43 protein-coding genes and 1 tRNA gene (1 of these 44 only partly in view) are annotated in these 49,667 nt (G+C 62.7%); 28 read left to right on the top strand and 16 right to left on the bottom strand.

Features of this window, described 5'->3' with window-relative positions:
* Positions 1 to 1,403, top strand: the 3' portion of a protein-coding gene (locus KTJ78_RS09385; protein WP_217134989.1) for an ABC transporter ATP-binding protein. 427 nt of this gene lie to the left of the window's left edge; only the last 1,403 of its 1,830 coding nucleotides appear in the window; its start codon lies beyond the left edge, outside the window; its stop codon occupies positions 1,401 to 1,403.
* Positions 1,400 to 2,437 carry a siderophore-interacting protein gene (locus KTJ78_RS09390; protein ID WP_369808056.1) on the top strand — a complete coding sequence of 346 codons (1,038 nt, stop codon included), beginning with the start codon at positions 1,400 to 1,402 and terminating at the stop codon, positions 2,435 to 2,437. The genes KTJ78_RS09385 and KTJ78_RS09390 overlap by 4 nt, the downstream gene beginning before the upstream one ends.
* 417 nt (positions 2,438 to 2,854) lie before the next feature.
* On the opposite strand, the gene KTJ78_RS09395 is transcribed toward KTJ78_RS09390, so the two are convergent.
* A complete protein-coding gene (locus tag KTJ78_RS09395; protein ID WP_217134991.1) occupies positions 2,855 to 4,054 on the bottom strand; it encodes an MFS transporter in 1,200 nt (399 codons plus the stop codon).
* Between the two features lie 149 nt (positions 4,055 to 4,203).
* Between KTJ78_RS09395 and KTJ78_RS09400 the strand changes: the two genes are divergently transcribed.
* A complete protein-coding gene (locus KTJ78_RS09400; protein ID WP_217134993.1) occupies positions 4,204 to 4,776 on the top strand; it encodes a TetR/AcrR family transcriptional regulator in 573 nt (190 codons plus the stop codon).
* Positions 4,777 to 4,779: 3 nt separating this feature from the next.
* On the opposite strand, the gene KTJ78_RS09405 is transcribed toward KTJ78_RS09400, so the two are convergent.
* Positions 4,780 to 5,349: a hypothetical protein gene (locus KTJ78_RS09405; RefSeq protein ID WP_217134995.1), complete on the bottom strand. Its 570-nt coding sequence runs from the start codon at positions 5,347 to 5,349 to the stop codon at positions 4,780 to 4,782.
* Between KTJ78_RS09405 and KTJ78_RS09410 the strand changes: the two genes are divergently transcribed.
* Positions 5,348 to 6,664 carry a sensor histidine kinase gene (locus tag KTJ78_RS09410; protein ID WP_217134997.1) on the top strand — a complete coding sequence of 439 codons (1,317 nt, stop codon included), beginning with the start codon at positions 5,348 to 5,350 and terminating at the stop codon, positions 6,662 to 6,664. The two genes, KTJ78_RS09405 and KTJ78_RS09410, sit on opposite strands and share 2 nt — an antisense overlap.
* Positions 6,665 to 6,674: 10 nt before the next feature.
* Entirely contained in the window at positions 6,675 to 7,337 is a 663-nt protein-coding gene (locus KTJ78_RS13955; protein WP_217134998.1) for a response regulator, read from the top strand.
* On the opposite strand, the gene KTJ78_RS09420 is transcribed toward KTJ78_RS13955, so the two are convergent.
* Positions 7,334 to 8,008 carry a TetR/AcrR family transcriptional regulator gene (locus KTJ78_RS09420; RefSeq protein WP_217135001.1) on the bottom strand — a complete coding sequence of 225 codons (675 nt, stop codon included), beginning with the start codon at positions 8,006 to 8,008 and terminating at the stop codon, positions 7,334 to 7,336. The genes KTJ78_RS13955 and KTJ78_RS09420 overlap by 4 nt on opposite strands.
* Before the next feature lie 71 nt (positions 8,009 to 8,079).
* On the opposite strand from KTJ78_RS09420, the gene KTJ78_RS09425 reads away from it, so the two are divergent.
* Entirely contained in the window at positions 8,080 to 9,510 is a 1,431-nt protein-coding gene (locus KTJ78_RS09425; RefSeq protein ID WP_217135003.1) for an MFS transporter, read from the top strand.
* On the opposite strand, the gene KTJ78_RS09430 is transcribed toward KTJ78_RS09425, so the two are convergent.
* Positions 9,507 to 10,910: an MFS transporter gene (locus tag KTJ78_RS09430; RefSeq protein WP_217135004.1), complete on the bottom strand. Its 1,404-nt coding sequence runs from the start codon at positions 10,908 to 10,910 to the stop codon at positions 9,507 to 9,509. The two genes, KTJ78_RS09425 and KTJ78_RS09430, sit on opposite strands and share 4 nt — an antisense overlap.
* Before the next feature lie 210 nt (positions 10,911 to 11,120).
* Positions 11,121 to 11,951 carry a sulfite exporter TauE/SafE family protein gene (locus KTJ78_RS09435; protein WP_369808057.1) on the bottom strand — a complete coding sequence of 277 codons (831 nt, stop codon included), beginning with the start codon at positions 11,949 to 11,951 and terminating at the stop codon, positions 11,121 to 11,123.
* A gap of 83 nt (positions 11,952 to 12,034) precedes the next feature.
* On the opposite strand from KTJ78_RS09435, the gene KTJ78_RS09440 reads away from it, so the two are divergent.
* A complete protein-coding gene (locus KTJ78_RS09440) occupies positions 12,035 to 12,793 on the top strand; it encodes an AraC family transcriptional regulator (protein ID WP_217135006.1) in 759 nt (252 codons plus the stop codon).
* Here the strand turns inward: KTJ78_RS09440 and KTJ78_RS09445 are convergent.
* Entirely contained in the window at positions 12,790 to 13,692 is a 903-nt protein-coding gene (locus KTJ78_RS09445) for an alpha/beta hydrolase family protein (RefSeq protein ID WP_217135008.1), read from the bottom strand. The two genes, KTJ78_RS09440 and KTJ78_RS09445, sit on opposite strands and share 4 nt — an antisense overlap.
* 134 nt (positions 13,693 to 13,826) lie before the next feature.
* The gene (locus KTJ78_RS09450) at positions 13,827 to 14,048 is read right to left on the bottom strand and encodes a LapA family protein (protein WP_217135009.1); all 222 of its coding nucleotides are present in this window, start codon (positions 14,046 to 14,048) and stop codon (positions 13,827 to 13,829) included.
* Between the two features lie 112 nt (positions 14,049 to 14,160).
* Here KTJ78_RS09450 and KTJ78_RS09455 point away from each other — a divergent pair.
* Positions 14,161 to 14,230, top strand: a tRNA-Cys gene (locus KTJ78_RS09455).
* Positions 14,231 to 14,292: 62 nt separating this feature from the next.
* On the opposite strand, the gene KTJ78_RS09460 is transcribed toward KTJ78_RS09455, so the two are convergent.
* The gene (locus KTJ78_RS09460) at positions 14,293 to 14,868 is read right to left on the bottom strand and encodes an NADPH-dependent FMN reductase (protein ID WP_217135010.1); all 576 of its coding nucleotides are present in this window, start codon (positions 14,866 to 14,868) and stop codon (positions 14,293 to 14,295) included.
* A gap of 137 nt (positions 14,869 to 15,005) precedes the next feature.
* Here KTJ78_RS09460 and KTJ78_RS09465 point away from each other — a divergent pair, with 137 nt between their 5' ends.
* The 3 genes from KTJ78_RS09465 (at position 15,006) to KTJ78_RS09475 (ending at position 16,888) form a co-directional block, all read left to right on the top strand.
* Positions 15,006 to 15,509 carry a MarR family winged helix-turn-helix transcriptional regulator gene (locus tag KTJ78_RS09465; protein WP_254259551.1) on the top strand — a complete coding sequence of 168 codons (504 nt, stop codon included), beginning with the start codon at positions 15,006 to 15,008 and terminating at the stop codon, positions 15,507 to 15,509.
* A gap of 77 nt (positions 15,510 to 15,586) precedes the next feature.
* Positions 15,587 to 15,904, top strand: a complete 318-nt coding sequence (locus KTJ78_RS09470; protein ID WP_217135011.1) for a hypothetical protein — start codon at positions 15,587 to 15,589, stop codon at positions 15,902 to 15,904.
* 168 nt (positions 15,905 to 16,072) lie between these two features.
* Positions 16,073 to 16,888 carry a YidC/Oxa1 family membrane protein insertase gene (locus tag KTJ78_RS09475; protein WP_217135013.1) on the top strand — a complete coding sequence of 272 codons (816 nt, stop codon included), beginning with the start codon at positions 16,073 to 16,075 and terminating at the stop codon, positions 16,886 to 16,888.
* On the opposite strand, the gene KTJ78_RS09480 is transcribed toward KTJ78_RS09475, so the two are convergent.
* On the bottom strand, positions 16,861 to 17,289 hold the full coding sequence (locus KTJ78_RS09480; RefSeq protein WP_217135015.1) for a GNAT family N-acetyltransferase: 429 nt from the start codon (positions 17,287 to 17,289) through the stop codon (positions 16,861 to 16,863). The two genes, KTJ78_RS09475 and KTJ78_RS09480, sit on opposite strands and share 28 nt — an antisense overlap.
* A 67-nt stretch (positions 17,290 to 17,356) precedes the next feature.
* Between KTJ78_RS09480 and KTJ78_RS13960 the strand changes: the two genes are divergently transcribed.
* The 4 genes from KTJ78_RS13960 to KTJ78_RS09500 all read left to right on the top strand — a co-directional run bounded on the left by KTJ78_RS13960 (position 17,357) and on the right by KTJ78_RS09500 (position 20,510).
* Positions 17,357 to 18,121, top strand: a complete 765-nt coding sequence (locus KTJ78_RS13960; RefSeq protein ID WP_217135018.1) for an AraC family transcriptional regulator — start codon at positions 17,357 to 17,359, stop codon at positions 18,119 to 18,121.
* Positions 18,122 to 18,270: 149 nt separating this feature from the next.
* Positions 18,271 to 19,068 carry a siderophore-interacting protein gene (locus tag KTJ78_RS09490; RefSeq protein ID WP_217135020.1) on the top strand — a complete coding sequence of 266 codons (798 nt, stop codon included), beginning with the start codon at positions 18,271 to 18,273 and terminating at the stop codon, positions 19,066 to 19,068.
* Positions 19,069 to 19,140: 72 nt separating this feature from the next.
* Positions 19,141 to 20,121 (top strand): FUSC family protein, encoded by a 981-nt coding sequence (locus KTJ78_RS09495; protein ID WP_217135022.1) that lies wholly within the window; start codon positions 19,141 to 19,143, stop codon positions 20,119 to 20,121.
* Positions 20,118 to 20,510 (top strand): MmcQ/YjbR family DNA-binding protein, encoded by a 393-nt coding sequence (locus KTJ78_RS09500; protein ID WP_217135023.1) that lies wholly within the window; start codon positions 20,118 to 20,120, stop codon positions 20,508 to 20,510. The genes KTJ78_RS09495 and KTJ78_RS09500 overlap by 4 nt, the downstream gene beginning before the upstream one ends.
* Here the strand turns inward: KTJ78_RS09500 and KTJ78_RS09505 are convergent.
* From KTJ78_RS09505 to KTJ78_RS09520, 4 genes are all read right to left on the bottom strand, one after another.
* The gene (locus tag KTJ78_RS09505; protein WP_217135025.1) at positions 20,439 to 21,473 is read right to left on the bottom strand and encodes a class C sortase; all 1,035 of its coding nucleotides are present in this window, start codon (positions 21,471 to 21,473) and stop codon (positions 20,439 to 20,441) included. The genes KTJ78_RS09500 and KTJ78_RS09505 overlap by 72 nt on opposite strands.
* Positions 21,474 to 21,591: 118 nt before the next feature.
* A complete protein-coding gene (locus KTJ78_RS09510; RefSeq protein ID WP_217135027.1) occupies positions 21,592 to 23,067 on the bottom strand; it encodes a SpaH/EbpB family LPXTG-anchored major pilin in 1,476 nt (491 codons plus the stop codon).
* A gap of 84 nt (positions 23,068 to 23,151) precedes the next feature.
* Positions 23,152 to 25,914, bottom strand: coding sequence for an Ig-like domain-containing protein (locus tag KTJ78_RS09515; RefSeq protein WP_217135029.1), 2,763 nt, complete (start codon positions 25,912 to 25,914; stop codon positions 23,152 to 23,154).
* A gap of 508 nt (positions 25,915 to 26,422) precedes the next feature.
* Positions 26,423 to 27,739 (bottom strand): hypothetical protein, encoded by a 1,317-nt coding sequence (locus KTJ78_RS09520; RefSeq protein WP_217135031.1) that lies wholly within the window; start codon positions 27,737 to 27,739, stop codon positions 26,423 to 26,425.
* 198 nt (positions 27,740 to 27,937) lie between these two features.
* Here KTJ78_RS09520 and KTJ78_RS09525 point away from each other — a divergent pair, with 198 nt between their 5' ends.
* The 4 genes from KTJ78_RS09525 to KTJ78_RS09540 all read left to right on the top strand — a co-directional run bounded on the left by KTJ78_RS09525 (position 27,938) and on the right by KTJ78_RS09540 (position 32,934).
* Positions 27,938 to 29,068 carry an AI-2E family transporter gene (locus KTJ78_RS09525; protein WP_369808058.1) on the top strand — a complete coding sequence of 377 codons (1,131 nt, stop codon included), beginning with the start codon at positions 27,938 to 27,940 and terminating at the stop codon, positions 29,066 to 29,068.
* A 116-nt stretch (positions 29,069 to 29,184) separates the two neighbouring features.
* Positions 29,185 to 31,011 (top strand): DEAD/DEAH box helicase, encoded by a 1,827-nt coding sequence (locus KTJ78_RS09530; RefSeq protein ID WP_217135033.1) that lies wholly within the window; start codon positions 29,185 to 29,187, stop codon positions 31,009 to 31,011.
* Positions 31,012 to 31,066: 55 nt separating this feature from the next.
* Positions 31,067 to 31,852 carry a glycerophosphodiester phosphodiesterase family protein gene (locus KTJ78_RS09535; RefSeq protein WP_217135035.1) on the top strand — a complete coding sequence of 262 codons (786 nt, stop codon included), beginning with the start codon at positions 31,067 to 31,069 and terminating at the stop codon, positions 31,850 to 31,852.
* Positions 31,853 to 31,902: 50 nt separating this feature from the next.
* Complete coding sequence (locus KTJ78_RS09540) at positions 31,903 to 32,934, top strand: MBL fold metallo-hydrolase (protein WP_217135037.1); 1,032 nt, start codon at positions 31,903 to 31,905, stop codon at positions 32,932 to 32,934.
* Here the strand turns inward: KTJ78_RS09540 and KTJ78_RS09545 are convergent.
* The 3 genes from KTJ78_RS09545 to KTJ78_RS09555 form a co-directional block, all read right to left on the bottom strand.
* Complete coding sequence (locus KTJ78_RS09545) at positions 32,931 to 34,391, bottom strand: MDR family MFS transporter (RefSeq protein ID WP_217135039.1); 1,461 nt, start codon at positions 34,389 to 34,391, stop codon at positions 32,931 to 32,933. The two genes, KTJ78_RS09540 and KTJ78_RS09545, sit on opposite strands and share 4 nt — an antisense overlap.
* Before the next feature lie 213 nt (positions 34,392 to 34,604).
* Positions 34,605 to 35,432 carry a Cof-type HAD-IIB family hydrolase gene (locus KTJ78_RS09550; RefSeq protein ID WP_217135040.1) on the bottom strand — a complete coding sequence of 276 codons (828 nt, stop codon included), beginning with the start codon at positions 35,430 to 35,432 and terminating at the stop codon, positions 34,605 to 34,607.
* A gap of 3 nt (positions 35,433 to 35,435) precedes the next feature.
* A complete protein-coding gene (locus tag KTJ78_RS09555; RefSeq protein ID WP_217135041.1) occupies positions 35,436 to 35,894 on the bottom strand; it encodes a carboxymuconolactone decarboxylase family protein in 459 nt (152 codons plus the stop codon).
* Positions 35,895 to 36,060: 166 nt separating this feature from the next.
* On the opposite strand from KTJ78_RS09555, the gene KTJ78_RS09560 reads away from it, so the two are divergent.
* From KTJ78_RS09560 to KTJ78_RS09600, 9 genes are all read left to right on the top strand, one after another.
* A complete protein-coding gene (locus KTJ78_RS09560) occupies positions 36,061 to 37,152 on the top strand; it encodes a diacylglycerol/lipid kinase family protein (RefSeq protein ID WP_217135043.1) in 1,092 nt (363 codons plus the stop codon).
* An 81-nt stretch (positions 37,153 to 37,233) separates the two neighbouring features.
* A complete protein-coding gene (locus KTJ78_RS09565) occupies positions 37,234 to 38,214 on the top strand; it encodes a diaminopimelate dehydrogenase (protein WP_217135051.1) in 981 nt (326 codons plus the stop codon).
* Positions 38,215 to 38,378: 164 nt separating this feature from the next.
* Positions 38,379 to 40,100, top strand: a complete 1,722-nt coding sequence (locus KTJ78_RS09570) for an acyl-CoA dehydrogenase family protein (RefSeq protein ID WP_217135053.1) — start codon at positions 38,379 to 38,381, stop codon at positions 40,098 to 40,100.
* 163 nt (positions 40,101 to 40,263) lie between these two features.
* Positions 40,264 to 41,985 (top strand): AMP-binding protein, encoded by a 1,722-nt coding sequence (locus KTJ78_RS09575; protein ID WP_217135055.1) that lies wholly within the window; start codon positions 40,264 to 40,266, stop codon positions 41,983 to 41,985.
* A 107-nt stretch (positions 41,986 to 42,092) separates the two neighbouring features.
* Positions 42,093 to 44,414: a 5-methyltetrahydropteroyltriglutamate--homocysteine S-methyltransferase gene (gene metE / locus KTJ78_RS09580; RefSeq protein ID WP_217135057.1), complete on the top strand. Its 2,322-nt coding sequence runs from the start codon at positions 42,093 to 42,095 to the stop codon at positions 44,412 to 44,414.
* Entirely contained in the window at positions 44,411 to 45,568 is a 1,158-nt protein-coding gene (locus KTJ78_RS09585; RefSeq protein ID WP_217135060.1) for a uroporphyrinogen decarboxylase/cobalamine-independent methonine synthase family protein, read from the top strand. Before metE ends, KTJ78_RS09585 begins: the two co-directional genes overlap by 4 nt.
* Positions 45,565 to 46,482 carry a methylenetetrahydrofolate reductase gene (locus KTJ78_RS09590; RefSeq protein WP_217135068.1) on the top strand — a complete coding sequence of 306 codons (918 nt, stop codon included), beginning with the start codon at positions 45,565 to 45,567 and terminating at the stop codon, positions 46,480 to 46,482. Before KTJ78_RS09585 ends, KTJ78_RS09590 begins: the two co-directional genes overlap by 4 nt.
* Before the next feature lie 13 nt (positions 46,483 to 46,495).
* Positions 46,496 to 47,830, top strand: coding sequence for an O-acetylhomoserine aminocarboxypropyltransferase/cysteine synthase family protein (locus tag KTJ78_RS09595; RefSeq protein WP_217135070.1), 1,335 nt, complete (start codon positions 46,496 to 46,498; stop codon positions 47,828 to 47,830).
* A gap of 408 nt (positions 47,831 to 48,238) precedes the next feature.
* Positions 48,239 to 49,667 (top strand): Ig-like domain repeat protein (locus KTJ78_RS09600; protein ID WP_217135080.1); only part of this gene is annotated, 1,429 nt, incomplete at its 3' end.

Genomic DNA, 49,667 nt, shown 5'->3' on the forward strand with positions numbered 1-49,667 from the left:
ACGTCGTGCCAGAACTGCTCGCGGCCTGCTTCGCGATCGCGGTCTCACTCGTGTCGCTCGCCGCGATCGACCTCAGGCTCGCACTCGCGGGCCTCGTCTGTGTGCCAAGCTACGCGATCGGCACGAGGCTCTTCCTGCGCCGCTCACGGGTCGTCTTTCGCGAGGTGCGGCTTCGCGAGGCCCATCGCAGCCAGGCGGTGCTTGAGGTGGTCGAGGGGCGCGAAACCCTCACCGCCCTGAACGAAGAAGAAGGCGCGCTCGATCGCGTTGCCACTCGGGCAGAGGCGTCGATCCGCATGCAAATCGAGGGAACCCGCGTGCGCAACCGCCTCTTCCTCTCGATTCACGGTGGCGAGGCGCTCGGCATGATCGCGCTGCTCGCCGCAGGTGCGATGCTGAGCGGGGCGGGCGCACTCACGGTGGGCATGGTCACTACGGCGGCCCTCGTATTTCACCGCCTCTTTGGCCCCATCGGCCAACTTATTTTCAGTCTCGACGACGTGCAGCGGGCGACCATTGGCCTCGCGCGGCTCGTCGGCGTGATCGTGACCGCGCGAGAGGGAGACGCCGAGCGCGATGCCTCGCGCGGCGCCGATCAGCCGCGCTCAGGCAGCGATTTGGCCCCCGCGATAGAGCTGCGCGATGTGAGCTTCAGCTACCCGCGCACGGGCCGCGGGGTACGTGACGTGAGTCTTCGCATCGACCCTGCAACCACCACCGCCTTCGTTGGAGCCTCCGGCTCGGGTAAGAGCACCGTGGCCAAGCTCATCGCCGGCCAATACGCGCCAGATTCGGGCAGCGTCGAGATCGAGGGTGGCGTGCTGCCATACACAATCTCGCAAGAGCTGCACTGGTTCAGGGGCGGAATCGCCGAGAACCTGCGACTTGCCGCGCCCGAGGCGAGTGACGCGACGCTCGTGGCTGCGCTGGAGGCCGTCGGGGCTGAGTGGGCGCTCGACCGCTCCAGATCTGAGCAGCGCGCGGCCTCTATCGCCGAGAGCGACGAGGTGCCCGACGAAGGCCGCATTCAGCAGCTCGCTATCGCGCGGGCGCTCATTGCCGACCCGAGCGTTGTCATTCTCGACGAGCCAACCGCCGACGTCGGGCTGCAGTACCGCGACGACGTCGAGGCCGCGATTGCCCGGCTGCGCGTGGGGCGCACGGCCGTGTTCATCGCGCACCGGCTCGCCCCCGTCATCGATGCGAGTAGCATCGCCGTGTTTGAAAACGGGCGCATGGTGCAGCTCGCCCCGCACGAAACCCTCGTCGCCGACGAGGCTGGCCCATACCGAGGCCTGTGGATCGCCCAGCGAGACGCCGACGTGCTTCCCATCGGCATGCCCGGCGGGCTGCCCTCCCGAGCCCCGGCTAAAGCTGCCCTAGACCAAGGAGGAACCCCGTGACCATTTTTCGAGCCGTGGTGACAAAGACCAGCCAGCTGAGCGCCTCACTCGTGCGCGTGACGCTCGGAGGCGAGGGCGTCGCCGAGTTTGTCTCGACCGGGATTCCTGACGAATACGTGCGCGTGTTCTTTCCGCACGGCGATGATCCGCACGATATCTCGCTGCCGGTGCCTGATGGCGACTGGTGGAGCACGCCCGGCGGGCAGCCGGAGGCCCCCATGCGCACCTACACGATCAGCGGAGTGAACCCTGAGCAGGGCGAGCTCGACATCGACTTTGTCGTGCACGAGGCTGGCGTCGCGGGGCCGTGGGCGAGGGCTGCTCAGCCCGGCCATGTCATCGGATTCAACGCTCCGACCGGACTCTACTCGCCGCCCGCCGAGACCACGTGGCAGCTACTTGCCGCCGACCTCACCGCGGTGCCCGCCGCGTTGCGCATCGCTGCAGGCTCCACCGGGCTGCACACCCGTCTCGTCATCGAGATCCCGGGCGAGGCCGACCGCTTCGACCCCGAGCTTCCCGAAAACGTCGAGGTGACCTGGGTCATCGGCGGAAACGGCACCGGCCCGAGCCGCCTCGGCGAGATCGTGCGCAGCGCGGTGGGCGCCACCCAGACGCTTGACGGCGGCTACATTTGGGTGGCCGGCGAAACTGCGGCGCTGCGCGACGTGCGCAAGTACCTGCGCCGCGAGCTCGGCCTCGAGGCCTCGCGCTACAAGGTCATTGGCTACTGGACGCCGGTCGCCGACTGGGACGAGAAGTACGCGGCGCTGCCCGAGGCCGTGAAGCGCGAGCTCGCTCAGATCTGGGAGGCGGCGGGAGCTGGCGCTGGCGCTGGCGCTGAGTCGGGTACTGAGTCGGGTGCTGACGCGGGTGCTGACCCTAACTCGGGAGCTGACGCTGGCTCGGGTGAGGGTGCTGGTACCGGCTCGGGCGAGGGCGCTGACGCTGGCTCGAGCGCTGGCTCGGGCGTGCTCGATGACGAAGAGGTGCAGATTCGGTACGAGTCGCGGCTGGCGCAGCTGGGGCTGTGACGCGGGGCGCTCCCGCGGTGCCGGCTCTTCCCGAGATCGGCTTGGCCGATCCACTTGACGGAAAGCAGGGTGTTTGAGGAGAAATACCCTGCTTTCCGTCAAGTAGACGCAAGGGACGCTTTCGCGAGGGGGTTCGCGCAGCCGCCAGGAGAGCCGAGTGGCCGCCGCGACGACGCGCGCGGCGCTTCACTTGTCACAAAGCAGGGTGTTTGCCGCGAAATACCCTGCTTTTCGTCAAGTAGACGCGAAAAGTGCGTGCACGAAGTCCGCAGGCACCCGAAGCTCGCAGACCCCGAGGCCCGCAGGCACCCGAAGCTCGCAGCCCCCGAGGCCCGCAGGCCCCCGACACCCGCAGCCGCGAAACCCCAAGGGCAGCCGCCCATGCACCCCCGTCCCGGAGCGGCGGCGGGCCTAGCGCTATCGGCGATCGCGGGCGGCGAAGGTCGCGATCGCGATGATGGTGGCGAGCACGGCAATGGCTCCGGCGAAGATGAGCCCGGCGGGGCGCAGGCCGATGGCGTTCGTGAGGAATCCCACGCCGATGGCGGGCACCGCGAGCATCGTGTAGAGGCCCGCGAAGAATGACGATGACACCTCGCCGCGCTGATGAGGTTCGACCTGCTCGACGGTGGTGGCGATGCCCGCGTTCAAGCACACGCCGGCCGAGACGCCGAGTACGACCGCCGAGATGAGCAGCGGCGTGAGCGTGACGCCGGCCAGTGCCCAGGCGAGAAAGGCGCTCGCCACGGTGAGTCCCGCGCTCGCGACCGGCAGCGCCCGCTGTGGGGTGACGCGCTTGGCAATGAGCTGGCCCGCCGCCATGCTGGCGAACGCGAGAAATACGACGCCGCCCGCGAGGGAGCGGCTGTCGAGCATGAGCTCGCGGGTGAGGAAGAGCGCCGAGACGGCGGTGAGCACGCCACACACGGCGAAACCGGCCCCCGCGGCGAGTACCCCGCGAGTGAACGCCCCCTTGATGTGTGCTGGGACGCTGAGGCGGTGCGGCTTCACTGTGAAGCGGCCGATGCGTTCGGGCGCGGGGGTGAAGGCGAACAGGCCCGCGAGGGCAACCGCACTGAGGGCGAGGTGTGCGATGAAGGGGGCGACGAGCGGCATCGCGATCGTGTCGGCGAGCACCCCGGCAAAGAGGGTGCCGAGGGCGAGGCCGCCGGTGTTGACGGTGATCGCGAGGGCTCCGGCGGTGCCGCGTTTCTCGGGCGCGAAGAGGTCCATGAGCGCGGCGGTTCCGGCGCCGCTCATGAGGCCGGCGCCGAGACCTGAGACGACCCTGGCGATGATGAGCGTTTCGAGCCTGGGCGGCAGGAGAAAGAGTAGGGCGCTGATGAGGGCGAAGGTGACGGCGGCGGCGAGCACGGGGCGGCGGCCGAGTTCGTCTGAGAGTCTGCCGAAGAGCAGCAGCGTGACGACGACGCCGATCGCGTAGACGGCGAAGAGTGCGGTGACCGTGAGCGGTGTGAAGTCGAGCTGCTCAGCGTAGAGGGCATAGAGGGGCGTAGGCAGGGTGGTGCCCATCATCGTGATGAGAAAAGCGAAGGCGGTGGCGATGACGGCCCACCGTTGCGTGCGATTCGCAGGCGTCGGTGCTGCGATATTCATGGGATCTCCTAGATTCAAGTCATGGTGTCTCGAAATCGTAACACATTGCGAGTCACTGTGTCTCGATTTGCTGAGAGTGACCCGATATACCCACGATTTTCGGCGGATCACTGCCGCTCACCCTGTCTCGAAACTGCTAGGGTGATGGCATGGTTGCACCCCCGAAGTCTCCCGGCAGGCCCCGAAGCGAAGACGCCAGGCTGGCAATTTTGCAGGCGGTCGACGGCATGCTCGTCGAAGAGGGATATGCCGCGATGACCATGAAGGGCATCGCCGAGCGTGCCGGGGTCGGGCGGCAGACGGTGTACCGGTGGTGGTCGTCAAAGGCCGAGATTCTGCTCGAGGCCTGCACGCACGACGCGATCGATGAGCTCACGGTTCCCGCGGCCGAGAGCGCCGCAGCCGAGGTCGCCGCATTTCTCGGGGCGCTCGCCGCTTTTCTGACAGGCTCTGACGCTGGGCTCGCCTACCGGGCTCTGCTCGGCGAGGCGCAGCACGATGAAGCGGTCGCGAAATTGCTGCGCGAGGCCGACATTCTTGGGGGAGCGGCCGCGCGCACGATCCGCCGGGTTCAATCGCACGGGGCCCTTGCGGGCGAGGGCGACCTTCGGGGTCTCGTCGCCGAGCTCGTTGGGCCGCTCGCGTTTCGCGTGCTCGCGGGCGACGCGGCCGGCATCGAGGGCGAGCTCGAGGGCATGGCCGAGCGTTTTCTCGCGAGGTGATGCTTAGCGCTCGCTCGCGTTCGAGCGCGGCGGGCTTAGCGCGTAGCGGGCCGTGGCCCAGACTGGCCAACCCACGAACCAGACGGCGGTGATGAGCCACACCCGGCCAATCCATCCGTCGAGCTCGGCGGTGCGCGAGGCGTCGCCCACGAGCAGGATGATGCCGCCGAGCACCGCGGTTGCGATGGCGGCGCACAGGAGCATCTTGAGCCACTGTTGCCACTCGTAGCGCAGGTTCGCGAGGCCTTCCTTTGGTGGTTTTACGGGCGCGGATCCGCCGGCAAAGCGATGGGCGAATGAAGCGTCGACCCTCGCGATAATCTGGTGGCCGAAGGCGACCGTGAACCCGAGGTATAGGGCTCCGAGCCCGTGCGCGAAGTCGGCGGTGGCACCGTTTGCGAGTAGGTCCCAGGCGATGAAGCTGAGGAGCAGCACGTCGAGCACCGGAACGCCCAAGAGCAGTACGGTCGAGAGGGTGCGCAGGCGCAGCAGATAGCGCGCGGCGAGACCGAGGCCGAGCATGACCCAGAAGCCGATCTCGCACGCGAGAATACCGATCACAATGAGGTTCATGTCACCCAGTGTGGGGCTCCGGGCGAGCGAGCACATCGTGCGACCGAACGGTCTCACCTCGTTCGATCGAATGAGTGGGGCCGTGGCTCGGGTGCGGCACACTAGAGACATGGTGAAAGAGTGGTTGGTGGCGCTTGGGGCAAACCAGGCGAGGCGCGACGCTCTCGTCGCGGCGCTGTGGTTCGCGCTCGGGCTTGTGCTGCTACAGTTCGGCGCCTACCCGCTCTGGGGCGATGTCGCGCTCTGGCAGACGACCGGCGGTGCCTTCGTCTTCACGCTCGTCGCGATGGCGCTCGTCGCGACGGTGCGGTCAAGGCATCCGTTCGTTGCCCTCGGCCTCGGGGTGCCGATCATCGCCGTCGACCTCGGGTATGGCGGGAGCCTTGGCGTCGTGATCGTGGGCACCGACCTCGTGTATGCCGTGATGAAGTACGGTAGCGACCGGGCGGTTCGACGTGCCCTCATAGGCGCCGGGGCACTCGCGGTCGCCTGTGCAGTCTGGCTCATTGTGGTGCCGTTTGGTGGCGGAGCGATTCCCGTCATCATGGTGCAGGCCTGGCTCATCCTGCTCATCTCTGGCGCCTGGGGGTGGAACGTGCGCAGCGAGCGCAAGCGAACCGAAGCGAGGCTCGCCGAACTGCACGAGCGCGAGCACCGCGAGCTCCAGCGACGCGTCGCTCACGACCTGCACGATCTCGTGGCTAACCAGATCGCGGTCGCGGGGCTGCACATCGAGGCGGCAAAGCTTATCGCCTCGGCCCAGGAGCCCGTTGACGCGCGCATCGTCACGAGCCTTGATCATGCGAAGCACGGGGCTGATCAGGCACACCAGAGGCTGCGAGAGCTCATCGCGGTGCTGAGCGAGGTTGATGGAGCGGGGCAGGGCAGCACACTCGATATCGATCGAGAGATTGAGCAGTTGCGACACCTGCTGCCGGGCGGCCGTCAGCTCGCGTGGCAGCCTGGCGCGCGCGAGGCCCTGATGCGTGCCTGTGAGTCACTCCCCGAGGCCGGCGCGATGGTGCTGCTGCGGGTTATGCGGGAGCTTGTCGCGAATGCCGCAAAACACGGTCGCGGCGACGTGCTCGTGTGCGCTGGCGATGACGGCACCCTGAACCTGCGGGTGGTGAACGAGGTCTCGGGCGACACGGTGAACGCCCCCGGGAACGGTCTGGGGCTCGCCGGCGCGAGGATCTTGCTCGCGAACATCGGTGGCGAACTCGTCGCCGATGAGCGGCCTGGCGAGCCGGAGCGGCATAATGGGCTTGACGGGCCCGTGTGGTGCGCAGAGCTTCTGATCGCCGAGGCCGGGTAGGGGAGGTCGCGTGATATTACCCGTACGTGTGGTGCTCGCCGACGACCACGTTGCCGTGCGCAGCGGGGTCGCAGCGATTCTCGGGACCGACCCCGGCATTGAGGTGGTTGCTGAAGCCGAGAACGGTTTTGACGCGCTCGCCGCCTGTGTCGCTCACGACCCTGACGTTGCCCTCATCGATCTCAGGATGCCCGGAACCGACGGAATCTGGGCCACCCAACGTATCACGCGCGAAACCCGTACCCGCGTGATCGTGCTCACGACCTACGATACCGACGAGCTCATTGGCGAGGCGTTCGCGTCGGGCGCCCACGGCTACCTGCTGAAGAGCACGAGCGGGGCAGAGCTCATTCAGTCGGTTCATCACGTCGCCGCCGATCGTCACGTCGTCGACCCCGCGATCGCGGGTGGGGTCATCAAGACATTCGCGGCGGATCGCGCGAGCCAGCGCACCCCGGTGCCGCCCGGCCCGCTCGAACTCGGGCAGCTCACCCCGCGCGAGCGTGAGGTGTTGCGGCTCGTGGTGACCGGGGCGAGTAATCAGGCCATTGCCGATGAGCTTCGCGTGAGCGTGACGACGGTGAAAACGCACGTCGGGGCGCTGTATGCGAAGACGGGGGCTCAATCACGCGTAGAGCTCGCGCGGCTCGGCTCAGGTGCCGACTCGCGCTAGTCAGCGCTGTTGAACTCGACCCACTCGTTCCAGGTAAGGGGGTTGCCGCGCACCGCTTCGGGGTGCTTCGCGCTGTGTTTGAGGCCGATGAGGTAGTGGTCGAGCTGGCGTAGGCCGAGTTCGACGACCCGTTCGCGCTCGGCGGGAATCGAGGGGCGAAGGTGGGTGATCGCGAGCATGAGCTCGCCCGCGTTGTAGTCGTTTGGAACGAGGTCCCGCTGCCGGTCGAGGTCAATGAGGGCTTCGAGTGCCTGCCGCAGCTCCTCGGCCGCGGCGTCGACGCTCGGGTCTCGAAGCACGTGCTTGCCGAAGGTGGTGGCGAGGGGACTGGCGGCCTCGGCGAGGTGGCGTTGCATGAAGCCCTGCACCGCGAAGTCGCCCGGTTCGGCGGCGATACGGCGCGCGATGTCGATGACGTGGTGGAGTGCCCGAAGGCGTAGCTCGAGGGTGAGCTGGTCTTTGCTCTGGTAGCGGCGGTAGATGCTCGCGACGCCGACTCCCGCGCGTTCGGCAATGGCCGACATGGGGGCGTTGAAGCCCTGCTCGACGAACACCTCGCGGGCGGCGTTCAGTACGGCGTCATCGTTGCTGCGCGCCTCGGCGGCCCTGCCGCGAAGGGTCGCGGCAGGAGTCTCGGCCTGCGGCTGCCCGTTTTCAGCAAAAGAAGTCATGACAACAGGATAGTGCCGTGATACTGTAATTCGGAACGGAACATTCCGTTCCGAATAAAATAAGGGAGAATATGACCGCGTACCAGGCGCCCCAGAACACGAACACCCCCGAACCCGTCGCACACGCGGGGCCGGTCGTCTGGTCGCTCGCCATCGCGGTGCTGAGCTTCTCGCTCATGCAAACCCTGCTCGTTCCCGCGCTGCCCGAGCTGAGTCGCGCGTTTGATCTCGACGCGGCCTCGGGAGGGTGGATCCTCACGACCTATCTCCTGGCCGGGGCCGTCGCCGCGCCCATTCTCGGCGCGCTCGGCGACCGCTACGGGCATAAGCGCCTGCTGCTCATCTCGCTCGGGTTCTTCGTGGTCGGCAGCATCTTCGCGCTCGTTGCTCCGAGCTTCTCTACGCTCCTCGCCGCCAGGGTGTTGCAGGGCGCCTCGACCGCCACGTTCCCACTCGCCCTCGCGATCGTGCGCAGCGACCTGATGCCCACGGCCCAGCCCGCGGCAATGGGCTGGCTGAGCGGCATGCTCGGTGCCGGGGCCGGCGCGGCCCTCGTCATCGGTGGGGTTGTGACCGACTTCATCGGCTGGCGTTGGCTCTTTTCGATCGGAGCGATCATGGGGCTGCTGAGCATGGCCCTCATCATGCGGTTTGTGCCGCGCTCGCAGTCCAAGGGCGGCGGTCGCATCGACCTCGCTGGGGCGGCGCTCTTGACCGCCGGCCTTGTCACGCTGCTGCTGGCCCTCACGCAGGGCAACGCCTGGGGGTGGGCCTCGATCGGTGTGCTGTCGCTCGTGGCTGCGGCCGTCGTGAGCTTCGCGGCCTTCGTTATTGTCGAGCGAACTGCCACGGTGCCCCTCATGAACCTCGCGACGCTCGCGCAGCCGGGCCTCGCTCTCACGAGCATCATCACCCTGTTTCTCGGTGCGGTGCCGTACCTCTTTTACGTTGGGCTTCCCGTGCTCATGGGGGCGAGCGGCGGTATCGGTCACGGGCTCTCGGTCACGGGCGTCGGCATTGCGATGCTCCCGAGCGCGGTGCTCGTGTTCTTTGGCGGCCGCGCGACGCCGTGGTTGCTCACCAAGCTCTCGCGCTCGCTCGTCGCCGCAGGCTCGCTCTTTCTCATGCTGCTCGGCAGCGTGGGCACGGCGCTCATGCCAGGTTCGATGATCGCGGTGATCGTGTTCTTCGGGCTCGTTGGCCTTGGCAACGGCATCGGCTTCGCGGTTGCGGCCGACCTTGTGACCGTCTTTGCCCCGAAGAGCGAGATCGCGGCTGCCGCGGGTCTGAACGGCGTGCTACGCACGGTGGGATCGGCCATTGGCACCCCGATTACGGGCGTGCTGCTTCTGAGCGCTCAGGGTTCGGGGGCGCACCTCGCCCCCGAACCCTTCCAGACCCTCTACTGCGTCGCAGCAGCGGTGAGTCTCGCCGGCGTCATTTTGGCGCTGTGCATTCGGGTTCCCGCGCCTCAGCGCGAGGTCTCGGTTGCCGGCGACTAGCGAGCTGGGCGGGGTGCTCGGCGATTCAAGACGCCGCCGAGCACCCCGCCGATGAGCAGAAACGCCGTCGCGAGGAGCACGGCGAGGCCGAAGCCTGGGCTGCCAGCGTCGGGCCGTAGCGAGAGGCTCGAGAGCGAGGCGGTGCTCAGTGCCGCGACACCGATGGCTCCGCCGATCTCAGAGGCCGAGTTCATGAGCGCACCGGCAACCCCCGAGGTCTCGGCGGCAACATCGCTCATCGCGAGCTGCGACCCGGCGACAAACGCCGGGCCAACCGCGAGGCTCACGAAGATGAGTGATGGCAGCATGAGACTCCAGTATGAGTGGGTGCCGCTCCAAGCGAGTGGGGCGAGACCGATCGCCGCCACGAGCAATGCCGTAACGGCGGTGCGCTGGGCGCCGAAGCGGCCAATGAGCTTCGGTGCAAGCTGGGTCGAAACGACCATGCCCACGGGGTAGGGAAGGGTCGCGATGCTCGTGTCGAGCGCGCTGAGCCCCATCTCGCCCTGCATGTGCACGCTGAGAATCACGAACACTCCGGTCATGCTGAGGGCCCCGACCCCAACGGTGAGCAGCCCGAGCGAGCGATCGCGTGAACGAAAGAAGCCGTGCGGTATCACCGGGTTCGCGCTCGTGCGTTCGGCACGGGCGAAGAGCGAGAGGCACACGACCGCAACGATGCCAGCGATGACCCCCACGAGGGGTGCGCCCTTGGCGCCAATGCGGGTAATGGTCAAAAGCAGCGCGCCGATGCCGAGCACCACGAGGCCGGCGCCCCGCACGTTCCACTGGCGCTTCGAGGTGTTGCGGGCGCCGGGCAGGAGCCAGAGCGCCCCGACCGCTGCGACAATGGCGAATGGAACCGAGACAAACATCGTCGCTCGCCATGAGAACGCATCGGTGAGCACCCCGCCCGCGATGAGCCCGAGCGCGCCCCCGGCTCCGGTCACCGCACCGTAAATGCCAAACGCGCGCCTGCGCAGCGCCGGGTCAGCGAAGGTGAGCGAGAGCAGGGCGACCGCTGAGGGCGAGACGAGTGCTGCGGCGGCTCCCTGCAGGCTGCGCCACGCGAGAAGCGCCCAGCCGGCGCTCGCGAGGCCCGCGCCGATGGCAGCGACGGCAGTGACGCCGAGGCCGATGATGAGCGCTCTGCGATGGCCGATCGAATCACCGATCTGGCCGCCGAGCACGAGCATCGCGCCAAACGCGAGCAGGTAACTCGTCACCACCCACGACTGGTTGACCGGGCTCATGCCGAGATCGGCGACGAGGCTCGGTAGCGCGATGTTGATGATCGCGTTGTTCATAATGACAAGAAATTGCGCGGTGCCGATGACCGCGACGGGGCCCCAAAAACGGGCCTTGGGCACAGTGGTGCCCTCGCTGCGAGAAGCAGACATGAAAAACCTCACACGAGAATGCTCGAAGAAGGCGCGAAGTCTCGCGCATCGAGCAATGAATACAGGGGTGCGTTGTGCGCCCGAGAAGAGGCGCTAGTTCGCGGGTCTCGTGATCCAGATGAGGCCGTGGGGCCTGCGTTCGCGGCAGCTTGTGCCGCGCTGGGGGTTCATGTGCATGCCCGATACTCTAGCAGTCGTTGGTGGCGGGGCTCACCAAGTGAGACTCGTGAGCGCAACCGCCGACGCTGAGAGCGCTAAGAGCCCGATGTAGCTCCAGGCGTGAACGGTGTCGCTGATGCGCGGAGCTCTGCGGCGCAGGTACACGATCACGGGAACGGCTCCCACGAGCAGAGCGAGCCCCGCGACGAGGTCAACCGAGCCGACGAGCCCCGGGGCTGCGACGTGCCCCGGAGCAATCAAGAGTGAGACGAGCAGGGCCGGCGCGACAATCGCGAGGGTGAGCGGGTTCGCGAGTGTCGTCGCGAGCGACATCGGTGCGCCAGAGCGCCGCATGAGTGGAACCGTCATGACGCTACCGCCCACCCCGAGCAGGGCCGCGATCGTGCCGATGGGGGCGCCGAGCCAGGAGGGCAAGAGGGCCCGGCGATCATTGGTTGCGGGCTGTTGCTCGGGCTGATCCGCCAGCTTTGGGGTAATGAAGCCAGGCCGCGCGACAAGGTCAATGATCGTGATGAGCACGTAGGTGACGAAACCCCAGCGCAGTAACCAGTCGGGCGAGAAACGGCCGAGTGCCGCGCCAAGGGCTCCTCCGAGTGCGAGCAGCGTGATGAGTGACCCGCGCCCGCGCAGGGTGGCGAGCGCCTCACGGTCGGTCGCGACCGTCGCGACGATGGCATTCACGAGCATGACGAGCGCTGAGGTCGCCGTCGCGACCGCGAGGGCATCGCCTCCCAGGTGCGCGTCGACGATCGCGATGATGGGTACGGTCACGAAGCCGCCGCCGAAACCGAAGAGTGCTGTGGTGATGCCGACAATGACGCCAACGAGAACGATGATGAGGAGCGAGGCAGAAAAGATCACCAGACCATTTCACTTGATCGCCGTCGATGAAACAATCGATAGTTTGTCTGGTTCTTGCGAGTTTTAGCCAGTAGGGTGGAGGGGTGCTCAACACCTCGCTCGCTGACGCCGATCACCTCGCCACGCAGGTGCTGCCCATTGGCACCGAATACCCGCCCGGCTACCTGCTGAAGCGGCACGAACACCGCAGAGCCCAGCTGCTCTACGGGGCGAAGGGCGTGATGCGGCTTGATACCGACGAGGGGTCGTGGATCGTGCCCGAAGATCGCGCGGCACTGATTCCGCCAGGCATGCCCCACGAGGTGCTCATGGACGGCGTGACGACGTGGAGCCTCTACATCGAACCCGCAGCGGTGCCCTGGTGGCCCGAGCACTGCGAGGTGATCGAGGTCAACGCACTCTTGCGCGAACTGCTGCGTGCGGCAAATGCGCTACCGCTCGAGTACGAGGTGCGGGGCCGAGACGGGGCGCTCATCGATCTCGTACTGCATGAACTCAGGGCTCAGACGCCGCTGCCGTTTCACATCACGGTTCCTCACGAAGAGCCCTTTCGGGGGCTGTGTCAGCGCTACCTCGAAGCACCGCACCTCGCGATCGACAACCGGGCCTGGGCGGCGGAGGCCGCCATGAGCCCCCGCTCGTTTGACCGGCACTTTGTGAAACTCACGGGGTCGACGCCGGCTGCATGGCGAGCAAGGGCGAGGCTGCTTGCCTCGCTCGGGATGCTGCGGCACGAGAGCGTGACCGACGTCTCGGCGACGCTCGGGTACCAGTCTCCCGCCGCGTTCTCGGCCGCGTTCTCGCAGGTGTTCGGGCAGCCCCCGTCGTCGTTTCAGAGCTAGTGCTGCCCGCGTGCTCCCTCGGTTGCGACGAGGTGCGCAAAGACGGTCGGCCATGTCTCGGCGTTGCTTGAGCGAAAAATGCCCATGTGGCCAATGCGGCTTCGCTCCAGTTGCTCGGGCGTGTAGCTGAGGCTCGTGATGTTGGCCCCCGAGTACCATGACTCGAGCTCGGCGGTCGCTTCGGGCGACATCACCTCGTCGTCGCTAAACGCGATGCAGGTGATCGGTATCTCGACCGCGGCGTACTGCGCGCGAAGCTCGGGGTGCTCGTGAAACATGTAGTCGCGTCGCCTGCACCACCTCGTCCACTGCCGCATGAGATCGGGCGGGGTGTCGCCAAGAATGCGGTATTTCTTGCCGGGAAAGTAGCCGTATGCCCGCGTGAGCAGCGGGCTCAGCACGTACCAGAGCAGGGGAGCCTTGAAGCGGTTGCTGCGGGGGCTGAAATGCAGTGAGCCGGTTCCGCATGCCACGATTGTCGCCGCCTCGAGCTCGGTCGTGTCGGTGAAGCCGAGCAGCTGCGAACCGAGGCTCTGGCCGATCCACTGAATGCGTGCGTCTTGGCCCTCGCGGGCACGAACGGTTTCGAGCATGATGCGCGCGTCGGCGCCCCACGTCGTCATGGTTGCCCTCGTGTCTTTGAGGGTTTTGCCCGGCTCGATAGAGCTCGCAAAGCCCTGGTAATCGAAGGTGTAGACCGTGAAGCCCTGAACTGCGAGCCACGTTGCAAACGGGGCGTAGAAGCTTTGCGGGGTGCTCATCGCCGCAGCAATGATCGCGACCCGATCGGTCTGGGCGCGTACAGAAAACCGCTTCACGCTGAGCGGTGCTCCGCCCTCGCCCTCGAAAACCAGCGGTTCGATGGTGGCCTCGTGCTCACCCGGTGCTTGCTTACTCACGATGACTCCCCTGGCATGGTGTGAAGAAACGTGCGGCTGCCTTGCTGCACGCCTCACACCATAGCTTTCATGAGAAGAAAGTGGAAAAGTGTTGTTGAGTCCCGACAATGCTGGCGGTTATGCCGCCGAGAGCGTTACTTCTTTCGCTTCTGGAACCAGGGGAAGAATGAGCCGATGATGACGCCGATCGCTAGCAGCAGCAGTACCCAGAGCCAGCCTGGCATCGTCATGGCCACGCCAAAGAAGTGCATCGTCGCGTCGCCGCTGTTCGAAAAGATGAACACTGCCCCGATTGCGATGAAGAGCAGCGCGATGATCATTTTCGGCGTGACTTTGAATGATGACTGTTCTGACATGTGTAACCCCCTGCGGCGAGCGAAACCTTGGCGTTCGCTCCTGATTCGAGTCTCTCATAATCACCGCGTATACTCACGAATAACTGGCGTGCCGTGCGCACGAAAGTTGATCGGTGGGGTGTCCGAACGTCAGGTTGCGGCCCGCAAGGCCGTATATGCAGGTTCAAATCCTGCCCCCACCTCTGTTTGCCTGAAGCCCTGTTCGGGCGCTTGCGTCGTTGAGGCGGGGGCTGGGAGTGGGGCTCTAAGCCTCGGCGAGTGCGCCGGTTCGTACCTGGCGCATGGCCTTGCTCCAGGTCACGACCTGCTCGAACATTGGCTCCACTGACGCTGCTTGCAGCTCGGTTGGCGCGAAGGTCTGGAAGTTCTCGAAGTCGGTGAAGAGCGAGAACATGCCCTGCTTCTGCACGTGTGCAACCTGCAGCTCAGAGAGAATGCCGCGCAGGTGCTCGACGGCGCGTACACCGAAAGCCGAGCCGTACCCCACGAGGCCTGCTGCCTTGTTGGCCCACTCGGCGTTCAGGTAGCTGAGTGCGTTTGCGAGTGCCGGCGGGACTGAGTGGTTGTACTCGCCGGTCACGAAGATGAAGCCGTCGAACTGGGCGATCTTTTCGGCCCAGGCCTTGGTGTGTGCGTGCTCGTACTGGCCCATGGCTGCGGGCAGACCCTCGTTGAGTACGGGCAGGTTGTAGTCGGCGATGTCGACGAGCTCGTACTGTGCGTCGCCGCGCTCGGTTGCACGTGCGTGCAGCCACTCGGCGAGGCCGTAGTTGATGCGGCCGGGGCGAGTTGAGCCGGTGATGATGGCGATCTTGACCATGGTTCTCCTTGGGTTGGCGTTGCTGGTGCGGCGCTCGTGCCGCTCGGAACAAGGAATAATGTTTGCACAAAAGTATCTTGCACGCAAACTACTTGCTGAGAAGGTGCCTGGCTGGTAGGTTTGACACACGACGCGCGGTGCCCCGCGCAGAAAGCGAGACTCCCGTGGCAACCGATCGTTCGAGCACCGTCGACGATGCGACCGCGGTTGAGCTCTGGGGGCGCGTCATTCGCGGGTTCACTGCGACCAACCGGCGGGTGCACGCGGTGTTCAAAGAACGCTTTGATCTCAACGAGGCAGAGGTCGAGACGCTGTTAAGTCTCGTGCGACGCCCCGATCATCAGGCCAGGCACAATACGCTCGCGACGGCCGCAGGGTTTTCGACGGGCGGCTTCACGAAGGTGGCCGACAAACTCACCGCGAGGGGGCTCACCGAGCGCAACGCGTGTTCGGCCGATCGAAGGGTGAGTTATTTGCAGCTCACCGCTCAGGGTGCTGAACTTGCGGCCGAACTCGAGGTGGTCGCGGCCGAGGTGAATCGTGAGTACGTCATTGAGGTGCTCGGCTTCGAACGCGCCTCGCTCGTGGCTGATGCCTTCGTCGAGCTGTACCAGGCGCACCACAACGCAGCGAAGCCCTAAGGTGTTCGCGGCTGCTCGTTCACACGAACCGCGCGTTAGACTACAACCGAGTCTGGTTTGAGAGCGGAGGTGATTCGGTGCTCGCACGCTACTTCGCGCTCGCGCAGTTTCTCTGCGTGAGCGGTACGGTGACGGGAGCGGTCACCGTTGGCACCGAAATGCAGCCGGCATCGGTTCAGCTGTTCGTGCTGATCGTACTCGGCATTCCCGCACTGACACTCATGCTGCGGTGGATCAGCCTCGCCCACAAACGCTTCTACGGTTTTCGGGGCGTTCCCTCAAGCCGGGCCGCGGCGCTCACCCCGGCGCGCAGCTGGCGGGTCTCGAGTGACCCCGGAATTCGTGGGGCAGTGCGCGTGCGCGCACCGGCGATCGCGGGTCACGCTCACGCGTGAGTGAGACCCGTCTCGAGGGCTTGACGTGCCGATGCGGCGCTGCCCTCTGAATCACAGTGATGCCGTCTTGCCCGTTCTTGGGGCACGCGTCACGGCGCTCACTCCCGTGCGAGCAAAAGCACCGCTTTTGGGCGGTTTTTTGCACCGTAAACGCACGAAAAGAGAACCATGAATATCTACGAATTTGGCCCGATCAAGCTGCTGGTGAATGCGGCGAACTGGGCAGTAACGCACCTGAGCGCGCTCCTTGAGCCGCTTGCCGGGGCCGAGAGCGCGGCCCTCGCGGTCATCGCGCTCACCGTGTTCGTGAGGGGCTGCCTCATTCCCGTCGGCCGCTCGCAAGTGAAAGCGACCGTCACGAGGCAACGCCTCGCGCCGCAGCTTGCCGAGATTCAACGCAAGTACGCGAAGAAGCCCGAAGAGCTACAGCGTCGCACGATGGAGCTGTACAAAACCGAGAAGGCCTCACCCTTCGCTGGCTGCCTGCCGGTGCTCGCGCAAATGCCGGTGCTCATGGCGGTGTACGGACTTTTTGTGTTGCAGCGCATCGGCGGCGAGCCGAACGAGCTGCTGGGGCACACCCTCTGGGACGTTCCATTGTCTTCGAAGTTTCTGCCGAGCCTCTTCGCCGGCGACGCGACGCTCGTGTCGACGCTGCTCATGCTCGTCATCATGGTCGTCATCGCGGCCTGCGCTGCGACATCGCGCAAACTGCTCATGCCGCCCACGCCTGCTCCGGCCGCGAATCCGGCGTCACAACCCGCTGGAATCGCGGGTGAGGTGCGCATGCCCGACCTCACGGGCGTCACGAAGGTGCTGAGCTTTATGCCGTTCATGACCGCGGTGATTGCGACGTTCGTTCCGCTCGCGGCGGCGCTCTACCTCATGACGACGACGGCGTGGACGCTCGGTGAGCGCCTCATTCTCAACCGTATTTACGGCGTGAAACCTGGCGCTCAGACCGAGGTAAGCTCGCAGTCATAGCGCTGCCGCTCGGGCCACCGCGGGTCGGGATCAGCGCTCGTGATGGTGAAGCCCCGCTTGCGATAGAAGTCGACGGCGTCGTCGTCGGTTTGGGCGTAGAGTGTGGCACCGCCGACGTGATCGCGAACCGCCTCGACGAGCCGTGAACCGTGGCCGCCGTGTTGCGCAGCGGCGCCCACCGCGATGTACTCAATTTCGACGGGCTCCCGTGAGGCATTGAACGACACGAAACCGATGAGCTCCTGAGGCTCTTGCTCGCTGAAAAGCCCGAGCGTGGTGAGCCCGGGAAGCTCGTCGGTGATGATCGCGGTGATGGCCTCGTCTGGCAGCTCAGCGGCTAGCCACACGAGCTCGCGCATAGCGGTCGACGAACGCTCGGCGCTCTGGAGTTCTCGAATCATCGTTCTATTCTGCCCGAAACGACCCGGGGTGCGCGCGGGGCGCAGCTTAGCTCGCTACGCTACAACCGTGACCCGAGCCTTCTCGCTGCGAAAGGCCCCGGCCAAGAGCCGAGGCTTTCTCCTGACGACGGTGAAACACACGACCCACACGATTCGAGAGTGGGCCGATGAGACGCACGGCGAAGACGAGCTCATCTGGTCGACGGCAGGGGTCGCGCGGGTGCGGGCTGGCGATGCGCTCTGGACACTTCCATCGCATCGAGCGGTGTGGATCCCGGCCGGCGTTCCCCACACCATTGAAGCCTCGGCCGACACGATTCTGCACGCGACATTTCTCGCGGCGGGGGTCGCCGATCACCTGCCGCGGGAGGCGACGGTGATTGAGCTCATGCCCGCGATCCGCGAACTGCTGCTCTTGAACGCGGGCAGTGAGATGCCAGCCGACACGCGTATGCGGCTGCAGGCGCTCGCTATTGAACTCATGCGGCCAAGCCCGAGCGCTCAGGTTGACCTCGCGATGCCCGTGAGCCCGCGCATTCTGTTCGTGGCTGAGCGTATTCTTGCCGACCCAGCTGCGCACAAGACCACGGCCGACTGGGCCGATCAGGTGGGAATGCCTGCGAGGCAGCTTTCGCGAGCCTTCGCTGAAGAGACCGGGCTCAGCATGACGCAGTGGCGCATTCGGGCCCGGGTGAGGGCCGCGCTCGTGCCGCTCGCCTCGGGTGAGACCGTCGTTGCGACCGCTCGCGCCCTCGGGTACGCGAATGCGAGTACGTTTATTGAGCACTTCACCGCGACGCTTGGAAGCACCCCCGCGGCTTACTTCTCGTAACACCCGGGAGGTACGGCAGCCCTGTCAAAAAGCAGTACGTTTGCGCAACATAGCGGTATTTGCCACGGGTAGTCTGATGTAGGTAAGCTTTGCCTAAGTGCTCGGCGGGGCGTTGAGCGTTCAAGACTTCGAGAAGCGAGGCCCTCCCCATGGCAATTCCCTGTTCACCAGCACGGGTCGTGAGCACCAAGCGACTTTCACCGCACATGATTCGCATTCAGTTCGAGGCGGTCGGTGGCTGGCGTTGGTTTATCGACGGGGTGGGCGACGAGCGCATCGACATTGCGATTCCGCGCCCGGGCGAGACGGTCGCTGAGCTCGACACTTTCAATCTGCCAGAGTATGGGCGCGGCTGGCAGGGCGAAGAGCCGCCCTGGCGTCACTACACGGTGCGCGACGTGCACGACGGGGGCGCGCGCATCGACATCGACTTCGTCGTGCACGACGGTGGCATCGCTTCGAGCTGGGCAGAACGGGCCGAGCCGGGGCACATGATCGGCGTCTTCGGGGTCGACCGAGAGAGCGCGAGCGCCTCGTACTACAACCAGCCTGCCGACGCCGAGTACCAGTTGCTCGTGGCCGACGCGACCGGGCTACCAGGGCTCGGGCGAATTCTCGAGCAGCTGCCCGCCCATATGCGCGCGACCGCGATCGTTGAGGTATGCGATGAGGCCGACGTGCTCGAGCTCACAACCGAGGCCGACGTCACGGTGATCTGGAAGACGGGAAGCGGCAACGGCCTCGCGCCGAGCGTGCTCGCCGATGAGGTGCAGAACATCAGCGAGCCCGGTGTTCCTTGGTACGCCTGGGTCGCCTGCGAGGCGGCAACGAGCCGCGCGATCCGCAAAGACCTGCGGGGCCGTCTCGGGCTCGCGCGCGATCGGCATAACGTCGTGGGGTACTGGACTCAGAACCTCGCAGGTGACATGCCAGCCGACGTCGACTAGTGAAGCGAGCCCGGCCCCTTCAATAGAATGGCTTCAAGCGCGGCGCGCGTGAAGGCGATGAGGGGGTTCACGATGGCCAAGCCGTATCTCGACGCGTCTGAGCCTCGCTTCTCGCTGCGCATCGGTTCTACGAGCGCCAGGTATGCACTCGTGCTCGTCGGGTCGGCCGCCGCGGTGCTCGGTGCCTGTTACGCCTTCATCGGGCCGCACACCGCGCAAGCGGGCTACCTCTCAATCATGGTGCTGCTCTCCGCGGCACGCGCGCCGAGTAAACGGTACCGCTACATTGCGGCCGCTTGGGCCGTGTTCGTCGCGATGCTCGGCTACCTCGTCGGCCCCCTTGGACTCTGGGCAACCCTCATCGCGCTCATGGCGGTGTCGCTCGTGCAGGGGCTCTTCAAATTTGGCGAGGTCGCATTCCTGACCCGCTCGCCGGTCAACCTCATCGCCTTCGCCGCTATCTCACACGGTGAGGTGCGCCCTTGGCAGGTGCTGTTCGGCTCGGTCATCGGGGCCGGATTCATTCTGCTCATGACCTCAATGCTGCCGGCCAGGACCGAGGGCAATGACCGGCAGGTTCCGGTTGCCGACCGGCTTCGGTACGGCGTCATGGTCGCGCTCGGTGCTGTTAGCATCGTGTTGCTCGCCGAGGCGCTCTCGTTCGCGCATGCCGACTGGGCGTTGCTCACCTTCTGCGTCATTCTCGCGGTCGGAGGCGATCGCAGAGCCGAGCGCGCAACCGACCGCGTGATTGGGTCGCTTACCGGCGTCGTGCTCGCCACCCTCGCAACTCTTGCACCGGTACCCGTTCAGCTCGCGGTGGCGCTGGCCTCGTTGTTGCTCTGCGTCGCCTACTTGCGCGAGGCGAACTACACCATGTTTGTGACGTTTCTCACGCCGGCGATCTTGCTCACGACCGCCTCCGAGGGTTCAGCCGTGAGCCTCGGGGTTCAGCGCATCGAGGCGGTCGTTGCTGCCGCGGTCATCGCGGTATTCTGTAGCTGGCTTTTCGAGCGACGAGTGCCGAGCGGCAGTGAGGTAGGCGACCTATGAATGAAGTGACACCGAGGCAAAAGCGTGTGCAAACGCGGGCCAGGGCGCGTGCGAATGAGCTGCCGGGTGCTGAATGCTCGCACCCCTTTGGCGAGCAGGTCGACGTGTTTAAGGTGTGCGGCAAAATGTTCATGATGCACACCGAGATGCCGGGCCAGCCCGTTGTGGTTCTCAAGGTGACTCCCGAGGAGGGGCGGGTGCTGCAACTCGCCTACGAGAGCATTACTCCCGGCTACCACATGAATAAGAAGCACTGGATCACGTTGGGGCCCGGCGAAGAGCTTGCCGATCAGCTCATCGATGATCTTGTGACCGAGTCATACCTCTTGGTGGTTGAGAAGCTCCCGGCAAGGCTCCGGCCGGTCGACCCTGCGACCTTCGGACAGTGAGCCTTTTGCGCGACCCGACTCCTTCGGTAAAGGTGGGTAGCCTGCTCTCCAATACCAGACCATAATGGCTGAAGTCGCGACAACGACAATGACGATCCACCACGGAAAACCTGGTACGTCGGGTCGCGCCCCCGCGGCATCAAGGTCAGATTGTGGCGTTGGTGAGACTCGCTCTCCCGTTACGAGAATACGGTGAGTATTGATTCCGAGAGGCGTACAAGTGACAAGGGTCATAAGATCAGCCCCTTTTACCGCACGAATCTCTTCAGTCTCGTGTGGCGCAACAACTTTTATGTCGATGACCTCGTAGGTGAATACCTTGTCGAGTACCTCAACCGTGAACCTGTCGCCCTCTGCTACCCGATCAAGGTGCGTGAACATGGAAGCGTTTGCAAGACCTCGATGCCCTGTCAGCACCGAGCGAGTACCTTCGCCTCCGATCGGTAGCGAGGTTCCCTCAAGGTGGCCGATACCCTTGAGTAAAGTCGCATCACTTGTACCGTGATATACGGGCAGATCGAGCTTGATCGACGGAACGCGCAACCGCGCTAATGGCCCCTGCGTTGAAGGAACGAGAAGATTCCAATAGTCGTGTTTGCTGACGACACCAGGCAGCGATGAGCCGGTACCCTCCGCGATGTTCATGCCTCCCTCGAGCAGTGCCCCGGAATCGAGCGCGCGGTTATACTCATGAGCCTGCGCGAACGCCTCATCAATCTCGGCTTGCGCTTTCTCAGAGTTTGCTCGCGTTTGGTCGAACACAATATTCGACTGGTTTTGTTGCGAAACCCACGCTGCGCTCGTCGGATAGAGTAAGAGCACAAGGCCTCCCAACATAAGCACGGCAATTGAAGTATTGAACCAACTGAACGCCCAGCGTCGAATGTGAGAGTGCTTGCTACGTGGCGTGCGGCGGTGTTTGCCCGTAGCCAACGGCGCATACTCTTTTGGCGACAGTAGCATCGTTTACTCCTTGTTCTTTTGCTTGAATACCCTGATGAGAACAGCAGTGCGGCCGGCAGATCAATGATCTCCCGGCCGCACCGTTACAGCGCACTAACGTTTACGTGAGGCAGCAAACTTAGAGCTGTTGCTGTTGCTGTTTACGACGGGCTGCAACCAAAACGCCTGCGATGAGCAGCAACGCTGCTCCACCTGCGATTAAGAGCACACTGCCTGCCGCACCAGTGATGGGCAGAGCGGGCAAATCGCCCTCATCTGAGCCAATCTGCGTGTTTACCACGGTTACTGAGGCGTCTTCGTCGGCGACTTCGAAGAGCATACCTCCGGCGAGACCCTTGTATCCGGCAGGAACGGCGGTCTCATAGACACAGTATTTTCCTTCGGCGAGAACACGCTTCGTGGTGGTACCGTCTGCGCTCGAAACATCACCCTCAACAACCTTCACTGCTGCTGAGTCGGGTGTTGCCGGGCAAGTGGTTGCGTTCTTGGCTGCGGTGTATATGTCGAAGCCGGCCCCTTGCAATGGAACGTTCGTTGACGTGCCCTTGTTCTTTGCTTCTTTCATGATGTGCGCATCGGCAAAGAATTCTTCGGGGTCGATGACCTCGGGGCCTGTGCCTGGGTCGGTGCTCTTGCCGTTGACGGTGATCTGAGCTTCGTTGGCCGTCGTACCGGTGCCGATAGCATCGGCATTGATCGTGAGTACTACAGTGCCACCGATAGCGGCATCGAGCTTTTCAAGCCCGGGGGTGAGGAAAGTCAGTACGACTTCGTCGCCACCGTTGCCTGAGGGGCTGGTGAGCGTGTAGTCGGTGCCGCTCGTGAGTGCGACGTCGGTTCCCGACGCGTTTTTGAGCTTAACCGAACCAGCGGTGTATTTCAGGAATGAGGCCAACTGGTCATTGATGCGAAATTCGTCGTATACGTCATCATTTGCGAGCTCTTTCACCGGAACGGTGATGTCGAACGTCACCTTATCGCCAATGATTTTGCCATCTTTCGTGGCGCCGCTACCGATGATTGAGTTCTTCGGGTAAATGTGCGGGTTGTAGTTCCACACCGGTTCGCCCGAAGCTCCGCTACCGGGGTAAGGAATCGTGATGAGCGTTGGTGCAGCAGCAGGAACAGCATTTGCTGCGGGGGTGCTCTCGTACACAACGTACGCTTTGTCGGCGGCAAGGTCGAAAACGGTTGTCCCATCGGCTGCTGCGGTCATTTGCTCACTGCCACAGTTGAGCGTGAGCGCGGTCCCGTTTTCGGTTGCGATGGGGGTACCGTTCGAATCGAGCGTGACCGTGATATTCGAAAGGCGGTTCCAGTCGCCCGAAACCGAGAGATCGATTTCATCGATGGTGCAGGCCGTGAAGCCGGCAACGAGTGGCTTTGCGCCAGACGTGTCGATTTCAGAGCCGTCGTTTGGGCCATAGTTTCCCGAGTCGGGCTGCTCGAGTTTGTGCACGGTGAGCGTGCCGTTACCGCCTTCGCCAGGCGCTGCCATGGCTGGGCCGGCAAAAAGCGCCGTTGACCCGAGGGTTAACGCGGCTGCTCCTGCTAGGGCGGTTACTGAGAACCAGCGCGATTGTGTCTTTTTCACAGTATTTCCTTTCATCTGTGTTGGTTGTGGTGAAAACTTTGGGAATGAGGGCGCTGCTCGACGGTGGCGAATCGAAACCTGGGCTTATGCTCCATGACTCGCCCTCCTTAGGAAGCCTCGCCGCCAGAGGTATGCAGCACTAGCTGTTGCGACAACTGTTGTTCCGGCTGCGATGAACACCCATGACCCCATGCCTCCAGTGACCGGTAGGGTCGGCAAATCTGCTGGAGACGCGGCGATAACGCGAATCACCGTGTGTTGGCCCTGGCCTAGTGCAAGAGGCGCATCAGCGTTCTTCCAGCAGCTCTCAGGTGCCGAGGTCGGTGAGGCTGTTGTCGATGCGCACTCGGCTCGAGCCGTGTCAAGTATCTGAAGTCCGATCAGTGACATGCCGTTCGGTACCGTCGCTGTAGCCTCTGACGAACCCGGTCGGGCAATGGCACTGGGGCTTTTTGCATCGAGCAAAGTGTCGAACCCGGGCTCTACGCTCGTGAGAGCGACCTCCCATTTGTCGTCGGGAAGCGCAGTCTTGCCGCCGAGCTTCTGTGTAACAAAGCTCACGTGTGCTGCCTGGTTCGTGACGGTACACTCGATCGGCTCGGCAATGTTTGTCTGGGCAGTTACCTTCAGCGTATTGTTGCTCGGGTCAAACACCGTTTTGGGCAGGGGAGCTTGGTCGCTGTCGACGCACATGATTTCTCCCGCTTGGGTGTAACGATTTGCGTCAGTGTGAGATTGGCCCACGGTGCTCAGACGCTCACCGATGGTGTAACTCGTGTTCCGCTTGAGTTTCTTCGCTGATTTCCCGTCGAGTACGACGGTTTCGGTACTACTGCTCGCTGTGATTTCCCAACTTTCAAGAGCCGGGTCGGTGAGTGAGGGATCGCCATTGGTGATCGGCTTGAGGTGTTTGCTGCCGAACACGTCAAAGGGCAGTGATACCTGAACCACGCATCCTGGTGAAGTATGCGGCGACTCGTTACCAGCCTGGTCAACCTGGGTTGCGGTAAAGGTGTAAGTGCCGTTCTTGAGAGCTGGTTCAACAGTGTATGACCAGAGAGACCCACGGTATTCAACTTCACCGAGTCGCTCGCCGTCTTGCCACAGGTACACCTTTGAACCTTCTTCGGTGCCGCCGCCAGCGATTGTTGGCGTCGGGTTATCGGTTGGTGAGCTCGGGCAATACAGCATCGGTGCCGTCGGCACTGAGGTTTTTATCGTGAAAGTGTTGCCCCACTTGCCCTCGTTCGGGTTCGACATGCCGCTCGTAAGGTTATAGCTACCAGGGTTCTGGTTTGTTTGCACTGCGACAACGGTGTATATGCCATCGGCGAGTGGAGTTTGCGGGGTGAACTCATAACTCCAGTTGCCCGACGCGTCGACGAGAACGTCACCGGGTTGAACCCCGTCGTGTCTTCCATCAACGATGGTCGTGAGCGTTGGTGCATTGAAGTCGGTGATGCCTTTGCCGCTTGCCAGCTTTAACGAGATCGTGTGACCAGGAGCTCCCGTGCCGGTCAGCACAACGGTATCTCGAGTGTTGAGGTATGAGTTGTGCTCGGGAACATCGATATGGGGTGGTTCGATGTTTTCAAGCGTGTAGTTGTAGAAGACGGTTGAAACGGGCCATTTTGCGGCGTCTGCCTGAGCGGTCATCACACCCGATGCGTCGAACAGATCTGCGGCCGTGTACGAAACGCTTCTGCCGCCGTGGTCGGCTTTGACGTTCATGGGGTTACGGGACTCGGGCCACACCATCATGCGGTAGTAGCCGTTGCCACCTGCCCCGTTGAAATCAATCGAGCCGTTGATGCCCACTTTCGTAGTGAGTCCCTGCTCATACTGCTCCCAGGTGAAGCCAAAGTGGGGCACGTTCGTTGGTGTTGAGGGCTGCGCCATGTTCTTCGAGACGGTGTCGGCTTTACTCCAGCGCGATGAACGGGGCTGTATGCCTGAAAAGTGGATAGGGGCGGTATTGATCGACTTCACCAGTGAACCGTCTTCGTGCACCCAGGCATACCAGAAGGAGTTCGAAAACGATCCTGCGGGGCCGTTCTCGGCGTTTGAGTTATTCGTCGCCTGGTTAACGAGGTCAACGGCAATTGAGTTTGGGGGTAGAACACCGGGGCGTTCGTTATTCAGGCCATGCTTGACGCTTTGCCCCCAGTTTGCTTGGCCGCCGCTCCATAGTTTAAAGACGTTATTAAAGGTGACATTGATGAGTGGCCCAACGACGGACTTGTCGTGTTCGCGGCCCCAGAGAAACTGGTATGGCAGCTTGTACGTGAGTCTCGCATCTTTGACCCATGGGGCGGTGAGACCTGAGGTATGGAGCCCTTTACCGTAGCTGACGTAGAAGTTGAGCTCACGTGAGGTGCCACCAAAAACGTTGTCAGAATCTGACGGTAGGAGGCTACCGTTACCGAGGTCAAGGTTGCCCTGAGCAGAAATGACGAGTAAATCTGAATCACCGGCGGGTATCACTTCGTGAACCGTGTAAAACTCATCTGTATTTTGAGCCCAGGTCTGAGCCCCAGCGGTTCCGAGGCCCATGGTCTGAATATAGTGAAGGTCACGGTTGATAATGGGGGTCGCATGGTAGCCAAGGCGCAGTCCCTGTCCATTGACCGTCTGAGCAGCTCCGGTTTCAGGGTTGATGAAGCCAGCGGGAACTTTGAGGATGAAGTCGAAGCGAAACTCGTCGGTCATCGAATCAATCTTGTCGAGAAACGTGAGTACTTTGACGACCTCTGGTGCAGCAAGCTCATCGGCCGCATGGGCGTGTGAGGGAGCCATGATGAACGATGCTGATGTGTAGCCGGTAAGCGCGATGAGTATCGTCAGCACGAACGTTGCACAGTGACGAACCGCCGTTTTGAGCGCTCGTTTCGGCCTGTGAACGGTGTTGGCTGTTTTCGAAACCAAAGCGTGCACCCCCTGTGCGAAATAACCATAAAAATGAAGCAGCGATGAAACAAAAAAGACGAAAGTCTGCGCTTCCGTCTTTGGCTTAGAATGCGTTTCTATCTCTCTATCTGAGATTGGCTTTTACGAGTTGAACTACGTTTGTGCCGTTGGGATAAGCGTATTGAGTGGTCGGTTGTAGACACTGGTCTAAAGCGCAAAAATGAGTAGCAAACGTTTCAAAGATGCGCCTGAAAAAGTTAAAAGATACGTGTATATTCCGTAAGGCTCGATTTACCTACGTGTGTTTTGCGATGAGGGGGGAGTGATCTACGCGTTGAATCGATTTGAGTGAGGTGCTCTCTGCGCACGTCGACGGTTGCTGTGAAGCTGCCTGCCGTTTACCTGAGGCGGTGAATAGACGATCTTCTCGTGTTGCTGTCAAATGTTCTCATCGAGCAGATTCGAAGCGCTGTTGCTCTGGAACGCGCACGAACTGCACAACGGTAACGATGACGAGTGCGCCAATCGCAGTGAGCACCACGGTTGTGAGCGAGAGCGGGCGAGTGAGCAGGATGATTGCGGCGGCAGCGACGGCAATGACGCCCAGGACGAAGCTGTGGTTGCGATCGATCCACGTGCCCCAGGCGAGCGCAGCGCGCGACGGCGTGCCGAGCTTTGCGCGCAGCCGTGCCGATGAGACGACGACCCCGTGGCGTATGACTGCCGCGAGACGGGAGGCGCCAGTAGCCCAGAGTACGACTAACAGAGCAACGGCGATCGCGCCAATCGCGAGAATTCGGTGCCCTGCTGCCTCGGTGGCGTGATCGTAAAAGACGGCGATTGCCTCGGCGCTGAGCGACTCTTGTGGCTTGGCGAGCTGGGTTGAGACGATGCCCCGCCCTGCCGCGAGAAGCGACCCGAGCGTGACCATGAGCACGGCCGAGCTCACCGCTGTCACTTTGAGAGCCCGGCGGCGCCGACGAGCGAGTGCGACACCCGTGGTGAGCAGGGCAAGGGCAGCCCATGGCAGCCATGTCGCAAGCGTGGTGAAGAGGGAATACAGCGTCGAGAGCTGCGTGATCGCCTCGTCCTGAACGAGCACGATGCTGTAGTTGGTGTGTGGAATGAGTTGCGCGAGCCCCACTCCCTCAGCAATGAGCTTGTCTCGAACGCTCTCGATGACGGGCCCGAGACGAATTTCGAGGGTTCCTGTAGCGCCGATCGAAACGGCGCCGTCGCCCTCACCGCTTAACGTGGCAACAATTTGTGTGTGGGTCATGCGTAGTGCCTGCTGCCATACCTGGGCAAACGTAGGAGAGGTCACCACCTCGGTCACCGCGGTGTGCACGAGGCTCTCAGCGCCCTGAGCCGCGGGCCCTTCGAGGAGCCCGAGCGCCGCCTTGGCTTCTTCGGGCAGGCCGAGCGAGCGGATCCCGTCAAACAAGTCTTTCGTGAGCCCCGGCAGATCGACGGCATCGGTGAACGCCTTCGTGGTCGCATCGATGATGGCGGTTTGCACGGCGGGCTCTTCGGGCAACACCGCAAAGGTCGAGACAAAGAGATCGGTGTTTGTGAGTTGGGTTTTGACGTGCGTCGTGACGATGCTGAGGGTGCCGAGAATGAGGCCGAGTGAGATCGCGAGCACCGAGAGCAGGCCTCGACCCCAAAAACTACGACGAGAGGGTGACTCGCTCGGGCCTCGCAACGCGGCGTTCTCTGCCTCGAGCGCCTCGATGCGAGCAGTGAGTTCGGCCTCAGTGGTCATGATGATCCTGTCTCGAAAGATAACCCAAAGATAGCGGGTACCTGTGACACGCGCACCAAAAATCTTCGTGTCCAGCCAAGTGCGAGTAATGCTCGCCAACAGCCTCGCGGCAGGCTGACGCTAAGATGATGCGCAGGCCGTGCGTGCCCTTGTGGCGCGCACATGGCAGGGTAATCGCTGAAAGGTATGGGGTAGTCGGTGTCGAATTCTTGGGCCAAGGCGGGCGGCGATGCAGCCGCCGAAACCCCGAGCGAACCGGCCACGGCGCAGGCCGGTGGCACCTCGAAGCTTCGGTCGTTTGGTCTCACGAGTTGGGCGCTCGTAGGCGTCATTGTCCTGACGGTGCTCATCGCCGGTGCCATGAGCGCGTTGAGCGGCATTCTCGTGCCGCTGACGATCGCCGTGATTCTCGGCGCCGTGCTCGAGCCCCTCGTGGGCTGGTTGTGCAAAACGGGCCTCTCGCGCTCGCTCGCGGCGACCGTCGTCTTGCTCGTCACGCTCACGGTACTCGGTGGCGTCGTATACGTCGTCGTGCACGGCTTCATTCAGCAGGTGCCCGAGATCTCGCAGCAGGTGTTGCGAGGCTGGCACCACATCGACCAGGCGCTGCGTTCAGCAGGCCTCGATGCGAGCTGGATCGAACCCGCCCGTGAGGCCGCAGTCGATTACCTCTCACAGGCAGGCCGAGGCGCCGTTGGCTTTGCAACGAGTGCACTCTACGGTGCGATCACCTTTGCGATCGGCACGTTCTTCGCCACGTACTTCCTCTTTTTCGTCCTGAGAGACGGGCAAATGTTTCCCGGGTGGATCGCGCGCATTACCCACCGCGATCCCGTGCTCGTGACCGAGATCGATGCACAGGTGCGCACCTCGCTGCGTGCTTACTTTAAAGGAACCGCGATTACCGCGCTCATCACCGGGCCCATCTTTGTGATTCCGCTGCTCGTGCTCGGCATTCCGCTCGTAGTGCCGATGATTATTCTCTACTTCTTTCTCTCCTTCGTGCCCTTCATCGGTGCATGGCTCACGGGGCTCTTCGCGGTGCTCATTGCGTTTGGATACGGGGGAGCGCCGGCAGCGCTCATCGTCGGTATCGGCCTGCTCATTTCGAACGGGCCGATTCAAAATGCGGTTAACGCGTACGTGCTGGGGTCATCGCTCAAGATCCACCCCGTCATGGTGTTGCTCTCGACCATCGTGGGCGGGGTTGTCGCCGGCGTGATCGGCATGGTGCTTGGGCCACCGCTCGTCGCCGCTGTCCAACGGGCGCTCGCCGCGGTGCGTGATTATCACGCCGGATTACTCACGCAAATGCCCCAGGAATCCTGACGAAATTTCGTGCCGTTTGTTTCTTGTAAGGTTCACCACGCCGTAAAACACGAGAAATCTATACAATCTTGCCTCTCGATGCGGCGAAACGCGGCTAGACCCGTTACCTTGAATGCATGGCTTCAAGTAATACCAGCGAACAACTTTCTTTTTCTGAGCTCGGGCTCGACGATCTCGTGCTCAAAGCATTGAAGGATGTTGGCTACGAAACACCCTCTGCGATTCAGGCAGCGACGATTCCGCACCTGCTCGAGGGGCGCGACGTGATGGGGCTCGCGCAAACCGGCACCGGCAAGACCGCGGCCTTTGCGCTGCCCATTTTGTCACGCATCGACGCGTCACAAAAGAACCCCCAGGCGCTCGTGCTCGCGCCAACCCGTGAACTCGCCCTGCAGGTCTGCGAAGCCTTCGAAAGCTACGCAGCTCACCTCAAGGGAGTTCGTGTGCTGCCGGTCTACGGCGGGCAGGGCTACGGCGTGCAGCTTTCGGCACTGCGCCGCGGTGTGCACGTGGTAGTCGGTACCCCAGGCCGCATCATGGACCACCTCGATAAGGGCACGCTCGACCTCTCTGAGCTCAAGTACCTCGTACTCGACGAGGCCGATGAGATGCTGAAGATGGGCTTTGCCGAAGACGTCGATACGATTCTTGCCGAGACTCCAGCCGACAAGCAGGTAGCACTCTTCTCAGCAACGATGCCCGCGCAGATTAAGCGCATCTCGGCCAAGCACCTCAACAATCCTGAAGAGATCGCTGTGAAGGGCAAGACGACCACGTCGGCCAACATCACCCAGCGCTACCTTGTCGTGTCGTACTCACAGAAGGTCGACGCGCTCACCCGCATTCTCGAGGTCGAAAACTTTGACGGCATGATCGTCTTCACTCGCACGAAGAACGAGACCGAGACCCTCGCCGAGAAGCTGCGGGCACGCGGGCACTCCGCGGCGGCAATTAACGGTGATGTGCCGCAGGCGCAGCGTGAGCGCACCGTGAACCAGCTGAAGTCGGGCAAGCTCGACATTCTCGTTGCGACCGACGTCGCGGCGCGCGGTCTTGACGTTGAGCGCATCAGCCACGTCGTGAACTTCGACATTCCCATCGACACCGAGTCATACGTGCACCGTATCGGTCGCACGGGACGTGCTGGCCGTACGGGTGACGCGATCAGCTTCATCACACCGCGAGAGCGCCGCATGCTCACCTCGATTGAGAAGGCAACGAGGCAGCCCCTCACCGAGATGCAACTGCCCAACGTTGACGAGGTCAATGCAACGAGGCTCTCGCGCTTCGACGACGCAATCACCGCGGCGCTCGAACAGCGCGATCGCATCGATCGCTTCCGCGACATCATCGCTCACTACGTCGAACACCATGACGTGCCAGAATCTGACGTCGCGGCCGCTCTCGCGGTCGTGGCGCAGGGCGACACCCCGTTGCTGCTCTCGCCTGAAGACGAGCTTGAACTGCGTCGTGGTGATCGTCGTGACCGCCCAGCTCGCGATGGTGACGGAGAATCCCGTGGTGCCCGCCGTCGTCATGACGGCCCAACAAAGCAGTACCGCATTGCTGTGGGGCGTCGCCACAAGGTTGAGCCACGTCAGATCGTTGGCGCGCTCGCAAACGAGGGTGGGCTGAAACGCGACGACTTCGGGCACATCCAGATCCGCCCCGACTTCTCGCTCGTCGAGCTTCCTGCGAACCTGCCAAGAGAAGTTTTTGATCGCCTGCAAGATACTCGTATCAGTGGCAAACTCATCGAGATGCGCGAAGATCAGGGCCCGCCACAGCACCGCAACCGTCGCGACGACCGCGGCGACCGACGCGGTGGCCGCGGCGATTACGGCGACAAGGGGCGTTCGTCGTACCGCGACGATCGTGGCGAGCGCGGCGATAGCCGACGCGACTTTCGCGACGATCGCCCGAAGCGTAAGCCCCGCCACTAGGTGAGCCTCAACGCGTGATGCACCCGGGGCTTTCTCCGGGTGCGATACTGGGTGTGTGCAGCATCCGTTTCTTCATCCGCAAGAGGGCCCCAGGGTTATCGCTCACCAGGGGTTTGTTTCACCCCAGGCAGCAGCCGAAGGTATCGTCGAAAACACGGCTGCTGCTTTTGACGCCGCGATGAAACTCGGTGTCACCACGATTGAGAGTGACTGTCACATCAGTAAAGATGGCCACGTCGTGCTCATACACGATGCTGACCTGAAGCAGGTGCTTGGTGACCCCACACGCGTCGATGCGTTAACGAAAGTAGAACTCGAAGCGAGGTTTGCCGAGCGTGGGGGCATTGTCACGCTCGCTGAGGCACTCGAGCGGTTTCCCGAGGCCCATTTCAACATTGATGTCAAGGTGTTTGACGCGGCCGAGGGGGCGGGGCGGGCTGCGGCTCCGCACGCAGAGCGCGTGCTGCTCACGAGCTTTTCTCAGAAGAACCGGCTCGTGAGTCTCGAAGCAGCTCGTCGTGCGGGGGCTCATATGCGACCTGCGACCTCGCCAGGAAGTCAGATCATCGTGCAGCTTCTCGGTGCGCTAGCGCTTCGTTCACAGTCTCTCACTGAGCGCGCGCTTCGCGGGCTCGATGCCCTCCAAATACCCGAGAAACAGGGTCCATTCCGTGTGCTCACGCCGCGACTGCTGCGAGCCGCACACGACCACGGGGTAGAGGTGCACGTGTGGACCGTGAACGATGAGTCTCGCATGCGCGAACTCGTGGCCTTAGGCGTTGACGGTCTTGTCACTGACCGCACCGACGTCGCGGTCAAGGCGTTCTCTGGACGTGGCTAGACTGGATATGGCGATATCGCCACCGTCACAACTGTTCGAGGGAGATCACCGTGCGAGTGCTGAGCGACAACCAGTGTGAAGCCGCCGCGGCACACGGGGTGCCGCACCATGAAGAGGTGCGTGAGGGGCTCTGGGCGGTCGCGGTGCCGATGCCTGGTTCGTTTCTCTCGTACACGCTGAGCATGGTGATGCTGCACGCTGACGGGCAAGTGTATGTGATTGATCCTGGCAGCGAGGGCGAAGCAACGGTCGAGATCTTTCGTGACTTTCTTGCCTCGCATGGTCGTTCGCTTGCCGATATCGCGACGATCGTTGTCACCCATTCGCACCCCGATCATCTCGGCAGCGCAGCGCGGCTCCGGGAGCTGAGCGGGGCAACGGTGGTGATGCACGCACGGGAGCAAGAAGAGGTCGAGGGTTCTCAGTCGCGCCTCATTGCGCAACTGCGTGAGCAGGTTGCCGCGTGGGGCATGCCCGAAGCAGAGATGCGCGGCCTGCTCGACATGATGGATCGCGCTGATTACGGCGAGCACCCCGATATTCGCGCTGACCTTCTCGTACGGGATGGCGATGAGATCGCCGAGACGGGTTGGCGGGTAGTGGCAACGCCCGGCCATACCGCCGGCCACATGTGCCTCGTTGACGACATGCGCAAACTCTTATTCTCGGGCGACCACGTTTTGCCCACCGTGAACCCGGGCATAGGGCTCAGCGGTAGCCGCGATAACGAGAACGCGGTGGTCGACTTCTTAGCATCGCTTGAACGGCTCGAGCCCTTTGACGACTACGAGGTATGCCCTGGTCACGGGTATCGTTTTTACGGGCTCAAAGAGCGGCGGCTCGAGCAGGCAGCGCACGTACACAAACGGGCTCACGAGGTCGAGACGATTCTCGCTCGTGACCCTGACCTCAGCGTGTGGGGAATCGCCGAGCAGCTCACCTGGAGTGCCGGGTGGCAGACATTGCTGAAGAGCACGCTGCTCGCATCAGGCCTTGCCCAGACGAGCATGTACCGAGACGCGGTGCGGGCGGGCATCACGAGTCGTATGCCCCCTGCGCCCGCACCCGTCAAAAGTCACTAGACATTTGCCGTTTCGACCGCGACGTCATCGGGCTTGCGGATAAAGCACGCACCGACGATGAGTGGTATCGCAACAACTGCCGCGATGAGGAATGCGCGCTGCGTTCCCTCGGCGGTGATTGCCTCGGGGCCGCCGCCCGTCGATGATGAGACCGATGACATGATGGTGATGAGCAGTGCAACGCCCGCAGCACCCGCAACCTGTTGAACGGTGCCAAGCACCGCGCTACCGTGCGAGTAGAGGTGTGGCCTGAGCGATGCGAGCGCGGCCGTTGACAGCGGGGTGAACGAAGCCGCGAGAGCGAGCGAGAGCACCGTCTGTGACACGATGAGCATCCAGATCGCGGTGGTCTCAGAAATCGTGGTGTAGAACCAGAGCACGGCGGTGGCCGCGATCGCGCCCGGCACGAGCAGCACGCGGGTGCCGAAACGGTCATAGACTCGGCCGATGAGTGGGCCTGCGAAACCCATCGCGAGTGAACCGGGCAGGAGAATCATGCCCGAGTCGAGTGCTGAGAGCCCGTGAATGCGCTGCAGATAGAGCGGCAACACCGTGATCGCGCCAAAGAAGGCAAACGAGAGTACGCCGAACTGAGAAACCGAGAGCGTGAAGTTCAGCGACGAGAAGACCCTGAGGTCAAGCATCGCGGCGTCGTCGCGCTGCAACGTGAGCTGGCGCCAAATGAAGAGCGCGATGCCCACGGCTCCCACCCCGAGTGGAACCCAGAGAGTGAGTGCCCCGGAGCCAGCCGTGCTCTGCCCGATTTGGCTGAGCCCGTAAACGATGCCACCAAAGCCGAACGCCGAGAGAATGACCGAGACGAGGTCGAAGGGCGTGCGCGCGTGCTCGCCGACAGACGGAACGAGTTTGGCGCCGATGATAAGAGCGATGAGCGCGATAGGGAAGACGATGCCGAACACCCAGCGCCAACCGAGCGTGTCGAGAATGAGACCAGAGAGCACCGGGCCGATCGCGGGGGCGAAGGCCATGACGAGGCTCACCCGACCCATCATGCGACCCCGTGATGCTGGCGGAACGACCGTCATGATGGTCGTCATGAGCAGCGGGAACATGATGGCCGTGCCAGAGGCCTGAACAACGCGGGCCACCACGAGCACCGAGAGGTTCGGCGCGATCACCGCGATGAGGGTACCCGCGGTGAAGAGCGCCATGGCGGCGGTGAACATCGTGCGGGTCGAGAAGCGCTGCAGCAGGTAGCCCGAGGTCGGGATCACGATCGCCATTGTGAGCATGAACGCGGTTGTGAGCCACTGTGCGCCGACAGCGGTCGTGCCGAGGTCGGTGATGAGGTGTGGAATCGCGACACCCATGGTCGTCTCGTTGAGAATCGCGATGAAGGTTGCACTGAGCATCACCCAGATCGCTCTCGACTGGAGCGGGGTGATTTCAGTGGGCTGAGAAGGCGGTACGGCGGGATTGTGCTGTTCAGCAGACATGAGTATTCCTCAAGAAGTCAGTCATTGGGCATGAAGGGAAGAAGGCAAAAGTGCCAGAACACCGAAAGGAGAATGTGCGAGGCATGCAACGTGCCGGTCGCAGAAAGTTCGGTGGGTGCGTGTTACGCGAGAACGATGGCGTTTGCGCGCTCGCCTGAAGGCACAAGCACGCATACAGAAATCTTCATGCGAAAAGTATACACACGAATGTGCTTAGCGGTGGTGTTGAGCGAGAACTCGTTCAATCACGAGGGCAACGCCGTCTTCAGCGTTGCTCGCCGTCACCTCGTCGGCGACCTGCATGACCGATTCGAGAGCGTTTGCCACGGCAACCCCGTGCCCGGCCCACTCGATCATCTCGATGTCGTTCCGGGCATCACCAAACGCGATGACCTCGCTCTGGGCGACACCGAGGTGCCCGCAGAGCTCCTCGAGCCCCGAGGCTTTGGTGACGTTCTCGGCCATGATCTCGACGAAGGGGGCGCCCGAGAGCGTCACTTCAAAGCCAGGCAGACCGAGCCCTGAGAGTTCGTGGGCGATATCGTGCGGCGCAATTTCGGGGTGGCGAACGACGAGCTTCAAGCTCGGGTGCTCGATGACGGCCTCGAGTGGAGCACCGCCCATGTGCCGGGGGTCGCGCTTGTGGTCGATGAATGCCGCAAGGTGGGCGTAGCCCTCTTCGGCGACAAAGCCCTCTCCGCCGTCGTACACGCTCGCGTACTTGAGCCCTGGAATGCGCTCGTTGAGCCGAGTGGTGATGAGCTCAAGGGTGTGCGGTGGCGTCTCGTTCGTGAAGAGGAGCTCGCTCGTTTCAAGGTGAATACCGAAGGCACCATTTGAACACAGCGCCCACTCGGTGAAGCCCGCGTTCTCGGCGATCTGGCGGAGCCCTACGGGCTGCCTTGCGGTCACGGGAACCACGTGAATGCCGGCTGATCTGGCCGCATCGAGCGCGTTTCTCGTGCGCTCGCTCACGAGGCCCTCGGGGCCCAGCAGCGTGTGGTCGAGGTCAGTCGCGATAAGTTTTGGAAGGGTGTTCATGGGTTACGCTGACCGCCTGTCTCGAACGGGGTGGGCGCTCATGATTGAGACGCGGTTGAACGTGTTGATGGCTACTGCGATCCACTCTGCAGCGGCGAAGGTCTCGTCGCCGAGTACAGCGCGGGCGTCTTCGAGATCGGCAATGGCGTGGTCATCGAGCGGTGTGAGCGTCGTCGCTTCTGCGATGAGCAACATCGCGATCTCACGCTCTGAAAACAGCTCGGTGTCACGCCAAATGGGGAGCATGTCGAGCTGTTGCTCGGTTACCCCTGCGCTGCGTGCCTGTCTCGTGTGCAGGTCAAGGCAAAATGCGCAGCCGTTGAGCTGTGAGGCGCGCACCTTGATGAGTTCGCCCTCGGGTGCCGTGATGCCGCGAGCTGCAGCCTCGGCTGCAACCGTGGTGCTGAACGCCTGAGCTGCTTTCCATACCTCTGGGGCTGTCTTGTCAAGATATGGGCGCATCTCTCGTTCTCCTCGCTTCACTCTCTCGCATCGTGCACAGTCTGCAACCAGCCTAGCCCCGAAACTATTCCTTGGCCCGCAGAGAGGCTCGGGCTCGCACGCGAAGCGATATCAGTGCACACTTGAATCACACGAATGTCGTGCTCAACGAACGGAGTGACCCGCAATGACCGAACTCTCGACCGTGCCCGCCGAGGGCCCTGCAACCGCACCGACCGCCGATATCGCCCTCGTGTGGAACCCCTCGAAGACGAGCGAAAAGACGCTTCGCAGTGCCCTCAACGGTGTCGCGGCGAAGCGCAAGAGGGCTACAGGCATTGCCGATGACTGGGTGGGGAAGGTTCGCTGGTATGAGACGAGCCGCGACGACCCGGGGGCTGCCGCTACTCGTGAGGCTTTGCGCGATGGGGCGAGGCTCGTGCTCGCTGCGGGCGGCGATGGAACGATTCGCGCCGTTGCCGAGGCCCTCGCCGAGCACGCTTCCGAGGCGGATCCCGGTGCGGCACCTTCTCATGACACCGAGGCCGGGCCGGTTGGCCTCGCCGATCTCGGCATCCTGCCTCTCGGCACGGGAAATTTGCTCGCGCGCAATCTCGGTATCGCGATCCACAACCTGCAAGATGCGCTCGATACCGCGGTGTTTGGCGAGGCGTTACCCATTGATATCGGCTGGGCAACGCTCGAAACCGCTGTGGGGGCAGAAGAGCGGCATGCTTTTGCGGTCATGGCCGGTTTCGGCATCGACGCGCACATGATTACCGAGACGAAAGATGACCTCAAGAGCCAGGTGGGCTGGGCTGCATACGTTGAGTCGCTCGGGCGGGCGATTTCAGCGAGCCAGGTGATCGGGGTGCGGGTGAGCATCGATGATGAAGCGCCCGAAGCAATTGACGCGCACACCATGATTGTGGGTAATTGCGGCAGTATTCAGGCAGGCATGAATCTTTTGCCGGGAGCAGATCCGAGCGACGGCCAGCTCGATATGCTCGTCTTGAGCGCCGCGGGGCTTGGTGGCTGGCTCGACACAATGCACAATATGGCTTGGCAGAACGGTCTCAAGCGCCGAATCGCGCAGAGTGACGAGACGACGAGCAGCGGCAGTGTGACGCGTGGGCGGGGCCAACAGATTCGGTTTGAGCTCGAGGAGCCGAGAGTGTTCGAGGTCGACGGTGACGCGCTCGATGAGGTTGTCGCGGCGACGTTGACGGTGCAAGAGACCGCGCTCCGTGTGCGGGGTGGGCGCTTGAGCGTCGAATAAATCGGTGCCGTGTCAGTGCCAGCCGGTACGATGAAAGAACCGCACACAATGGCGGTTGTTGAGAGGTAGAGGGGTACGTTTTTGGAAGCAAACACTCGTGTGGCGATTGTTGGGTATGGCAACCTCGGTAAGGGCGTCGAGACCGCGCTCGGGCTCGCGCCCGATCTCGAACTCGTCGGCGTCTTTTCGCGCCGCGACCCTTTGAGCGTTACAACGCTCGGGGCTCCCGTGTTTGCGCTCTCTGAGCTCGACGAGCCTCGCGATGACATCGACGTGCTCATTCTGTGCGGCGGGTCAAAGTCAGACCTCCCCGTGCAAACGCCAGAGCTTGCCTCACGGTTCACGCTCGTCGACAGCTTTGATACGCACGCCAAAATTCCCGAGCACTTTGCCGCGGTTGACCTGGCGGCAAGAGCGGCCGGTACGACCGCCGTCATCTCGTCTGGGTGGGACCCGGGGCTCTTCTCGCTGCAGCGCATGTTCGGCGAGGCCATCTTGCCCGAGGGGCGCACCTACACCTTCTGGGGTCAGGGTCTCAGCCAGGGGCACTCAGACGCGCTGCGTCGTATTGACGGGGTTCGTCTCGCTGTGCAGTACACGATTCCCTCAGAAGAGGCTATCGAGCAGGTTCGTGCCGGTAGCCGGCCCGAACTTACCGCGCGGCAGCAGCACGTGCGTGACTGCTACGTGGTGCTCGAAGAGGGGGCCGACGAGGCCGCAATTCGCGAAGCGATCGTGACCATGCCTGACTACTTTGAGCCGTACGACACCACCGTGCACGTGATTACCGAAGAAGATTTTGAGCGCGATCACCAGGGCATGCCGCACGGCGGCTTTGTGATTCGCAGCGGTGAATCATCGCCCGGCACGCAGCAGACCATGGAGTTTCAGCTGACGCTTGGCTCGAACCCTGAGTTCACGTCGAGCGTGCTCGTGGCCTATGCGAGGGCCGCGGCGAAACTTGCTCGCTCGGGTGATCACGGCGCCAAAACCGTGTACGACATCGCTCCAGGGCTCCTGTCGCCGAAGTCACCAGCACAGCTGCGCGCCGAGCTCCTGTAGCGAGTCGGGGGTAAAGCCACCGGCGCCGGTCCCGAAACGAGAAACGCACTCAGTGGTATCTACAATGAGCGCGACTCTCAATTGGCACCCAGGTACAAACAGGGGATAATGAAGAGTAGTACGTCCGACAATGCTCGTCGGAGTGGAATCGAGGAGATACTGACATGGCTAATGGAGATTACACAGCGCCGGTAGCTGACTACGCCTTTCTCTTGAAAGAAGTTTTTGGTACCGATATCGTTGCTCGCTCAACCGAGGGCGCAATGACCGCTGACGACATGCTCGATGCGATTGAAGCTGGCGGTGAGATGGCGAGCGAGGTCTTCGCTCCACTCGACCGTAACGGCGACGTGCAGGGTGCGAAGCTCGTCGACGGCAACGTTCAGACCCCTGATGGGTTCAAAGAGGCCTACGCAACCTACGTTGAAGCAGGCTGGGTAAGCGCGGGCTCGCCAGAATCGGCAGGTGGCGACGGGCTTCCCTCGTCGGTACAGGGCGCGCTCAGCGAGTTCTGGTCGGCCGCGAACTCGGCGTTCTCGCTCGCAGCGGGCCTCAGCGCGGGTGCGATCAACTCGATCAACACCTACGGTTCGCAGGAGATCAAAGAAACCTACCTGCCCAAACTCGTCTCGGGCGAGTGGACCGGCACGATGAACCTCACCGAGCCTCAGGCCGGCACCGACCTTGGCGCCATCACGACCATCGCTCGCGACAACGGCGACGGTAGCTACTCGATCTCGGGGCAGAAGATCTTCATCACCTGGGGTGACCACGACGTTGCAGAGAACATCATTCACCTCGTGCTCGCACGCACCGAGGGTGCGCCAGAGGGCCACCGCGGCCTGTCGCTCTTCGTCGCGCCGAAGTTCCTGCTGAACGCCGACGGTACTCCCGGTGAGCGCAACAACATCGTGACCGTCTCACTCGAAGACAAGCTCGGCATTCACGGCAGCCCCACTGCGCAGCTGCAGTACGAGAACGCGACCGGCTACCTCGTCGGCGAGCTGCACCAGGGCCTGCAGGGCATGTTCGTCATGATGAACGACAGCCGCATCAACATTGGTATTCAAGGCCTCGGCATTGCCGACCGTGCCTACCAGCGTGCAGCTGAGTACGCCGCGTTCCGCGTGCAGGGGCCGGTCATTGGCCGTGACGCGGGTGCAACGATTGGCGAGCATCCTGACGTGCGCCGCCTGCTGCTCTCGATGTCAAGCTCGATCCACGCCATGCGCGCCTTCAGCGTGCTGGTCGGCGACATGCGCGACCGCGCTGCCGAGGGTGACAACCAGGCCATCATGGAATTCTTCGTGCCGCTCCTGAAGTCATGGGCTACCGAAGAGTCGGTGCGCATCGCGTCAGACGCGATTCAGGTGCACGGCGGCATGGGCTTTATCGAAGAGACCGGTGCCGCCCAGCACTACCGCGACGCGCGCATCACTCCGATTTACGAGGGCACGACCGCGATTCAGTCGAACGACCTCGTGGGCCGCAAGATTCTGCGCGATAACGGCAAGACGCTGCAGCAGGTGCTTGGCATGGTGCAGGAACAGGTCACCGCGCTCCAGGGCATCGACAACCCGGTTGCACAGCGCACCGCTGAGCGCCTCGGTCGCGCACTCGGAAGCGCGGTTGCTGCCAGCCAGGCACTCGCCGGCTTCGCACAAAACCCCCGCGATGCGTTTGCCGTCTCAGTTCCACTGCAGCGCCTGCTGAGCCTCGTGATGGGTGGGTGGATGCACGCCCTCATTATTCAGGCAACGCTCGCTCACGAAACGCTCACCGAGCTTGACGAGCAGCGTCTGCTCGAGGCCGACTTCTTTGGCGCACACCACCTCTCAGAGGTGCACTCGCTTCGCGAGATCGTCGAAAACGGTGAAATCGTCTAACGACCGTTCAAGTCGACACAGCGACAGCGCGAAGGCCCGGTCTCTTCAGTGAAGCCGGGCCTTCGCGTTGTCTTGCGGCCAGCGGGCGTCGATTTCGAGAAGTCTTGTAGGTTTCGTTCACGAGCAAGCGATTTTTCAGTATAAAAAAGATAACCTTAACGCTATGCACATGAATGAGACCCGGTCATGGAACCGGTTTTACGCTCCCGGCACCCCGATTGATATTGAACCCGTGACGGGATCGCTCATCGACCTTCTTGACGAACGCTGCAGCGAGTGGGCAGATCAAGACGCCGTGAGCTTCTTCGGTCGTACGACCACGTACCGTGAGCTCTCTGACCAGGTGCTTCGTGTTGCTCAGGGGCTCGCGGACCTCGGGGTGAAGGCGGGCGACCGTGTGGCACTCATCATGCCGAATGCTCCGCAGCACATCGTGGCTTTCTATGCGGTGCTACGCCTCGGTGCGACGGTGGTTGAACACAACCCGCTCTACACGAAAGACGAGCTTCGCACGCAGTTCAGCGACCACGGCGCCCAGGTGGTCATCGCCTGGAGCAACGTTGTTGAGACGGTTCAGTCGTTGCCGGCAAGCCTCGGCATTCACACGATCGTTTCGGTTGATATCACTCGGTCCATGCCGCTCGGCATGCGCGTTGCGCTGAAGCTTCCGGTGCAAAAGGCTCGTGAGGGCCGGGCGAAGCTCTGGGCTGCGACGACCGGCACGGTTCCGTTCGCAAAGCTCGAGCGGGAGTCGCCGCTGCCAAAGGATCACCCGCGGCCGAAGCGTGACGACATTGCCTGCCTGCAGTACACCTCGGGCACGACCGGGGCCCCGAAGGGGGCCATGATTTCGCACGGTAACCTCTGGGCTGTTGCTCGCATGGGGGCTGCGTGGATGCCCGATTTTGAGCACGGGAAAGGCAGCATCTACGGAGTGCTGCCGATGTTCCACTCGTTTGGCCTCTTGCTCTCGGTCATTTATGCCGTTGAGACTGGCTCGCGCGCCGTGCTCTTCCCAACCTTTGACGCCACTCTCGTGGCAAAGGCTGCCGAGAAGTTCCCGCCGACGTTCATACCCGCGGTGCCGCCGATGTTTGATGCGATCGCGAGGGTTGCGCGTGACGGGCAGCTTGACCTGAGCCAGGTGGTTTACTCAATTTCGGGTGCGATGACCCTCACCCCGGCGATCGTGAAGCGCTGGGAAGACCTTGCGGGCAGCATGCTGAACGAGGGGTATGGCCTGACTGAGACGAGCCCGATTGCGCTCGCCAACCCCTTTAGCGATGAGCGTCGCATCGGAGCCATCGGGCTGCCGTTCCCCTCGACCGACATTCGTGTTGTGAACCCTGACGCCCCGCACGAAGAGGTTGAGCTGGGGCAGGTGGGCGAGCTACTCATCAGCGGCCCGCAGGTTTTCCAGGGGTATTGGAACCGGCCAGAAGATACTCGTGACGCGCTCGTCGATGGCCGTTGGTTGCGCACGGGCGACCTTGTTGTGCAAGATGACGACGGTTTCGTCACGGTGGTTGACCGGAAGAAGGAGCTCATCATCACGGGCGGGTTTAATGTTGCCCCTACCGAGGTTGAGCGGGTTATCGGCACGGTCGAGGGCGTTGCCGAGGTTGCGGTTGTCGGCGTTCCTCGCGGAAGCGGGGCAGAGGTTGTGACGGCTGTTGTCGTTACTGAGTCAGGTCATCAGTTTGACGAACACCGTGCCAGGGAAGTTGCGCGTGAACAGCTCTCTGAATACAAACGGCCCACCAGCTACTTCGTGTGGGAAGAGCTGCCGAAATCGCTTATCGGTAAGATTCTGCGCCGTCAGGTGCGTGACACGCTCCTCGTCGATCGAAAGGCAGTTCGGGCGTTGCCGGCGTCAGAAGAATAAGCGGCACTGTGCGTCAAATGAGTCATAGTTCGTCATGAAACTTGTTGAGTTTGTCGGAGCTTCTTACAGTCGTTGTACATCTGCTGAGCAACGCTGGAGGATCAACGATGACAACGACAACCACGACGCACCGACTGCCCAACGCTACGATTCAGGGCTTCCCAAGAATCGGTCCCGACCGCGAGCTGAAGCGTGCGGTCGAACGCTTTTGGAAAGGCGGACTGAGCGAAGCTGAGCTCATCAACGAGGTGCGTGAGCAGCGTGCGGCTACCCGTGCACGACTTGTCGGCCTCGGGCTTCAGGCGAGTGGCGGAGCAGTGCCTGAGAGCTTCAGCCTCTACGACCAGGTGCTCGACGCCACGGTTGCTGTGGGCGCCATTCCGGCTCGCTTTCGTGACGTTGAGGGGTCAGCCCTACATCGGTACTTCGTGCTCGCGAGGGGTGACGCCCAGCATCAGCCGCTTGAAATGACCAAGTGGTTTGACACGAACTATCACTTCTCGGTTCCTGAGATCGACGAACAAACCGTGTTCGAAGCGAACGCCGACTGGTACGTCGGTGGTGTGCGTGAGGCGCAGCAGCAGGGCATCGATGCACGCCCGGTACTCGTGGGCCCTGTGACCTACCTGCTGCTCGCAAAGGCGAGTGAGCAGGCTGCGCCGGGCTTCAAACCCGTCACCCGCCTCGCCGACCTGGTCGGGGTATACGCGACGCTGTTGCGCGATCTGAAAGCGGCCGGTGCGACCTGGGTTCAGCTCGATGAGCCTGCACTCGTATCAGACTCACTCGGGCTTGGCCGAAGCGAGATCGTTGCACTTGTTGAAGCGGCATACCGTGAACTCGCGGCCGAGGAACGTCCAGCGATTGTGCTGAGCGCGCCTTACGGAGACGTGGGCGAGTATCTGACTCGTCTTGCAGAGCTGCCCGTCGAGGCACTACACGCCGACCTTGTTCGAGGCACAGCTCCAGAGCCCGCAGTGCTCGCCACGGCACTCGGCGAAACGCAGTTTGTTGCCGGTGTGATTGATGGGCGCAACATCTGGCGCACGAATCTGCGTGAACGTTTTGCCGAGCTTGAGGCACTGCGCGAGGCTGGTATTGCCACGGCCGTCTCAACCTCGAACAACCTGCAGCATCTACCCTACGACGTGCGCCGCGAGACGAAGCTCAGCGACCAGCTGAGGTCGTGGCTCGCCTTCGCCGACCAGAAAGTCGAGCAGGTCGTTACCCTCGCCCGTGGTCTCACCGAGGGCGCCGAAGCGATTGAGGCCGAGCTCGCCGAGGTCGAAGCGGTGCTTCGAGACCGTGATCAGGCGCCGGGCGTGCACTTGGCTGAGACACGCGACCGGGTTGCCTCGGTGACTGCTGAGAGCCGTCAGCGTGCGAGCGAAGAAGAACGGCGTGAAGCGCAGCAAGCCTTGTCGATTCCACGACTTGCAACCACGACGATCGGCTCGTTCCCGCAAACATCAGAGATTCGGGTCGCTCGCGCTGCTTTCAACCGTGGCGAGATCGATGAGAACGCTTACAACGCATTCTTGCGTGAAGAAATCGAGCGGGTTATTCGGCTGCAAGAAGAAATCGGGCTCGATGTGCTCGTGCACGGCGAGGCCGAGCGCAACGACATGGTCCAGTACTTTGCCGAACACCTTGAAGGTTTCGCTGTGACCGAGCACGGCTGGGTGCAGTCGTACGGTTCACGCGCGACCAGGCCCTCGATTCTGTGGGGCGATGTGGTACGTTCGGCGCCGATTACCGTTGGCTGGTCATCGTATGCGCAGTCACTCACCGATAAACCAGTCAAGGGCATGCTTACGGGCCCCGTCACGATTCTGGCATGGTCGTTTGTGCGCGATGACCAGCCGCTCGGGCAAACCGCCGAGCAGGTCGCGCTCGCGCTCAGGGACGAGATTCGTGACCTGGGCGAGGCCGGAATCGGCATCGTGCAGGTCGACGAACCAGCGCTTCGTGAGTTGCTGCCGCTTGAGGCACCGCGACACGAGGCCTACCTGCAGTGGTCGGTTGGCTCCTTCCGCCTGGCGACCGGCGGGGCACCCGCGGGCGTGCAGATCCACACCCATCTCTGTTACTCAGAGTTCAACGAGATCGTGGGAGCGATCGACGGCCTCGACGCTGATGTTACGAGCATCGAGGCTGCGCGGAGCCGCATGGACGTCGTGCAGCCCATTGGCGACCACGGCTACTCTCGCGGCATCGGCCCCGGGGTGTACGACATTCACTCACCACGCGTGCCAGGCGTCGACGAAATTCGCGACCTCATCGAGATCGCTCGTGAGCGGATCGACGCCGAGCTGCTCTGGGTCAACCCCGACTGCGGTCTCAAGACGCGAGGGTACGACGAGACCGTTGAGAGCCTCAAGAACCTCGTGGCTGCAACCAAGGCCGTGCGTGACAGGGAGCAGGTGTGACAACGGGCGTGAGCCAGCCGCTGCACACCGAACCGGTTGGCTCACTGCCGCGGCCCGCGGCGCTGCAGCGGGCGGTGCTTGAGGCCGAACTAGGGCTCGTGAGCGCCGAAGCTCTCGCCGAGGCGCAGGATGCCGCGGTTGCCGAGACGCTTCAGCGCATGGCCGAGACCGGGTCACCGATTCTCAGCGACGGTGAGCAGCGCCGGGCGAGCTTTGCGACCTATTTTCTCGACCAGGGTGATGCCTCTGAGGGGCCCGTGTTCGCGGTGTTCGCCGACGGGCATCACCGCGTGGTGCCGAGGTTGCTGCGGGCGCCGCTGCGCTACCGCGTGTGGGCCGCTGACGATGTGAAGAAGGCGAGGGCCCTGACCGACGCGCCTCTCAAGCAGGCGGTCATCTCGCCCTCGATGCTCTCGCTCATGGTGCCGGAGTCTGGGCTCGCAGGCTATACCCGTGCAGAGTTTCTCGACGATGTCGTAGCGCAGTGCGCCGAAGACATACGGCGCTCCTTTGCCGCAGGCGCGAGCCGGGTGAGCATCGATTTCACCGAGGGGCGTCTCGCCCTGCGCACCGACCTCAGGGCGCCGTGGGCTGGGCCGAGCGCGCTCGCTGGGTTCATCGACCTGGTGAATCGCGTGCTCGACGAGCTGACCCCTGAACAGCGCGCGGCAACCGGGGTACACACCTGCCCAGGCAACGACCGAGATAGCGCGCACTCCGCCGACGTCGACTACGCGAAGCTCATTCCCGAGCTGCTGCAAATCGAGGCGGGCTACTTTCTTGTTCAAGCCGCGAGCGAAGAAGATCCACAGCGAGTCGCCGCGCTCATCGGCTCGCAGCTCAGTGCGCGAGGCGAGACCGGGCACCTGCCGCACATTCTGCTCGGGGTGACCGACCCCACAAACCCGAAGCTTGAGACCCCCGAAGAGGTGCGTGACCAACTCGTCAAAGCCTCACGCTTTATCCCGGCGAACTTGCTCGGATCAACCGACGACTGCGGGTTCTCGCCGTACCTCATTGACGACAAGCCACGTCACGGCTCACCAGACTTCGCCCGTGACGTGGCCTTCTCGAAAATTGCCGCCAGGGTGCGGGGCACGGCACTCGCCGCAGAGGTGCTTGGGCTCACGAGCGAGACGGTGGGTGCGTCATGAACGATGTCTTGCTCACCGGCACTCGGCCCACGAAACCTAGATTCTCGTTCGAGGTGTTTCCCGCGAGAAGTGGGGCGGCAGCCCTTGCCCTCGGCAACGCGGTGCAGCACCTCGCCGCCGAGGCCCCCGGCTTTATCGCTGTCACCTACGGGGCCAATGGCTCGCACCGTGATGCCTCGCTCGATCTGCTCAAGCACATTCGCGACCACACCTCGGCTCTGCCACTCGCGCACCTCACGACGGTCAATACGTCGCGCGACGAGCTGAAGGCGACGATCCACCGCATTCTCGATCTCGGTGTGCACGATTTCTTGGCGCTCGTCGGCGACCCGCCAAAGGGGCTTGGGCTCGATGACCCCGTGTTTCGCGATGCCCTCAGCGCGGCAGAGCTCGTCGAACTCATCGCTGAGGCGCGCGCCGAACGGCCACCGCTTACGAGCGTCGGGCGAACCGCGGTTGCGGCCTACCCGAACGGGCACCCGCTCTCGCGAAGTCGTGCGGCTGATCTTGACTGGTTAGCGGCGAAGCAGCAGGCGGGCGCGCAGTTTGCCATCACCCAGCTGTTCTTTCACGCCGATGAGTTCTTGGAATTCGTCGCCGATGCGAGGCGCGCGGGTGTCACGATGCCGATCATTCCGGGGCTCATGCCGGTCGCCACAAGTGCGCAACTGCGCAAGGTCTCGGCCCTCGCGGGTCAGCCAGCCCCGAAAGAACTCGAACGGGCTATCGAACGGGTTGGCGGGTACGCCCCAGACCTCGGGGTCGCACACACCATCGAACTCTCGCAGGCAATTCTGGCCGAGAACATCGACTCGCTACACCTTTACACCTTCAACCGACACGAACAGGTCCTGGCCGTCTTGCGTGAGCTCGGGTTGCTCACTGCGAAGACGTCGCCGGGCCATGCACAGTAACGGAGCACGCACTATGAACGACGCACCCTGTCAAAGCCGCACCCCCATCAGCGATTGGAACGGCTTTGCCTTTGAGACACGGCAGGTGCACGCGGGCGAGTACCGCGATGCGAATCGTGGCCTTCGAGTTCCGCCCGTCGCGCTCTCGGCCGGCTACGTGTTCGAAGACTTTGACGACGGGGTCGCGAGGTTCAACAGCACCTCGACCGACCCGATTTATTCGCGTCAGGGCAACCCGACGAACCAGGTCGCCGAGCAGCGGTTGGCCTCGCTTGAGGGCGGCAGCGCTGCGGTCACGGTGTCGAGCGGGCAAGCCGCGATCACCTCGGCTATCTTGACACTCGCGCAAACGGGCGACCACATCGTCTCGACCGCGTCAATTTATGGCGGCACGCGCATTCTGTTTGGCCGCAGCATTGCTCGCGCCGGCATTGGCGTCGATTACGTGTGGAACATTGATGACGACGACGAGTGGCAACGCGTCATTCGCCCCGAGACCAAAGCGATCTATACCGAGTCGGTGCCCAACCCGCTCAACGACATCACCGACCTGAGGCGCATTGCCGAGGTTGCCGAGCGCTACCACCTTCCCGTTATCGTCGACAACACCGTCGGCACCCCGGCGCTCATTAGCCCCTTCGCTCACGGGGCACACATCACGGTGCACTCGACGACGAAGTTTTTATCGGGGCATGGAGCCGCAGTCGGTGGTGCGATTGTTGACGGCGGATCATTCGACTGGCTCGCCGCGTCGAAGGCGGGGCGTTCGTACCCGCTCATTACCCGTTCGTTGCGGCCTGGACTGGGGTCGTACGTTGACCGTTTTGGCAGTACCTCGTTTGCGCAGGCTGCTCGCGAGCAGGTGGTCAACGACATTGGCCCAACCTTCGCGGCCTTCAACGGCTTTCTCTTGCATCAGGGGCTTGAGACCCTGTCGTTGCGCATGGAACGCCACGTTGGCTCGTCTCTGCGCATTGCCGAGTGGCTCGAAGAGCAGCCCGAGGTGCTCGCGGTGCACTACGCAGGCCTCCCGTCCAATTCTCGCTACGAGCTTGCACAACGAGATTACGGGTGCCGAACGGGTGCTGTGTTTGGGGTCGAAGTGCGTGGGGGAGAAGTGGGAGCAAAAGCCTTCTTTAACGGGCTGCAAATTTTCTCACGCATGACCGGTATCGGTGACACACGCTCGATGGTGCTGCACCCGCTCACTTCGACCCACGCGAGCTTTGCTCCGGAGTTGAACCAGCGGCTTGGCATAACCCCTGGACTGCTGAGGCTCTCGATCGGGCTCGAGCACGCCGAAGACCTCGTGAATGACCTGCGCTCAGCGCTCGATCGGGTGCCGTGAGGCTGGCGTGAAGGCGCAGGTAGTCAAGAGATGAGAAGTCTGTACTGCCAGCTCTGGTAGGTGATCAGAGAACGTGAAAAAGCGCAAGAGTGAAGTGTTTCAAAAAACGCTCTTATCAGGGTTTATGTCGAATTGACAGGTGAGGTTACCCTAAGCTATCTTCGGTGATGGTGGTTAGGTCGTACTTACCTCCATCAGTTGTATACTTTCTCAAGGTGTGAGGAGCCCTGACGAATGTCACTGTCGCGAGTTCGAAAGTCGATTGCTTCACGGGGAAGTTCCCGGGGCCAAAAGTCCCGAAGCGCCTTTGCTCTTCTCACTACCTTTCTTGTCGCATTTGGCAGTATGTTCGCGGTTCCCGCTGCGCAAGCGGCCGAGCCTGCCAATGTCACACCGAGCGTTCAATCTGTGGGTGACGATGGGACGCTGACGGTGGGAGTGACGGCCACGGGGCTTCCAGACGTTCAGTCAATGTATGGCGCGCTCGTACCCAAAGGCGGTGACGGGACAGCCTATGCAGCCTTTGCGGTGCCCTTTCCAGAGGTTGCTAGCGGTTCGAGTACTTTCACGCTGACCGCTAAAACCGTTGCGGCGGGCGCGAGCCAGGCGCTGGTTCGTGGCCAGCAGTATGAGGTGCTGCTCTGGAAACAGCACTCAGACGCTACGCCCGAGAACGTGTACGGCCGTGCCGAACTGGCGATTACCGAGGCGCAGTGGGACCAACTGTTCCCTCCCGCTCCTGTCGCTCAGGACACGAGTGTGAGCCTTGCGGCTGCATCGACCACGCTGACCGAGGGTGAAACGACGACGCTGACTGCTTCGGTGAGCCCGAGTGATGCAGCAGGCACTGTGACCTTTGCAAACGGCGACGCTGTTCTTGGCGCGCCGATTGCCGTCTCTTCAGGCAAAGCGTCGATCGATACGGGTGCGCTCGCACCCGGTGATCACACTTTTACCGCCGTCTTTACGCCGAGCGACGAAGCGCTCTTTACCGGGTCTACCTCTGCTCCCGCCGCGGTTTCGGTGACTCCAGCCGAGGCTCCTGTCGACCCTGTAGATCCCGTTGACCCTGCAACTCCGAAGTTGTCGGTGTCGCCGAATGCTGGTTTGAAGGCTGCTGGTGACACGGTGACGGTGAAGGGTGAGGGGTATAACCCTGAGCAGAGCATTTACGTGTTCTTGTGTGCTGATATCGAGTTGCCGACTGATTTGTTTCAGCATGCGATGGGTTGTCGTACTGGTTCGAAGCAGGTAAAGCCTGAGGCTGATGGCACGTTTGAGCTTGAGTATGCGGTGAAGCAGCTTGATGCTGGCGCGACTGCGGTGTTTACTGCGGCGAATCATACGGGTATGACTGATCGTTCGTTTGACGCGAAGGTGTTGTTGGACTTCGCGAAGGCTCCGGTTGATCCTGCAACTCCGAAGTTGTCGGTGTCGCCGAATGCTGGTTTGAAGGCTGCTGGTGACACGGTGACGGTGAAGGGTGAAGGTTATAACCCTGAGCAGAGCATTTACGTGTTCTTGTGTGCTGATATCGAGTTGCCGACTGATTTGTTTCAGCATGCGATGGCTTGTCGTACTGGTTCGAAGCAGGTAAAGCCTGAGGCTGATGGCACGTTTGAGCTTGAGTATGCGGTGAAGCAGCTTGATGCTGGCGCGACTGCGGTGTTTACTGCGGCGAATCATACGGGTATGACTGATCGTTCGTTTGACGCGAAGGTGTTGTTGGACTTCGCGAAGGCTCCGGTTGAGCCTGCAACTCCGAAGTTGTCGGTGTCGCCGAATCTTGATTTGGATCCGTCGGGTGACACGGTAACGGTGAAGGGTGAGGGGTATA

This window comes from Leucobacter chinensis, from assembly GCF_019049105.1.
Taxonomy (GTDB): domain Bacteria; phylum Actinomycetota; class Actinomycetes; order Actinomycetales; family Microbacteriaceae; genus Leucobacter_A; species Leucobacter_A chinensis.

Excerpts from the sequence above, each read along its gene's own strand:
- metE (WP_217135057.1), top strand. The coding sequence starts at position 42,093 with ATGACAACGACAACCACGACGCACCGACTGCCCAACGCTACGATTCAG.
- KTJ78_RS09405 (WP_217134995.1), bottom strand. The coding sequence starts at position 5,349 with ATGAACCTCATTGTGATCGGTATTCTCGCGTGCGAGATCGGCTTCTGG.
- KTJ78_RS09420 (WP_217135001.1), bottom strand. The coding sequence starts at position 8,008 with ATGACTTCTTTTGCTGAAAACGGGCAGCCGCAGGCCGAGACTCCTGCC.
- KTJ78_RS09495 (WP_217135022.1), top strand. The coding sequence starts at position 19,141 with ATGGCCAAGCCGTATCTCGACGCGTCTGAGCCTCGCTTCTCGCTGCGC.
- KTJ78_RS09505 (WP_217135025.1), bottom strand. The coding sequence starts at position 21,473 with ATGCTACTGTCGCCAAAAGAGTATGCGCCGTTGGCTACGGGCAAACAC.
- KTJ78_RS09475 (WP_217135013.1), top strand. The coding sequence starts at position 16,073 with ATGAATATCTACGAATTTGGCCCGATCAAGCTGCTGGTGAATGCGGCG.
- KTJ78_RS09560 (WP_217135043.1), top strand. The coding sequence starts at position 36,061 with ATGACCGAACTCTCGACCGTGCCCGCCGAGGGCCCTGCAACCGCACCG.
- KTJ78_RS09590 (WP_217135068.1), top strand. The coding sequence starts at position 45,565 with ATGAACGATGTCTTGCTCACCGGCACTCGGCCCACGAAACCTAGATTC.
- KTJ78_RS09410 (WP_217134997.1), top strand. The coding sequence starts at position 5,348 with ATGTCACCCAGTGTGGGGCTCCGGGCGAGCGAGCACATCGTGCGACCG.
- KTJ78_RS09555 (WP_217135041.1), bottom strand. The coding sequence starts at position 35,894 with ATGCGCCCATATCTTGACAAGACAGCCCCAGAGGTATGGAAAGCAGCT.
- KTJ78_RS09545 (WP_217135039.1), bottom strand. The coding sequence starts at position 34,391 with ATGTCTGCTGAACAGCACAATCCCGCCGTACCGCCTTCTCAGCCCACT.
- KTJ78_RS09490 (WP_217135020.1), top strand. The coding sequence starts at position 18,271 with ATGGCAATTCCCTGTTCACCAGCACGGGTCGTGAGCACCAAGCGACTT.
- KTJ78_RS09500 (WP_217135023.1), top strand. The coding sequence starts at position 20,118 with ATGAATGAAGTGACACCGAGGCAAAAGCGTGTGCAAACGCGGGCCAGG.
- KTJ78_RS09430 (WP_217135004.1), bottom strand. The coding sequence starts at position 10,910 with ATGTCTGCTTCTCGCAGCGAGGGCACCACTGTGCCCAAGGCCCGTTTT.
- KTJ78_RS09450 (WP_217135009.1), bottom strand. The coding sequence starts at position 14,048 with ATGTCAGAACAGTCATCATTCAAAGTCACGCCGAAAATGATCATCGCG.
- KTJ78_RS09570 (WP_217135053.1), top strand. The coding sequence starts at position 38,379 with ATGGCTAATGGAGATTACACAGCGCCGGTAGCTGACTACGCCTTTCTC.
- KTJ78_RS09460 (WP_217135010.1), bottom strand. The coding sequence starts at position 14,868 with ATGGTCAAGATCGCCATCATCACCGGCTCAACTCGCCCCGGCCGCATC.
- KTJ78_RS09425 (WP_217135003.1), top strand. The coding sequence starts at position 8,080 with ATGACCGCGTACCAGGCGCCCCAGAACACGAACACCCCCGAACCCGTC.
- KTJ78_RS09595 (WP_217135070.1), top strand. The coding sequence starts at position 46,496 with ATGAACGACGCACCCTGTCAAAGCCGCACCCCCATCAGCGATTGGAAC.
- KTJ78_RS09480 (WP_217135015.1), bottom strand. The coding sequence starts at position 17,289 with ATGATTCGAGAACTCCAGAGCGCCGAGCGTTCGTCGACCGCTATGCGC.
- KTJ78_RS09400 (WP_217134993.1), top strand. The coding sequence starts at position 4,204 with ATGGTTGCACCCCCGAAGTCTCCCGGCAGGCCCCGAAGCGAAGACGCC.
- KTJ78_RS09550 (WP_217135040.1), bottom strand. The coding sequence starts at position 35,432 with ATGAACACCCTTCCAAAACTTATCGCGACTGACCTCGACCACACGCTG.
- KTJ78_RS09520 (WP_217135031.1), bottom strand. The coding sequence starts at position 27,739 with ATGACCACTGAGGCCGAACTCACTGCTCGCATCGAGGCGCTCGAGGCA.
- KTJ78_RS09530 (WP_217135033.1), top strand. The coding sequence starts at position 29,185 with ATGGCTTCAAGTAATACCAGCGAACAACTTTCTTTTTCTGAGCTCGGG.
- KTJ78_RS09395 (WP_217134991.1), bottom strand. The coding sequence starts at position 4,054 with ATGAATATCGCAGCACCGACGCCTGCGAATCGCACGCAACGGTGGGCC.
- KTJ78_RS09575 (WP_217135055.1), top strand. The coding sequence starts at position 40,264 with ATGCACATGAATGAGACCCGGTCATGGAACCGGTTTTACGCTCCCGGC.